Origin of the sequence: Mycobacterium sp. 852002-30065_SCH5024008, assembly GCF_001665645.1 — a bacterium.
Lineage (GTDB): Bacteria > Actinomycetota > Actinomycetes > Mycobacteriales > Mycobacteriaceae > Mycobacterium > Mycobacterium paraffinicum.
Map to the genome: position 1 here is coordinate 1 of NZ_LZSZ01000037.1, position 57048 is coordinate 57048.

Sequence of the window (57048 nt, forward strand, 5' to 3'; positions counted from 1 at the left end):
CCCGTACACCTACCCGGAAAACCTGCCGCGGGTGAACGCGCGCGGCGGCCCGGGGGGCGCCCCCGGTTGCTGGCAGCCCATCACCCGACACCTTTGGCCCGCACCCGAATTGGTGATGGACACCGGGAACAGCATCGCCCCCTACAACCACCTCGACACCGGATCGCCGTACGCGATCGAGTACGTCTGGGGCCGCCAGGTCGGGGATAACACGATCAATCCCTAGAACTGGGCCGCGCAGAATGCAGAATGTCTTGGTGCTGGCGCGCAGGGACCGTTGACGTGCCGGGGTTCGGCTTCCACACCCTGGCGCTGCTGACCGCGATCGGATTGGCCGGTCCGCTGCTGGCGGCGCTGCCGCGCCTTCGGATACCGGTGATCATCGGCGAGCTGGTCGCGGGCCTCGTCGTCGGCCGGACCGGTTTGGGCGTCGTCGACGTCACCAACCCGACGTTTCAGCTGCTCGCCAACATCGGCTTCGCGTTGGTCATGTTCGTCGTGGGCACCCATGTCCCGGTCGGCGCCACCGCACTGCGCGCATCGCTACCGCAGGCGCTGGCGCGGGCGGCGCTGGGTGGCGCCGTCGCGGTGGCGCTCGGGGCCGGGTTGGCGGCTGCCTTCGGCACCGGCCATGCGGCGATGTACGCCGTGCTCATGGCCTCGTCGTCGGCGGCGCTGGCGCTGCCGGTGATCGATTCACTGCGATTGCAGGGGCCGCAGGTGATTGCCGTTACGGCGCAGATCGCTATTGCGGATGCCGCCTGTATTGTCTTGCTGCCGCTAGTGATTGACCTCCGACATGCGCCCACCGCCGCGCTCGGCGCGCTGGCCGTGGCCGCGTGTGCGGGGGTGTTCTACGTGCTGCTGCGCGCCTCCGACGCCAAGGGCTGGCGCCGCCGGATGCACGTTTACTCCGAGAATCGCCGGTTCGCACTGGAATTGCGCACCAACCTCATCGTGCTGTTCGCCCTGGCGGCGCTCGCCATGAGCACGCACGTGTCCGTCATGCTGGCGGGCTTCGCGGTGGGCCTGGTGGTCACCATGGTCGGTGAACCGCGACGGTTGGCGCGCCAGCTGTTCGGAATCACCGAGGGGTTTTTCAGCCCGCTGTTCTTCGTCTGGCTGGGCGCTTCCCTACAGGTGCGCGAGCTCGGTGCGCACCCGAAACTCATCCTGCTCGGCGTGGGACTGGGGCTCGGGGCCGTGCTGGCACACTGCGCCGGCAGGCTGCTCGGCCAACCGCTCACCCTGGCGGTGCTCTCGGCCGGGCAGCTCGGCGTGCCGGTGGCCGCGGCCGCCATCGGCACCCAGGAACACCTGCTCTTCGCGGGCGAAGCGTCGGCGTTGATGTTCGGCGCCTTGTTGACGCTTGCGGCCGCCTCGGTCGCAGGCGCGTTCGCGTCGCGGAGCCAGGTGACCAATGGCCCTCCCGCCGCGGGACCTCCGCATCCCCGAAAGCACGACTGAAGCACCTGCCGCCCGGTTGCGTTCGGCCCTGTGGGCCGGACCGGGGGAGTGGTCGGATGTATTCCAGGCTCGATCAAGGAGGCCGTGATGAGGTTCACAACACGACGGCACCACCTGCGAGCCGTGCCGACCCCGATGATGTACCGCGTCACCGATCGTTTGCACGGCGGACGCACCGTCCGGGTGCCCGGCCATGAGATCGCACCCATCGTCACGGCATGGCTGGCGGAGCTTGGCGCCCACAGCCCCCTGGTCGACGAGCTGGCACGGGCGGCGTGCCTCGGCGACTGGTCGGTGGCCTACGCCATCGGCGATCGGCTATCCGTCGACGTGAGCGTCGCGGCGGCCGCGTAGCTATGCGATTGGCCCAAAGTCCCTCGGGCTAGAGCCGTCAGGCTCTCGTCGGGCCGGCAGCGATCCGCAATCGTAGGTAAGACGAAGAAATACCGAAGGGAAACGACCGCCATGAACACTCGATTTCCGGATGCCGGCACGGTCCGGACGGTCTTGAGTCTGGCATCTCGGGCGCCTTCGGTGCACAACACCCAACCCTGGCGGTGGCGGGTGGACGCGACGAGCCTGCACTTCTACTCCGACGCGAGCCGGCAACTGCCCAACACCGACCCGGATGGCCGGGACCTCATGCTGAGTTGCGGTGCGGCCCTGCATCACTGTGTCGTCGCGCTCGCGGCGGTCGGGTGGCTTTCCAAGGTGACTCGGCTGCCGAATCCCGCCGATCCCAGCCACCTTGCGGCCATCGAGCTTTCGCCACACCGCGCCGACTCCGTCGACATCGCGCTGGCCGCGGCGATACCGCGGCGGCGAACCGACCGGCGCTATTACAGCTCCTGGCCCGTGCCGGTGGGCGATGTCGCCCTGATGGCGGCGCGGGCGGCTCGAAGCGGGGTAACGCTGTGCCAAGTCGAAGACCTCGACAATCTGCGGAAGATCGTCGCTCAATCCATCCGGGACCACATGAACCAGGATTATCTCGCCGAGCTCACCGAGTGGAGTGGCCGCTACGCGTCGGTGGCCGGCGTCCCGGCGCGCAATACGCCGGTGCCGGATCTCACGGCGAAGATTCCGGGCCGGGTCTTCGCCGGCCCGGTGCTCCCCATGCCGCCGGACTCGTCGTCGGCCGACGACAACGCCGTCGTCCTCGCGCTGGGCACCCGCAACGACGACCGCCTGGCCCAGCTGCGTGCCGGTGAGGCGACCAGCGTGGTGCTGCTCACCGCGACGTCACTGGGGCTGGCCAGCTGCCCGGTCACCGAACCGCTGGAGACGCCCGAAACTCGCGCGGCGGTCCAGTCCGACATCTTCGGCGACAGCAGCTACCCCCAGATGCTGCTCCGGGTGGGCTGGGCGCCCATCAACGCGGACCCGTTGCCGGCGACACCGCGGCGCGAGCTCTCCGACGTCGTCGAGTGGATGACCGATCAACACCACCAGGTCGCCCTCTGAACCGGCGAATCCACCGAAACGGTTGCGGCGCAGAGGACACTATGGAGACGTTCACCTGGGACCCCAGCCGTTGGCGGATCGCTCGCGTTTTCGGCCGTAACCCGTTGCTCCGCCGCGCGGACCGCATCGAATCGTTGGTCATGCTGGTCGCGGTTGTCGTATCTCTGATCGCCGTCCCGGTCGGCGGCGTAATCGGCGCGGTGACCTACGGCGCGCGGGATGGGGTGTACACCCGGGAGGCGCACGAGCGGCACCGCGTGATGGCGACGATCGTCGATGCCCTGGTCGAGGATTTGGGTGTCGTTGTCGTGCAGGCGAAGTGGCCCGGGCCGAGCGGGGAGCGCAACGGACCACTGGTGGTCACCGAGCAGGCCAAGGTGGGCGGAACCATCGAGATGTGGGTGGACGGGGACGGCAATCCGGTGGATCCGCCCACCCCGACCTGGCTCGCCATTGGCGAGGCGGTCGGCGTGGCGGTGGTGACAGCGCTGGCGGTGACGATGACGATGGCGGCACTTGTGGCGGTCGTCCGGTCCCGGCTGGATCGCGCTCGCGACGGCCTGTGGGAACGCGACATCAAGTTCCTCGCGGAGGCCTCGTAGCCGATGACCGCATTGCCAAAGCCCTATACAGCACAACCGAACCGGCGGATGATGGGTCGATGAGCGTCTACGGCGAGAACCCCGGTGCCGCATGGTTTGACACCGCCGGACTGCACCGCCTTGTCGAGGTCCTGATCGAGCGCGGATACCGTGTCATCGGTCCGACGTTGCGGGACAACGCGATCGTGCTGGACCAACTGGAGTCCGCCGCCGACCTGCCGCGGGGATGGGGCGTCGACGTGGCGCCCGGGCAGTATCGGGTGCGCAGGCGTGACGATGACGCGGCGTTCGGGCACTCATCGGGGCCCCAGTCCTGGAAGCAGTTCCTGCACCCGCCACGGCGCCGGCTGTGGTCCGGCACCCGGGACGGGTTCAGCACCGCCGATTCTGACGAGGAGGTTCCACGGTACGCGTTCCTGGGCGTGCGTGGGTGTGACTTGGCCGCGATCGCGACGCTCGACCGTGTCCTTGGCCGGGGCCAGTTCCCCGACAACTCCTTCGTCCGCCGGCATCGCCAGATCTTCGTGGTCGCGGTGAATTGCACGGAGCCGGGCGGCCTGTGCTTCTGCACCTCGATGGGCACCGGGCCCGCGGCCGGACCGGGCTACGACTTGGCCCTGACGGAGCGGTCCGACGGCGACGGTGTGACCTACGTGGTCGAGGTGGGCACCGACGAGGGTGCCGAAGTCCTTGCGGCCGTTCCCCATCGGGTTGCCGACGATGCGGAGATCGGTTCGGCGCACGCCGCGGTGCAGGCCGCTTCGCACCGGATGGGCCGGGCGATGCCGGACGCCAACCTGCGCAACCTGCTGATCGAGTCGCGCGAGTCGCCGCAGTGGGAGGAGGTCGCCAGCCGCTGCCTGACGTGCGGCAATTGCACGATGGTGTGCCCTACCTGCTTTTGCACCAGCACCGAGGACGTCAGCGATCTGACCGGTGAGCATGCGGAGCGCTGGGAGAACTGGGCGTCGTGCTTCGAGCCCGATTTCACCTACATCCACGGCGGCGGCAGCGTCCGCCAGTCCGGCTCCTCGCGCTACCGCCACTGGCTGACCCACAAGCTCGGCACGTGGCACGACCAGTTCGACATGTCGGGGTGTGTCGGCTGCGGGCGGTGTATTGCCTGGTGCCCCACCGGGATCGACATCACCGAGGAAATGAACAAGATGGCCCGCGATGACTGACGCTGCGGGCGCCCTCGCATCGGTGATGGCGCCGAACCCGTACCGGGTGCGCAGCCGCGTCGTCGAAAGCCCCGACTCGGCAACGCTGTGCCTGGAACCGCTCGGCGAAGTGCTGCGCGCGCCGCAACCCGGCGAGTTCATGATGCTCTACGCATTCGGCGTAGGCGAAGCCGCGATCTCGATCAGCGGCGATCCCACCGTCACCGACGGCTCGATCACGCATACGGTGCGAGCGGTCGGCGCGGTGAGCCGCGCCCTGCACGACGCGCAGCCGGGGAGCATCATCGGTGTCCGCGGCCCCTTCGGCACGACGTGGGGGCTAGCGGAAGCCGTAGGGCGGGATCTGGTCATGGTTGCCGGGGGCGTGGGCCTGTGCCCGTTGCGCCCGGCGATCCTGGGCGCGCTGGCCGACCGGGCGCGCTACGGCAATGTGACGCTCATCGTGGGCGCCCGGTCGCAGGCCGACTTCGTCTTCGCCGCTCAGCTCAAGCAGTGGTCGCACGACCCGCAGATCGAATTGCATTTGATCGTCGACGCCCAGACATCGGGGTGGCACGGCGAAGTCGGCCTGGTCACCGATCCGCTGGGGCGGCTCGTCCTGGATCCCGATCGCACCAGCGCATTCCTGTGCGGGCCCGAGCCGATGCTGCGATTCGGTGCGGAGGCCTTGCTCGCGAAAGACGTTGCGGCTAAGAATATCCGAGTCTCGCTGGAGCGGAACATGCAGTGCGGGGTCGGGATGTGCGGGCACTGTCAGCTGGGACCGCTGCTGCTGTGCCGTGACGGCCCCGTCGTCGGCTACGACGTCGCCGGCCCGCTGCTACGGGTGAAGGAGCTGTGATGACCCGACCCACCTTGGCTGTGTGGAAGTTTGCCTCGTGCGACGGATGTCAACTGACCCTGCTGGATTGCGAGGACGAACTGCTGCTTCTCGCTGACCAAGTGCAGATCGCCAACTTCGCCGAGGCCTCCAGCGCGATCGTGGCCGGTCCGTACGACGTTTCGCTGGTCGAGGGTTCGATCACCACCCGGCACGACGAGCAGCGCATCCAAGAGATCCGGCGGCAATCCAAGGTTCTGGTCACCATCGGGGCGTGCGCGACGGCGGGGGGAGTGCAGGCGCTGCGCAACTTTGCCGACGTCGCCGAGTTCGCCTCCGTCGTCTATGCCAAGCCGGAATACATTGACACGCTGGCAACCTCGACGCCCGCATCGGCGCACGTCAAGGTGGATTACCAGGTGCCGGGCTGCCCAATCGACCGGGGCCAGCTGCTCGACACCCTGGCGGCCCTGCTGATCGGGCGCAAACCCCGGCTGCCGGCCAAGACGGTGTGCACCGAGTGCAAGCTGCGCGGGACCACGTGTGTTGTTGTCGCCGACGGTATTCCGTGTCTGGGGCCGGTCACGCACGCCGGGTGCGGGGCGCTTTGCCCCAGCCATCATCGCGGTTGCTACGGCTGTTTCGGTCCGTCCGCGGCGCCGCAAACCGCGACGCTCATCCCGTTGCTGCGCCGCGACGGAATGTCCGACGGTGACGTCGACCGGGTGTTCTCGACGTTCAACGTCGCCACGTTCGCCGCCGAACGGAGCAAGTCGTGACTCCATCGGAACGCACGCTCAGCGTCGGGGCCTTGACCCGGGTGGAAGGCGAAGGGGCGCTGCACGTCACGCTCAAGGACGGCGCGCTGCAAACCGTCCAATTGAACATCTATGAGCCGCCCCGATTTTTTGAAGCATTCCTGCGAGGACGCGCCTACACCGAGCCGCCCGACCTGACGGCACGCGTCTGCGGCATCTGCCCGGTCGCCTACCAGGTCAGCGCCTGCAACGCGATCGAAAGCGCCTGTGGCGTCGAGGTGGATCCAGAGCTCGTCGCGCTGCGCCGGCTGCTGTACTGCGGCGAATGGATTCACAGCCACATGCTGCACATCTATCTCCTCCACGCACCCGACTTCCTCGGCTACCCCGATGCGATCGCGCTGGCCCGCGACGAGCGCGAAATAGTCGAACGCGGCCTGCGATTGAAGAAGGCGGGCAATGCGCTGATGGACTTCGTCGGCGGGCGGTCGATACACCCGATCAACGTGCGCCTGGGTGGGTTCTACTCGGTGCCCAGCCGGTCGCAGTTCGCTCCCGTTGCCGAGCAGTTGCGCCGGGCGCTCGACGACGCGGTCGCGACGGTCGAGTGGGTGGCCGGTTTCGACTTCCCCGACCTCGAGCTCGACCATGAGATGCTGGCGCTGAGCCAGAACGGCCAGTATCCGATCGAGAACGGCGTCATCGCGCGCAGCGCCGGGGAGGCGTTCGCAGCGGTCGACTTCACCGAGCACGTGCGCGAGTCGCAGGTGCCCCACTCCACCGCCCTGCACGCGACGCTCGACGGCGGCCGCTACATCACCGGCCCCTTGGCGCGCTATAGCCTGAACTCGTCGGCTCTTTCACCGATCGCGGCCCAGGCGGCCGCGGCGGCCGGGCTGTCGGCCGGGTGCCGAAACCCGTTCCGCAGCATCATCGTTCGCGCCGTGGAGGTCGTCTACGCGATCGAAGAGGCGCTGCGGATCATCGACGGATACGAGCGGCCGCCACGGCCTTTCGTCGACGTCCCGGCCCGGGCGGGAACCGGGCACGGCGTCAGCGAGGCGCCCCGCGGCCTGCTGTATCACAGCTACGACATCGATCATGGCGGGCTGGTCTCCGCGGCGACGATCATCCCGCCCACGTCGCAGAATCAGGCCGCCATTGAATCCGATCTTGCCCGGGTGGTGTCCGACAACCTCACCTTGGACGATGCCGCCCTGACGGCCCTGTGCGAGCGGGTGATTCGCAATTACGACCCGTGCATTTCCTGCTCGGCGCACTTCTTGACGCTGACGGTGCAGCGACGATGACCGAGGGTGCCGGCAGGGTTGCCGTCATCGGGCTCGGCAATTGCTACCGGCGTGACGACGGCGTCGGCGTCGCCGCTGCGATTGCAATAGAACGCCTCGCCTGGCCGAACGTCGTTGTGCATACGGGCATTGCAGAGCCGTTGGGCGTTCTCGACGCATGGACCGGGGCGGAGCTGGCCGTGGTCATCGACGCGGCGGTCGTCACCCCGGCGACCCCGGGCCGCGTCCATCACTACCAGCTGGACGACGTGCCCACCCAAGCCGAGGGGTTGAGCTCGCACAGCATCGATATCGGTCGCACCCATGCGCTGGCTCGAGAGCTCGAGCGGGTACCCGACGCGGTGGTGGTCTTCGCCGTCGAGGCGGCGCACACCGGCCCGGGCGACGGGCTGACCCCGGTGGTCGCACGAGCTGTGCCGGTGGTGGTCGGTATGGTGGCCGCCGAGATCAATCGCTTTCGGTCAGCGAAGCGATCGCGGCACACAGGCTCGCGGTGATTTCGGCGGCGATCGCGATGAGGGCCGGCTCACCGGTCACCTCGACCAGAAGCCCGGGATCCATCGCCTCAACGATCACCGTGCCCGGGTCACCCGGGTCGGCGCGCACCAACACGTTGCACGGCAGCAGCAGCCCGATCTCTCGATCGACACCGATGGCGCGATATGCCACAGCAGGATCGCAGGCGCCGAGGATCAGGTAGTCCTCCATCTCGACACCAAGCTGAATCTGGACCTTCGCTCTGACATCTATTTCGGTCAGCACGCCGAATCCGTGCTGTGCAAGGGCTTCTCGAGTGCGCGCCGCCGCGTCGTCGAACCGGGCCGCCACTCTGGTTGATAATCCCGCGCTCACCGATAGGCCATCCGTCAGGAAATCAGTCCGGTTCCCCGTACCGCCGCTGGAAGGTCTATGTGCTTGCCGCAGTTCGGGCAGAACTGCTCGCTCGGGTGGTGCTCGGCCCCGCAATGTGCGCAGAAGTGCGGTTCACCGGCACCCAACTCATGCTTGGGCATCAGACGAAGCGGTTGTACGTCGGGTACCGCGGGGACGCGACGATGGAGCCTGAGCCCCAGGTAGGTCAGGCCGGCGCCGAGGCCGAGCACCGAAACGACACTGATGACGATGTACCGCAACAAATTTCGGCCGCTCAGCGCGGAGGAATCCCCGTACTGCTGGCGCAGGTTGACCGCGGTCGTCTTGAGGTCCTCCAGACCGGGGTAGCCGGGCGACATCGCCAGAGCCTGGTCGAACTCGTCGATCGCGTCGGTGTAGCGACCCGCATAGAAGTCGGTCAGCCCTTTGCGGTAGAACCGGTCCGCGGGTCCAAGCGCCGGCTTCACACCCTTGCCGGCCAATATCGCGGCGACGCCGTCCACCGGCGTGATGAAGTTGAACGGCTGTGTTTCGTTGACCGGGGCGAAGCTGTTGACGCCGACCACCTTTCCGTCCAGCCCGACCGTCGGGCCACCGCTCATGCCGTCGGTCATCGCGGCGTCGATTTCGTACTCGGGATTGGATCCCGCGAGGGACTTCTTGCTGACCTTGCCGCTCTTGTAGGTGGGATCGAGCGAAGGGCCGGTGATGTTTTGGGTGCTCTCGGGGAAGCCCACCGCGAGAACGGGCGTCCCGATGGTGACGTCGGCATCGGTGGCCAGTTCCGACGACGGCAGGTTGTGCTTGGGGATCTTGAGGAGGGCGGCGTCGCCCTTCCCCATGGGCCGGAAGTCGGCGACGTTGGCGGTCAACTTATCCGCGAGTTTCGTTCCCGTGCCCGATATCAGCGCGATGTTCACGTGGGGGCCTTGGCCTGGTGTGTCGCCTTCGACCTTCGCGTTCTTCTGCAGCCAGTCCAATGTGACCGCCGGATCGCTCGACTCGGGCGCATCCGGATGCTCGCTCTGGTATTCGAGGGCGGCCCGTTTGAGTATCAGGAGGGTGGCGCTCGCCGGGTCGACGCAGTGGCCCGCGGTCGCCACCCAACCGTCGGGGTTGACGACGAAGGCCGTGCAGTGCCAAGTGGCCAGGAAAGGCATGCTGGAACCTCGCCCGAATTGCGACAGGACCTCACCGCTGGGCAGCCGGACCAGCCCGTAACCTTCACCGGCGAGATACATGATGGACGGCCGGATCAGAGCCGCGGCCCGCTCCTCGGGCTTGGCTTGCGGACGCCCGTTGTCGGCAGCCGCCATGCCCGCCGGTCCCGCCAACAGCATGAGCGCGGCCGCCGGCAACGCCAGCGCCCTCGCCGCTATCCGAGTCACGGCCGGGGCCGCCGGAGCTGGGTTTGGGGCCGATGGGAGGGGCGGGCCATCGATGACGGATGACGGCGCATCGCCTCGACGCGTTCGGCTGCCCGTCGCTGCGCCGAAATCCAGGCCGGATGCGACTCAAGGACGATTATCTTCGCACCGGCATCCGTTGCGGGAACTGTCACAGTCACAACCCCTATTCGACCGGTTCGCCGGGCAAGTGGATAGGGACCGAAGTCCCGACCGCGAGGGACCTCCGGTCGTCTGCCGATTTCGGCTCTCACCAGGGACGATTCACACAAGTGACCAAGGCCCTCACGGCGCTGTGCCATTGCGCCCTTACCGGGGCCGCCAATCCCGGCGGAGCATGGAGCCGTCTGAGCCACATTCGCAAAGGAGTTGGCCATGAGGTCGCTTATCGTGTGCGCTTCGAGGTCGCATGGCAACACCCGTCTGGTAGCCGATCGGATGGCCGAGGTGCTGGGTGCCGAGGTCGTCACACCGGAGTCGGTCGACCCGGGCACCGTTCACGACTACGACGTCGTCGGGTTCGGTTCCGGCATCTACTACATGATGGTGGACGCGAGACTGCGCAAACTGATCCGTCAGCTCCCGGCCGCCGACCACCCGACCGCGGCCTTCACGTTTTTCACCAGCGGCGCACGCGAGGTTCCGCTGTTGGGTTACCACAAACCCGTTCGGGAGAAGCTCGAGCAGAAGGGGTTCGACGTCATCGGATCGTTCTCTTGCCGGGGGTTCGACACGGTTGGGCCATTCGGATTCATCGGCGGAATAAACCGGGGGCGGCCGAACGAGCACGACCTCGGTCGCGCGGCGGCGTTCGCCGCCCGGATTCACAAGCGGGCCGCCGGCTCTCCGGCGGCTTCGTGACGGTGCGAAGCGGATCGAGGAGATCGTGATGAGCCAGATTGCCGCAATACTGGTGGCGTTGGGGATTGTCGTCGCAGTGTTGCTGACGGCGTCGATCAGGGTGGTGCAGCAGTACCAACGGGGTGTGCATTTCCGCCTCGGCCGCGTGATCGGCGTTCGCGAACCCGGGTTGCGGATCATCATTCCGATAATCGACCGCCTGTGGCGGATTTCGATGCGGATCGTGACCATGCCCATCCAGTCCCAGGGCATCATCACCCGCGACAACGTGAGCGTCGACATCGCCGCGGTTGCCTACTTCCGGATCGTCGATGCCCGCAAGGCCGTCGTGGTCATCGAAAACGTGCACGCCGCCATCGACCAGATCGCACAGACCACCCTTCGCAATGTCGTGGGGCAACATTCCCTCGACGAAGTGCTTGCCCAAACCGAGAAGATCAACGGCAGCATTCGCCAGATCCTCGACGCCACCACGGTGGACTGGGGCGTGGAGGTCACGTTGGTAGAGCTCAAGGACATTCAGCTCCCCGACAGCATGAAGCGCGCGATGGCGCGTGAGGCCGAGGCGGAGCGGGAGAAGCGGGCCAAAATCATTGCGGCCGAAGGGGAAGCCCGCGCCGCCGCTGCCCTCGGCGACGCCTCCGACACCATGATGCGTCACCCGCTGGCCCTGCAGCTGCGCAACCTGCAGACCTTGCTCGAACTGGGGGTGGAGAAGAACACCACCATCGTCTTCCCGGCCCCGCTGATGACCGCGATCGGAGAACTCACCGCGTTCTTGGCGCGTGAGACCGACGCGTCCAAGAGCCCCGGCCAACCCGAGGAGAAGCTGGTGCGAGCGGCGGCACTGCAATGAAGACTTCGGTGACCTTTGGCCCTGTCCCGCAGCCGGTTTCGTGACATAGCACTTTAACTATGCGCCACAGGACACAACCGCCACAGGACATCGACGTGCAGGTCACCATCCGGGACGAGCTTCCTGCTGCGGCCGAGTACGCCCGCACCAAGGTCGGTGAGCTCACGCGGTACGCGAGCCGGCCGGTGCGGCACGCCCGTGTGAGACTGACCAGACATCGCGACCCGGCGGTGCAGCGGCCCGTCGTCGCGCAAGCCAATCTCGACGTCGATGGCCGACCGGTCCGCGCCCAGGTCCAGGCCGACACGGCGCGGGAAGCGGTCGATCTTCTCGTGGGGCGATTGCGCCGCCGCCTCGAACGCGCCGCCGAGCACTGGGACGCGCGCCGCGGCGAGCTGCCGCCGGCGGGTCCCCACGAATGGCGGCATGAGTCCGAGCCGGCGCACCGGCCGAACTATTTCCCCCGCCCGGCCGATCAGCGCCGCGTCATCCGGCGCAAGTCGTTCACGATGGCGCCCTGCACCGTCGACGATGCCGCCCGCGAAATGGACTTGCTCGACTACGACTTTCATCTGTTCACGGAGAAGGGCACGGGCACCGCAAGTGTGCTGTATCACGCCGGGCCGACGGGCTACCGCCTCGCGCTGGCAGCGCCGGCTCTGGCCGACCGGGTGAGCCAGTACGCGTTACCGGTGACCATCAGCCAACAACCGCTGCCGTGCCTCACCGAAGAGGGAGCCGCCGACCGGCTGGCCGTGCTCGGCCTGCCGTTCCTGTTCTTCATTCACGCCGCCTATGGCTGCGCCAGCGTGCTTTACCACCGCTACGACGGGCATTACGGCCTGATCACCCCGGCCGGCTAGGGCCCTTCAGCGGTGCGCAGGGCATATCGGCGCACCACCAAGGACCAAGGACCCTCGCAGCCATCGGGGCGCTCCGCGCAGACTGGCGCCATGTCCAACATGTCAAGGCGGATTGCCCAGACCACCGTGTTGCTCACCGTGCTCTACTGCGCGCGCAGGTATTACCGCAACTGGGGTGCAACCAAGGCGGAGTCGCAGATGCGCGTTCCGGGTGACGCCTTGGTCAGCGATCCGGCGGTTCAGACGACCGAGGCGGTTGACATCGACGCGACCGCGTCCGTGGTCTGGTCCCGGCTCCTGCAGATCGGCCTGGACAGGAGAGAAAGCTACGGCTTCGAGGTGTCGGAAAGCGTTGTGGGGCAGGATGATAGCGAAGGGCTGCGGGTGGGGGATTCGGTGCGCCTGGCTCCCGAGGGCTGGATGGGGTTACCCGGCGGGTTGACGTTACGCATCGCGGAGATCGTGCCCGAGAAATACCTGGTCCTCAATGCCATGCGATCCGAGCCGCGGTGGAACGTGGTCTTGTCCCTTCATCTCCAGCCGCACTGGGAAGACCGCGTCCGGCTGCTGGCCCGCGCTCGAATCGCCCTGCGCTACCCGGGCGAAGTGTTCGTGATGGAACTCGCCAGGCCGTTGATAGCACTCGGGACCCGTGGGCTGATGCTTGCGATCAAGCGGCGGGCGGAGCGGCCCGCCGACCCAGTGCCGATCCGTTCGTCAGTCGAAACAATCTGACAGCTCCCGCCTTTGCCCGCGTTGCCCATTGGTCCGCGGCGGGAAGGCCGAACGACCCTAGTGCCGACCGTGCGGACTGCCTACGTTCGACAGCAGAAAGGTCGGATCATGAAACCAATCCTGGTAGGAATCGACGGTTCGGCGGCCGCGATCACGGCCGCGTTATGGGGTATCGACGAGGCGATCACCCGCGGCGCGCCACTGCATCTCGTCTCCGTCATCAAGCCGACGCACGATTCCGCGGAAGACTACGAACGCGACTTCGCACACGCCGAGAAGTCGCTCCATGCAGCACGGTTGGCCGTGGAGGCCACCGGTAAGGCGGTCGCGATCGAAACCGACGTGCCGCGGGGTCCGGCCGGCTCGGCGCTGTTGGAGGCATCCTGGGATGCGGCGATGATCTGCGTAGGTTGCGTCGGCATCGGACGCTACGCGCGCTCCATCGTGGGTTCGACGGCGACGGAGCTCGCCGAGAAGGCGCGTTGCCCGGTCGCGGTCTTGCGGACCGAATCCGACCGGCCGGCGCCCGACATCAACTGGATCGTGGTCCGGATGACGGACGCACCCGACAACGACGCCGTCGTGAATTTCGCTGCGGCGGAGGCGAAGTTGCGCAGGGCTCCGATGCTGGTGCTCGGCGGCCGGCCCGAGGAACTCACCGAGCACGCCGACGGCGCATTCGAACGCCGGGTCGCAGAATGGCGGCAGCACTATCCCGAGGTGCGGGTCTACCCGATCACTACCAAGCACGCCATCGCCAGCTACCTGAGCGCCAACGACGAGAGGGTTCAGCTCGCAGTGATCGGCGCCGACGAGGCCGGTCAGCTCGCGCAATTGGTCGGGCCCCAAGGGCATCCCCTCTTCCGCCACCCCGAATGCTCCGTGCTCGTCGTGCGCTAGTGGCCCCGTGAAGATCACCCCCAGAAGCCGCGCGACCAACGTCGTGCGCGGCGGGGAGCGGGTGTTGGTCGGCGCCGACGTCCCGGCGGCGCGCCGCGTCAGCGTGCTGATGCTGCTGTGCGTCCTGGTTTGGCTGGTGGTCCTGCTCGCGCGAGCGTACCTCGGCTACGAACGCGTTGCCCCGGGCCGGTTCGGCTGGTCGGTGGCGCTACTGGGCGCGGCCGCCTTGATAGCTCGCGGCATCTTTCTCGGCCGTCCGGTGACGTTCGCTCACGCGATCTACGCGGCCGCGGCGGTGGGCGCCGGGCTGGGCGCCCATTTCCTGTCCTGGCCCGTGCTGGGCAACGTCCTGATCGCCGCCAGTGGGCTCGCGCTGATGTCACCCACCACTGCCCGACCGCAGCCGGAGCTGCTGGGCCAGGTGTGGGAGCTGGTCAACTCCACGCGGGGGGATCCGCTGGCGCCGTTCGCCATGCACTCCAGCAAGAGCTATCACTTCAACCCCGACGGCACCGCGGCGATCTCCTACCGCGCGCGGCTTGGGTTCGCCGTGGTCAGCGGCGACCCGATTGGTGATGCGACGCAATTCGACGCTCTGGTAGCCGATTTCGTCCGCATGTGCCGCGGCCGGGGATGGCAGATCATCGTCTTGGCCGCCGGCGAACGCCACCTTCGGTTGTGGCGCAGGGACACCGTGGGGCAGCCGATGCTGTCGGTGCCGATCGGCCGCGACGTCGTCGTCGACGTCCGCCACTTCACCCTGCGGGGCCGACACTTTCGCAACCTGCGCCAAGCGGTGCAGCGCACGCACAACTGCGGTGTCACCACCGAGATCGTCGACGAACAAAAACTCAGCGGCGCAACGCTGGCCGAGCTGACCGAGGTTTTATACGCCGCTCACCGCGCGGCGCGCACCGACCGCGGCTTCTGCATGAACCTCGACGGCGCGTTGCAAGGCCGCTTCCCCGGTGTGCTGCTGGCCATCGCGCGGGACGGGCGCGGGCGGGCCGTCGCGTTTCACCGATACCTGACCGCCGGTGGGGGATCGGAAGTCAGCCTCGACGTACCGTTCCGTCGCCCGGGCGCCCCCAACGGCGTCGACGAGCGGCTCAGCGTCGACATGATCGCCCACGCGGGAGCCACTGGCGGACAGCGCCTTTCGCTGGCATTCGCCGCGTTCCCGGAAATCTTCGAGGCCGCTCAACCGGGCCCGCTGCAGCGGATCGCGCTGTGGCTGATCCACTTGCTGGACCCGCTGATCCGCCTCGAGTCCCTGTACCGTTACCTCCGCAAGTTCCACGCGCTGTCCGATCGGCGCTACGTGGTGTTGTGCGCCCACCATATTCCGGCTGCGCTGCTGGTCTTGTTGTCACTGGAATTCGTCCCGCGCCCACGCCGGATGAGGCCGGGCTAGCCGCCGGGGGTCACTCCACCGGCACACCGAAACGGAACCGGCGGCCCGTGACGATCTCGGGAATGATCCGCACGAAGTGCGACTTCTCCGTGGCCGTCCAGGGCAGTACCTGCGCGCGCTCGGCTTCCTCGACTTCCTCGTTGCTGCGACAGGAACGCGCGGTGCCCTTGATGATCACGCTCCAGCCCTCGGCGACGTTGTGATCGTCGACCTCGAACAGCACCCGGTTGTTGATCGCCGTGCTGACCAACTTGGTGCCCTCCGCGGTACGAAACAGCACCGTATTGCGCTGCACGACGTAATTGACCGGGAAGATCTCGGGCTGGTTACCAACGCTGGTGACCAGGCGCCCCAACGTCACACCAGCCAGCAGCTCCCAGCATTCGTTCACCGGCAGGATCGCAACCCCATTATCGATCAGCGACATCAGTTGTCCTCTTCGTCGACGGCACTACACACTCGATGGTATTGCCGAGGCCGGCCGGCAGCGCCGGCCGAAAGTCCCGCAGGTCCGGGACCAAAGTTCTTTACCCACTTGCTCATACCGTCACCCACGCAACGGCTAGCGGACCTGAAGGACATCGCTCAGCGGACGTCGTGGTGTCGCCGCCGGGAGGTGCTCCAGCGGCGGCGCGATCCCCACGCGAATCAACACTTGCGGCTCGCCGCGCATGCCGATGAGTTCGCGCACGATGTCGCGGCTCTCGTCGAGTTCGATCAGATGGGTGAGCGGGCAGGTCGCCATCCCGGCGACCGTGCACTCGAGCAACACCGTCGACAGCACCTCGCCGCACCGCAGCACGTCCGACCTGGTGTCCTCGGGGGTCGACAGCACAAGGATCTTGGCCCAATCGACTTTGACCTCGGCACGCCGGTCCGCATGGCTCCTGATCGGAAAGCTGCGGGCCACGTCGACCCGCCAGCTCTCCTTGTCGGAGGCCAGTGCGGTTGGCGGCATGCCCTCGGCCAATGCGAACGACGAAGTCCACCAGTCGAGTTCGGCGTGATAGTACGAGTCGTCGAGGCGAAGCTCCTCGGTGAGTTGCGAGGCCTCCACCAGGAGCGGTCGCACATCGTCGGGGAGAACGTCGAGGGCGACCTCGGTGTCGTCGAAGGTGTCACGCAGTGCGGGTTCGAACATGTCCCAATACGTGGGTCGCCCCAACGGAAGCCGGTCCGTGCGGCGCTGCAGGATCGCTTCGGCGCGGCGGTGCTCGGCTTCGGTGACGTGCCCTAGCGGGCTGAAGGTGACCGAGGCCAGCTGGTCGGGGTCATCCGGGTCGGGAAACCGATCGACTTTCGGTTCCCAGCCCGCGGCGGTCATGGCGACGCAGAGGTGGTCCAGGACGGCACCACAGGACAGGATCACTTCGCGGCCGGAATGGTCGGTGGCCGCCATCGCCCGGTGCCGGTCGACGAAGATGCGCAGGGTGCCGTCGTCGGCCACCCAGCGCCAGGGCTGACTGTTGTGCACGGAGGGGGCGCGGCAGGCGAGCAGCACCGCCCGTTCGAGCACGCCGATGTCCGGCCTCGTAGCCTCCATGTCAACCCCCTGTTGAGTGCGCTCCGAAAAGCGCTGTGCGGCTCAGACTTTGGACGCGTTGGATTCCACGTAGCCGACGACGTCGGCCAGTGTCCGCAACGACGCGTAGTCCGACTCCGGGATGTCGACGTGGAATCGCTTGTGGATCCCACGCAGAAAGCTCAGCCAGTCCATGGAATCCAGGTCGACCTGATCGCGCAGCAGGGCGTCGTCGCGAATGTCTTCGGGGTCGACTTCGGGAGCGATGGTGGTCAGCACCGAAAGCACGCCGGCGCGGATGTCTTCATTGGTCATTGCGCATCACTTTTCTAGTAGGTCGGGCTGCTGGAGCAGCTCGTTGATCGCGGCCAGGAATAGCGCGCCCCGGTGTCCGTCGCTTGCGCGGTGGTCGGCGGCGAGCGTGGCCTGGACCGTTGTGACGACCCGGATCCCGCCGTCGATGACACAGACGCGCTCGGCTGGCTGGCCGAAGCCTACGATCGCGACCTGCGGCGGGTAGATGACGCCGAAGACCGCATCGACGCCCTGGTCGCCGAGGTTGGTGAGCGTGATGGTCGGGTCCGACATCTCCGAACTCCGCAGCGAGAAGGACCGCGCCCGCGCCACCAGATCGGTCAGATCGCCCATCAATTCGTCGAGCTTCTTCTCCGGAACGTCGTGGATGGCCGGCGCGACGAGGCCGCCGCCGCGCAGCGATATCCCGACACCGACGTGAACCCCGGCCGCGGGCTCGAACCCGTCTTCCCGCCAGAATCCGTTGAACTCACCGAACCGCTGTGCGGCGACGCCGACGGCCTTCAAGAGCAAGACGGCCGGCAGCACCCGTTCGTCGATGGATCGCTGCGCATTTCTGGTCGTCAGCCAGGACAGCGCCTTGTCCAACATGATCTCTTCGGCGAGGTAGTAGTGCGGAATCTCCCGCTTCGACCGGCTCATCGCTGCCGCGATCGACTTGCGCATCTGTGTCGCGCGGTCGGCCGCCGTCGCCTTGGCTGCCGGTTTCCCCACCGGCTTAACCTCGACCGGCCTGGCCGCGGCCGCATGCTCGACGTCGTTGATGGTGACGGCGCCCTGGGGTCCGGTGCCGCTCACCGCGTCGATATCGACGCCCAGCGACTGGGCCAACCGCCGCGCGGCCGGGGACACCCACCGCCGGTGTCCAGGGGCGGTCGGGGGACCGCTGGGGACGGGCGGCGGCGGCGTCGGCGGCGCGGTCGCCGGCGTGACCGCCGGTGTGGGCGCCAGTGGGGGCGCGGCTGTGGTCACCGCCTCCGGCGACGGACGCGCTGGCTTCTCCGGCTGCTCGCCGGGTGCCGCCAGCGTGGCTAATGTCGTTCCCACCTGGACGGTTTCACCGACGGAGACGACGAGCTCGCTGACGATACCCTCCTGCCAGCATTCGACTTCGACGGCGGCCTTGGTGGTCTCGACGATCGCCACGACCTGGCCACGCGTCACCTCGTCCCCGGGCTTGACCAGCCACTCGTTCAGGGTGCCTTCATCCATGTCGGAGCCGAGCGAGGGCATCTTGAACTCGATCACGACGGGTCCCCGAACAGGCCCTGCACGGCGGCGACGATCTTGGCGGTCTGGGGGAGGGCGGCCTCTTCCATGTGCTTGGCGTAGGGCATGGGAACTTCGGTGCTGCACACCCGGCCCACCGGTGCATCGAGGTCGTAGAAGGCGCCCTCCATCACGCGCGCGATCACTTCCGCGGCCAGGCTTCCGGTGCGCCACGCCTCGTCGACCACCACCGCCCGATGCGTCTTGCGGACGGACTCGAGGATGGTGTCGTCGTCGAGTGGGCGCAGGACGCGCAGATCGATTACTTCGCAGTCGATTCCGGCTAGTGAAAGCTCATTGGCGGCGTCGAGAGTCTTCGGCAGGCTGCCGCCGTAGGTGATCAGGGTAACGTCGCTGCCGCTGCGGCGGACCGCCGCCCGCGAGATGTCCGTCGGAGTGAGAACGTCGACATCCGTTGAGGTGTTGTAGAGCTGAACGTGTTCGAAGATCACCACCGGGTCGGGGTCCGCCAGGGCGGGGCCGAGCATGCCGTACGCGTCCTCGACGGTGGCCGGAGCCACCACCTTGATGCCCGGGATGTGGGCGTACCACGGCTCCAGGCTGTGCGAATGCTGCGCGGCGAGCTGGCGCCCGGCGCCCGTCGCCATCCTGACGACGAGCGGCACCGAGAACTGCCCGCCGGACATATGGCGAAGGGCCGCAGCGGTATTGACGATCTGGTCGAGAGCCAGCAGGCTGAAGTTGACCGTCATGACCTCCACGATCGGGCGTAACCCACCCAGCGCCGCGCCAATTCCGATCCCGACGAAGCCCAGTTCCGACAGCGGCGTGTCCCGCACGCGGTCGGGCCCGAATTCGTCCAGCAGGCCCTTGGAGGCGGCGTACGTTCCCCCGTAACGCGCGACGTCCTCGCCCATCAGCAACACCCGCGGGTCATCGCGCAGGGCGTCGCGCAGGGCGTCGTGCACGGCGGTTCGGTAGCTGGTCTTCATCGCGCCAGCTCCGGAGTCAGCACGTCGCGTTCGAGATCCGCCACGTCCTCCCAGGTTCCGGCCTCGGCGTACGCCACCGCGTCTGCGATCTCGGTGGCCGCCGCGTCTTCGAGCTCACGCACGTCCGCCTCGGACAGTGTGCCGTCGCCCAGACACTTCTCGGTGAACGCCTGGATCGGGTCGCGTTCGCGCCACCGTTCGACCTCGCTCTTGTCCCGGTACAGTTCGGGATCGAACATCGAATGCGCCCGGAACCGGTAGGTGCGGAATTCGATGAAGAATGGGCCGCCGGTGTCGCGGACGTGATCGACCCCCTCCTGCGCGGCCGTGTGGCACGCTTCGGCGTCCATGCCGTCGACGGCCAGCGTCGGCACGCGGTAGGCGGCTGCCTTGGCGGTGAGATCGGTCTGCGACTGCGCCCGATCCAGCGCGGTGCCCATCGCGTAAAGGTTGTTCTCGCAACAGAACAGCACCGGAAGGTTCCACAGGGCCGCCATGTTCAACGACTCGTGGAAGGCGCCTTCGGCCACCGCGCCGTCACCGAAGTAGCAGGCGGTCACGCGCTTCTGCTGCAGCATGGCGTCGGCCATAGCGATGCCCACCGCCAGCGGCAGGCCACCGGCCACGATCGCGTTGCCTCCGTAGAACCGCTTGGACCCGTCGAACAAGTGCATCGAACCGCCGCGGCCACGCGAGCAGCCCTCCTGCTTGCCGAACATCTCGGCCATGATCGAGGTCATCGGGATGCCCCGCAACAGGGCGTGCGCGTGCTCACGGTAGGTCGCGACCACCGCGTCGTCGTCGGCCAGCGCGCGCAGCGACCCGGCGGCCACGGCTTCCTCACCGACGTAGAGGTGGAGGAATCCGCGAATCTTGGCCGCGCTGTAGAGCTCGGCACATTTTTCCTCCATGCGCCGCACGCGGATCATGTCCGACAACAGCTCATGGGCCAGCTTCGTATCGGTCACGACGGTACTCCCTCGGATTGGTGGGTCGGGTGCTGCTCGATGGTGGAGGTGTCGCCCTCCGGCAACCCCAGTTCGCGGGCCTTGAGCAGGCGCCGCATGATCTTGCCGCTGCTGGTGTGCGGCAAGGAGTCGACGAACTCGATCTCCTTGGGCGCCACCGTGGCCCCGAGCCGCTTGCGCGCGTGGCCCAGCAGTTCCAGCCGCAGGTCTTCGCCGGCCACGACACCGTCCTTCAGGGTGACGAAGGCTTTGACCATCTCACCGACCGTCGGATCGGGTATGCCGATGACGGCCGCCTCGGCCACCGCCGGATGATCGGTCAGTGCGCTCTCGACTTCGAACGGCCCGATCAGATGCCCCGCGGACTTGATCACGTCGTCCTTGCGCCCGACGAACCAGAAGTAGCCGTCGGAGTCTTTCGTCGCGAGATCCCCGGTCAGGTATAGGCCGTCTGCGAAGCAGCTGCGGTAGCGCTCCTCGGCGTTCAGGTATCCGCGGAACATCGACGGCCAGCCGGGTTTGAGCGCGAGCTCACCCTCGACGCCGGGTTCGTCGATCACCTCGGCGGTGCCGTCGTCGTTGCTGCGGACGATGAAAGCGTCCACCCCGGGCAGCGGGCGGCCCATCGAGCCGGGCTTGATGTCGAACGCGGGCGTGTTGGCGATCATGATGCCGCCCGTCTCGGTCTGCCACCAATTGTCGTGAATCGGCAAGCCCAGCACCCGTTTTCCCCACCAGACGGCTTCGGGATTGAGCGGTTCGCCCACGCTGGCGATGAATCGCAGCCGCGGAAAGTGGTACTGCGCGGGCAGTTCCGGTCCCGCCTTGATGAGCATCCGGATGGCGGTCGGTGCGGTGTACCACACCGACACGCCCTGGTCCTGCAGGATGCGGTACCACCGTTCGGCGTCGAAATCCGCTTCGTCGACGATGGAGGTCACGCCGTGCAGCAGCGGGCTGATGATGCCGTAGGACGTCCCCGTCACCCAGCCGGGATCGGCCGTGCACCAATAGGTGTCGTCGGGGTGCAGATCGAGCGCATACAGGCCAGTGACGTAGTGCATCGCGACGGCGCCGTGCACGTGGATGGCGCCCTTCGGCGTACCCGTGGTCCCGCTGGTGAAGTGCAGCAAGGCCGGGTCGTCGGCGGTGGTGGGCTCGACCGGCGGGTTCTCATCGGCCGCGTTCACCCATTGCCAGAAGTCGAGGGTCCCCGCCGGCGCACCGTCGCCCTGCCCGTCATCGACGACGAAGATGTGCCGCACCGACGGCAGCCGATCACGAATCTTGGCGATCTTGCGCTGGTAGATCGCCCTCGTGGTGACCAGGACGTCGGCGCGCCCGAGGTTGACTCGGGTCGCGATCGGCTCCGGCCCGAAGGCCGAGAACAACGGCGAGACGATGCTGCCGTTGCGCAGCGCGCCGAGCATCGAGATATAGAGCTCGGGGCCACGGGCCATCACGATGAAAACCCGGTCGCCCCGGTTGACGCCCAACGCGCGCAACGCGCTGGAGAATTTCCTGGAGAGTTGGCCGAGCTCGGCGTAGCTGAGGTCGCGGGTGGTGATCACGCCGTCCGATGGGCGATCGACGACAAACCGCAACGCCGTCCGCGTCGCGGCCGGCCCAGCGGTGTGACGGTCAAGGGCGGCGTAGGCGATGTTGCACAGGCCGGGTCCCATGCCTTCGCACAGATCCGGTATGTCGGACCAGTGGAACTGGGCGCGCTCGTGCTCGTAGTCCGTCAGGTTGGGCCGAACACGATGGTCATGGGCTGTTTTGCGGATGACGTCCATCACGGGTCCTCGGTCGGGGTGGTCGACTACATCGTTTGCCGCGCGGCGTCGCCGCAATAGAGACAAAGGTCATCAGTCGACCCCGGGTCCAATGACCTGACGCTGGGGACCAAGGACCCTGGCGTGCGATGCCCGCATGCCCGAGGGTCCAAGTAACACAGGAGAGGCGAAGAACAATGACCCAGACGATGGTCGACAGCAAAGTGCTGACCCGGGCGGTGGATCTCGCCTGCCGCGCCCCCTCGCTGCACAACAGCCAGCCATGGCGATGGGTTGCCGGCGGCCCGACCGTCGACCTCTTCGCCGACCCGCACCGCATGGTGTCCTCGGCCGACAGCTCGGGACGCGAGTCGATCATCAGCTGCGGCGCGGTGCTCGATCACTTCCGGGTCGCGATGGCCGCCGAGGGATGGGTCGCCGACGCCGACGAGTTTCCCAATCCCAACAACCCCGACCACCTGGCCTCCATCGACTTCGTTTCGGCCGACTACGTCGCCGTGGCGCGACGAGACCGCGCGGCGGCGATCCTGCGTCGCAGGACCGACCGGCGTCCGTTCGGGGCCCCGAAGGGGTGGGCGTCCTTCGAGCCGGTGCTGCGGAGTGCCTTCAATCCCGACCTGGCCGCCCTCGACGTACTGGCCGACGACGCACTGCCGCGGCTGGTCGAGGCGGCGCACCTCAATGAGGCGCTGCGGCGCTACGACGACCTCTACCATCACGAATTGCGTTGGTGGACAGCGCCCGGCAGGCACGACGACGGCATACCTCAGGCCGCCCTGGTCAACGAGGCGCAGCCCCGTACCGACGGCGTGAACCGCCGATTCCCCGCCGACGGGCACGCCCGGGGGAGCTCGGCGAGCCTCCACGATCAAGCAAAGATCGTCGTCCTGTCCACGCCGGGGGACACCCGCGCGGACGCGTTCCGGTGCGGACAGGCCCTTTCGGCGGTTCTGCTCGAGTGCACCATGGCCGGACTGGCGTCCTGCACCGTGACACACGTGACGGAGCTGCAGGCCAGTCGCGACATGATCAAGGAGCTCATACCCGAGACCGAAGCGGTACCCCAAGTTCTGATCCGGGTCGGCACCGCATTTTCGGGCAAGGGCGCTCCCGAGCCGACGCCGCGCCGGCCGGTACGCGAGGTCTTGGAGATGCGTTGATAACGCGAGCTAGTTTGCGTTGCAATATTGTTTGAAGGGAGCTGATAGTGATTGCCGATGCGGGTGACTGGCTCGTCATCAAGAGCGGCACGATCGGGCGACCGGATCTGCGCGGGTTGATCACCTCGGTGCGTTCGCCGAATGGGGAACCGCCGTACCGGGTCCGGTGGCTGGCCACCGGGGAGGAGGCGACCGTGTTCCCCGGTCCGGACGCGATAGTCGTGACGGCCACCGAACAGAAGGCCGCCGACGAACGGGCACGCTCACGCTTTGCCGCGGTGCAGGCCGCCATCAGGGATCACGCTCGGAGCGGGTAGGAAGCCAAATGACCCCTACCACAGAGGGATCCCCGTCGATGACCGATGCCGACGTCGATGAGATCGCGTCCGAGTTCCTGCACTCGCCCTATGCCAGCGACACCTATCTCGACTGGAGCCTGGACAAGCGCCTGGACGGCTTTCTCCGCCACTGCGGATTGCCCCGGCTGGTGGACGACGGCGACGCCTACGGCCTCATCCTCAACCGGGTCATGTCCTATATCGGCGAGCTGCGCCGCAGAAGCTGAGCCGACGAACGACCCGCAAGCCTGGGACTTCATGCCCTACCGCCGATTACGGCGGGCTGGTCGGATTAATTCGTCGATGGTCAAGATCGAGGAGACTGCCATGACTACAGGCGCGGTGTGTGATGACCAGAGCAGCTGACGCGACCCGACGCTCGCCGCGGCGGGTGTTCCGTGACCGCGCCGAGGCCGGCCGCGTGCTGGCGAACCTCCTCGGTGCCTACCGCGATCGGAACGATGTGCTCGTGCTGGGCCTGGCGCGCGGTGGCATACCCGTCGCATGGGAGGTGGCGGCGGCGCTGCATGCCCCGCTGGATGCCTTCATCGTGCGCAAGCTCGGTGCCCCCGGCCATGAGGAGTTCGCCGTGGGGGCGTTGGCGAGCGGGGGCCGCGTCGTGGTCAACGACGACGTCGTGCGTGGCCTGCGTATCACCCCGCAGGAATTGCGTGCCGTCGCCGAGCGTGAAGGCCGGGAACTGATTCGGCGCGAGGCCGCCTATCGCGACGGGCGTCCGCCCGTGGACGTGGCAGGCAAGACGGTGATCCTGGTCGATGACGGATTAGCCACCGGTGCAAGCATGTTCGCGGCGGTCCAGGCGCTCCGCGAGGCCGAGCCCGCACACATCGTCATCGCCGTGCCGGCGGCCCCGGAGTCCACGTGCCGGGAATTCGCCGGCCAGGTCGACGACGTCGTATGCGCGAGCATGCCCACTCCGTTTTTCGCAGTCGGGGAGTCGTTCTGGGATTTCCGGCAAGTGACCGACGAAGAGGTCCGCCGGTTCCTCGCGACGCCGACGACCGGCACCCCGGCGAGGGCCGCGGCGCGGACCCCGGCCGAGGTGATCGCCCGGGTGGCCATCGATGCGCCGGCGGGCGTCCCGCCGCGTGACACGCTGGAAGAGTTGATCGGCGATGCGCGCATCGTGTTGATCGGCGAGAGTTCGCATGGCACACACGAGTTCTACGAGGCCCGCGCGGAAATCACGAAGTGGTTGATCGAGGAGAAGGGTTTCTGTGCCGTCGCGGCGGAGGCGGACTGGCCCGACGCCTACCGGGTGAATCGCTACGTTCGCGGCATCGGTGACGACGCCAGTGCCGACGAGGCGTTGAGCGGATTCGAGCGATTCCCCGCGTGGATGTGGCGCAACACCGTCGTGCGTGACTTCGTCGAGTGGCTGCGCACCCGAAACCGGCTGCACGAGAACAACGGGCAGCGGCAGGCCGGCTTCTACGGGCTGGATCTCTACAGCCTGCACCGGTCGATGCAGGAAGTGATCGGCTACCTCGACAAGGTCGACCCCAAGGCGGCGGCGCGGGCGCGCGAGCGTTATGCCTGCTTCGACCACGCCTCGGCGGACGACGGCCAGGCGTACGGCTTCTCGGCCGCCTTCGGCGCCGGCCCATCGTGCGAACAGGAAGCCGTCGATCAACTGGTCGACATGCAGCGCAACGAACTGGCCTACGCGCGCAGGGACGGTCTGCTCGCCGAGGACGAATTGTTCTACGCCCACCAGAACGCCCAGACGGTGCACAACGCGGAGGTGTACTACCGGGCGATGTTCAGCGGGCGAGTCACCTCGTGGAACCTGCGCGACAAACACATGGCGCAGACGCTCGAGGCGCTGCTGAAGCATCTGGACCGCCACCAAGATATCCCCTCGGCACGAATCGTCGTGTGGGCCCACAACTCTCACGTCGGGGACGCCCGCGCCACCGAAGTCTGGGCCGATGGACAACTCACACTGGGCCAACTGGTCCGGCAGCGGCACGGCGACGAGGCACGTCTGATCGGCTTCAGCACCTACACGGGCACGGTCACCGCCGCCAGCGACTGGGGTGGCATCGCCGAACGCAAGGTCGTGCGCCCGGCGCTCAATGGAAGCATCGAAGAACTCCTGCACGAGACACGCAGGAGCGAATTCCTGGTGTCCGCACACATCAGCCCGGGGGCCGCGGAACCGCTGAGCGCGGTCCGGTTGGGGCGCGCCATCGGCGTGATCTACCGCCCAGAGACCGAACGGCAGAGCCATTACTTCCACGTCCGCCCCGCCGACCAGTTCGACGCGATGATCCACATCGATAGGACCCGGGCGCTGGAACCCCTTGAGGTCACCAGCCTCTGGATCGCCGGCGAAACGCCCGAAACGTATCCCAGCGGCCTCTAACCCCTGCGGAGCCAATCAAGATGGAGATGCCTTCCGACCCGGTTCGCCGAACTCGAATCGTGACGTTGACCATGAATCCCGCGCTCGACATCACGACGAGTGTCGGCGTCGTGCGGCCGACCGATAAGTTGCGCTGCTCTGCGACGCGTTACGACCCGGGCGGAGGCGGCATCAACGTCGCCCGGATCGCGAAGGTCCTTGGTAGCTCGGTGCTGGCGGTGTTTCCCGCGGGCGGCTCGCACGGGGGTCTCGTCATGAGCCTGCTCAGCGAGGCGGAAGTCCCGTTCCGGCAGGTTCCGGTCGCTGCCCAAACGCGCGAGAGTTTCACCGTCAACGAGACCAGCACCGGCCAGCAATACCGGTTCGTCCTGCCGGGGCCGGAGCTCACCGTCCTCGAGCAGGAGCAATGCCTCGATCAATTGCGGGTGGCAGCCCAATCGGCCGAAGTCGTTGTGGCAAGCGGAAGTCTGCCACCGGGTGTACCTGCCGACTACTATCAGCGGGTTGCCGACATCTGCCGGCAGTTGGGCGTCAAGCTGGTCCTGGACACCTCCGGCGGCGGCTTGCAGCACATCTCTTCAGGGGTGTTCCTGCTCAAGGCGAGCGTGCGAGAACTAAGGGAATGCGTCGGTCGCCGACTCGCCACCGAGTCCGAGCAGCTAGAGGCCGCCCACCAACTCATCGACAGTGGCCGCGCACAAGTCGTCGTGGTTTCCCTGGGTTCCTATGGCGCGCTGCTGGCGACACGCCATGCCAGCCAGCGGTTTCCGGCGGTCCCGATGCCAGGCGGGAGTGGTGTCGGGGCGGGCGATGCGATGGTTGCCGCGATCACGGTGGGCCTCACGCACGGATGGCCCCTCGCCAAAGCGGTTCGTTACGGGATCGCGGCGGGAGCGGCGATGCTGATGACACCCGGTACGGCGGTCTTCGAACGTGCCGACATAGAGCGATTGTTCGAGCTGGTCGCCGAACCACCAGAGGTGGGGACGAACGACTTCGCGGCTGAGGCCTAACGGCCCCTGCCGAGCGGGCGCCGCCGCAATAGCCTGAAAACTGAGCCATCGGAACAATCAGGAGCCGACATGAGCCAGCTGGACGCCAAGGCTGTGGTCGTCGGCGTCAACGGCTCCCAAGCCGCGGTCAACGCCGCGAAGTGGGCAATCGACGAGGCGATCGGCCGGCAGTTGCCACTTCGCCTTGTGTATGTCATGCCGCGCGGGCCGCGGCGCGTCGGATCGGGGCCTCGTTCCGAATGGGAGGTCGAACGCGGCGAAATGGCGTTGGCCGAAGCGGAGTGCGCCATACAGACCGAGCGGAAGCCGGTCGAGATCGAGACGGCCATCGTTTCCGGGAATCCCGCGGAGGCGTTGATCAACCAATCCCAGGACGCGGCCCTGGTGTGTGTAGGCACCGCCAGGCGCGGATGGGCGTCCGACGGGCTCTTGGGCCCGACGGCCACGGGCCTGGTGGCGCGCGCGCGCTGCCCCGTCGCGATCATTCGTACCAATCCCGACGGATCGCCGACCGAGCTTGGTGTGATCGCCGTCGTGCTCAACGACGAGCCGGACAACGACGAGGTGGTGCACCAAGCGATGGAGGAAGGGCGACGCCGCCGCGCCATCGTGCGTCAAATCGACCGGCGACTGAACAGCTGGGTTCGCCGTTATCCGGACGTCCGCGTCCAGACGGTGGCCGCGGGAACCGGCGCGAAATACGGCGGAAAGCCCGGTAGCGCAATCGAACTGGCGGTGGTGGGCAGTGCCGATGCCGAGGAGATGGCCGCGCTGGCCACCCCGAACTGCCATCCGATCGTCGGCTACCCCGACTGCTCGGTGCTTGTGATCCGCCACTGAGGCCCGATGACGCAGCCAGCCAGAACCAAGTCGATCGTCGCCGGTATCGACGGTTCCAAAGCGGCGATACGCGCGGCACTGTGGGCGGTCGACGAGGCGGCGAGTCGCGACGTTCCGCTACGCCTGCTCTACGCGACCTACCCCGGCGACGGCGAACAAACCGCGCAGCTGGCGGTCCGCCAGGCGGTGACGGCGATTCGAGCCGTGGGCAAGCCGGTGCAGGTCGAGACGGAGATCGTCCACGGACCCGCGGTCGGATCGCTGATTCGCTCGTCGGCGTCGGCCGCCATGGTCTGCGTGGGCGCCGTCGGACTGCGCCACTTTCAACCGGGCCGGGTCGGCTCCACCGCGGCGGCATTGGCCGTATCGGCGCGTTGCCCGGTGGCGATCGTCCGGGGCCGCGACGGTTATCGCGGGCAGCCCGCAGAAAGTGCGGTCGTCGAGATAGCCGGGTCCCCGGACTCGGTTCTGCTCGGCGCCGCCATCGAAGAGGCGGTGCTGCGCGGTGCGGCGCTCGAGGCGGTCGTCTCGCGGCGAACGGGGCGGGCCGAACACGGTGATACCGAGGCCGATCGCCGGGCACTCGCCGACCTGGATCGCCGCCTGTCCGGGTGGAAGCGACGCCATCCGCAGCTTCGGGTCGAATCGATGGCGATACACGTCGGCCTGCTGGACTACCTGGCCGGACACCGTGGGCCGGTCGGCTTGGTGATCGTCGGCGCCGACAATCGTCAGCACGTTGCCGAGCTTGTCGGACCCGTCGGCAGTTCGGTGATGGCGGACGCGGACTGTTCGCTGTTGATCGTCAATCGGCAACATTTGTGAAATTTGTACGATAGTTAATGTGTGATGGGGAGGTCCCACGACCGGCGGAAGGGTTCTTAATGGTCAAGGTTTTCCTGGTCGATGACCATGAAGTCGTCCGGCGCGGCCTCGCCGATCTCCTGGCGGCGGACCCCGAGCTCGAGATCGTTGGCGAGGCGGGCTCCGTCTCCGAGGCAAAGGCGCGGATACCGGCGCTGCGACCCGACGTCGCCGTGCTTGACGTGCGGCTTCCCGACGGCAACGGCATCGAACTGTGCCGCGACCTGGTGTCCGATCATCCCGACCTGCGCTGCCTGATGCTGACGTCGTTCACCTCCGACGAAGCGATGCTGGAGGCGATTCTGGCCGGCGCCAGCGGTTACGTGGTCAAGGACATCAAGGGCATGGAGCTGGCCCACGCCATCAAGGAGGTGGGCGCCGGCAAATCCCTGTTGGATAACCGGGCGGCGGCGGCTCTGATGGCCAAGCTCCGCGGCGCGGCGGAGCGCGAAGACCCACTGTCCGGGCTCACCGAACAGGAGCGAACGCTGTTGGGGCTGCTCAGCGAGGGCCTGACCAACCGGCAGATCGCCGCCCGGATGTTCCTGGCCGAGAAGACGGTGAAGAATTACGTGTCGCGGTTGCTGGCCAAACTCGGCATGGAGCGCCGGACCCAGGCGGCGGTGTTCGCGTCCAAGTTGGACCAACGGCCCGGCCACCCCGCCGCGCCGACGGACACGTCGACCGACTAGCGCCAATCGGAACCTGTCACACCTTCGACGACAACCATTCGCTTGGGTGCTTGACAATTTGCGATTAGGCTGATCTTGCCATTAGGCATTGTCGCAATTGAGTGTCGGGGAGGTTTGTCGGTTTGACGAGCGACGACAGCGGCTCGGCATTCGCCGGACTAGGCCAGCGGGGCCTGGTCAGCAGGATGCACGAGCAACTCGACGAGTTGCTGGCGGCTCGCGACCAAATGGAGCAGCTGCTGCGGGTCATCGTCGAGATCGGCGCGGGCCTCGACCTCGACGCGACGCTGCACCGGATCATTGGCGCGGCCAGAAAAATGACCTCCGCCCCCTTCGGCGCGCTGGCCATCCGTGATCCCGAGGGCAACCTGCTCTCGTTTGTCCACGAGGGGATGGATGCCGACACGGTGGCCCGGATCGGGCACCTGCCGGTGGGCAAGGGCCTGCTGAGCTTGTCGATGCTGGACACGCCGGCGTTGCGGATGGACGATCTGACCGCCCATCCGGCCGCCGTCGGGTTTCCCGAGCACCACCCCCCGATGCGCGGCTTCCTCGCCGTGCCGATCACCATCCGCGACAGTGTGTTCGGCAACCTCTACCTCACCCACGTCGAACCGCAGCGGGTGTTCTCCGAGTCCGACGAGGTGGCGGCTCGCGCCCTGGCGTTCGCCGCCGCGATCGCGATCGACAACGCCCAGGTGTTCGAACGCGAGCGGACGGCCGCGAAGTGGATGGAGGCCAGCCGCGAGATCACCACCGCGCTGCTGTCCAGCACCGAGCCGCACCGGCGCCCGCTGCAGTTGATCGCCGAACGTGCCCGGGCCCTGACCGATGCCGAGCAGGCGATCGTCCTGGTGCCGGCCGATCCCGACCTGCCCGACGACGAGGTCGAGACGCTGGTGGTCTCGGCGGCGGTGGGTGTGCATGCCGCCGAGGTGGTCGGCCAACGCGTTCCGGTGGACGGCTCCACCAGCGGGGCCGTTTTCCGGTCCGGTGAACCGCTGATCACCGAGACGTTGCGGTACCCGATTCAGGCATTCACCGATGTCGGGCAGCGCCCGGCCATCCTGATGCCGCTACGCGCCCAAGACGAGGTCGTCGGAGTGATCGCCATCGCCCGCGGCAGCCACCAGTCGCCCTTCGACGACAGCTACCTCGATCTGGTCAGCGACTTCGCCACCCATGCGGCGATAGCGCTCGTGCTCGCGTCGGCCCGTGACGACGCGCGCCAGCTGACCATCCTGGCCGAGCGCGAACGCATCGCCCACGACCTGCACGACCACGTCATCCAGCGGCTTTTCGCCGCCGGCATGGATCTGCAGGGAACGCTGGCCCGGGCGAGGTCCCCGGAGGTGTCCGACCGGCTCAACCGCACGCTCGACGATCTCCAAACCATCATCGAGGAGATCCGCACGACGATCTTCCAGCTGAAATCCCCGCCGGGTAAGAACGACTTCCGGCATCGCATCCAACAGGTGGTCGCCGACCTGACCGAGAACCGTGACATCGTGACCACCCTGCGCATGCACGGGCCGATGACCGCCGTCGGCGGCGAGCTTGCCGACCATGCCGAGGCCGTGAGCACGGAGGCCGTCAGCAATGCCCTGCGTCATTCGGGGGCATCGCGGCTGACCGTCGAGATCAGCGTCGCCGACATGTTCGTCCTCGACATCGTCGACAACGGCTCCGGCATACCCGGCGGCAACACGCGGCGCAGCGGCCTGGCCAACATGAAGCGGCGCGCCGAACAACTGGGCGGGGCCTGCGAGATCACCGGCCCCCCGGAGGGTGGTACCCGGGTGCACTGGGTGGCCCCGCTGATCGACGAATAGCGGTCGCCCCGAACGGGACCAATGGGAGGGGCCATGGGGTCTAACGGCCCTGCCCGGCCGCGCCGCCGCCGAATATCGTCGGGGGTTGTGAGTAATCGATCGGTGGACGCCGTGGCTACTGCTCGGTTGCTCGATGGACGCCTGGTTTCGTTGCGTCCCTTGACCGTCGCCGACGCCGAGGCCGTTTCGGCGCTGCATCAACACCTGTCCGATCACGACCGGTACTTTCGTTTCTTCACGCTGCAGCTGTCGCCGCTGCACGAAATCGTAGCCAAGCTGACCGAGCCGGCGGACGGGTTGTACGCCCTCGGTGCCTTCGACGCCGATCGGCTGATCGGCGTGGCCCACTACGTCGTCGTCGACGACCCGAACGCGGCCGAGGTCGCGGTCGTGGTCGCCCACCAAGACCATTCGGTGGGCGTGGGCACGGCCCTGCTCAAGCACCTGGCCCCGATCGCCCGCGCCCACGGAATCGGGCGGTTCGTCGCGGACGTCCTCGGCGAGAACCACCTCATGCTCACGGTCTTCTTCGATCTCGGCTGGCCTTGCAGGCCAATCGATTACGGGTCTATTCGGCACCTCGAGATCGAGTTGCCCCAATTCGACGAAACGCCGGCGTAGAGGAGCGGAAAATGACGGCAGACGCGAAAGAATACGGAGTACTGGTGTGTGTTGACGGGTCGGCCGCGTCCGACGCCGCCGTCGCATGGGGGACACGCGAGGCGATCATGCGTGACCTGCCCATCACGCTGATGTACGTCGTTCCGCCCATCGTGGTCGGCTGGCCGGTGGGGCAACTGTATGCCGAGATGCCCGACTGGCAACAGGACAGCGCTCAGCACGTGATCGACCAGGCCCGCAAGACACTCAGCGCCAGCCTGGGCGCGTCCGAATCGCCCGAAATACACACCGAGACCGTCTATTCCGCCATCGTCCCGGCGCTGATCGAGGCCTCCAAGAAGGCCTGGGTGCTCGTCGCCGGAAACCAGGGACTGGGAGCGGTGGGCCGCTTGCTGCTGGGCTCGGTAACCACCGGACTCGTGCACTACGCCCATTGCCCGGTCGCGGTCATCCACACCGGCGACAGGGCGGCCCCGGACCCCGGCGCGCCCGTGGTGCTGGGCATCGACGGATCCCCGGCCTCCGAAGAGGCGACCGCCCTGGCCTTCGACGAGGCCTCGCGCCGCGGGGTGGGGCTGGTGGCCCTGCACGTGTGGAGCGACGTGGGCGTATTCCCCATCCTCGGCATGGACTGGCATGACCGGGAGCAAGAGGCGCACGAGATCCTCGCCGAACGCCTGGCCGGCTGGCAAGAACGCTATCCCGAGGTGCACGTCGAGCGGAAACTGTTCTGCGACAAGCCGTCCGAATGGCTGCTGAAGGAATCCGAACACGCCCAACTGGTGGTGGTCGGCAGCCGCGGCCGTGGCGGATTTCCCGGGATGCTGCTCGGCTCGGTGAGTTCGGCGGTGGCCCAGTCGGCGCGGGTGCCCGTGCTGGTTGTCCGCTGACGATGAGGATCGATGCCCGCGAAGGAGGCTTCCTATGATCGAGCTGCTCCCGGACGTGCCGGAGAATGTGATCGGCATCCGCGTGTCGGGCCGCCTGCGCGGTGACGAGCTGCGCGACTTCAAGCCCGAAATGGACAAGGTGCTCCAGACGGGCGAGGTCAGGATCGTCGAGGTCATCGCGTCCGACTACGAGGGATTCGGGCCGGGTGGGTTCCTCGAGGATCTCAAGCTGGGCTTCGGCACCGTCCTGCCGCACCATTCGGCGTTCAAGCGGATCGCGGTGGTCTCCGACAAGGACTGGGTCGCTCCCGTGCTGCACGCAGTGGCGTGGATGGTTCCCGGCGAGATCGCCGTGTTCGGGCTTGACGAGCTTGACCGCGCCAAGGATTGGGCGGCCGGATAGCCGCCGTCAGTCGCGGATGACGAGCACCGAACATCCGGTGTTGCCGCCCGGATGCGGGGTGATCGGCCCGACCATGCGGGCGACCTTGTCGGCATCCTCGCTGCCCACGACCGCGAGCTGGACAGGTTCTTTTGTGCGCGTGAGGAATTCGGCAGCCCCGCGCCTCGCCGCGGCGGGTTGGACGTGCACCTGGCGATGCTCCGATACCCAGGGTCCGAGCCGCTGATCCAGCTGCTGGTAGGGAATCTCGCCGAGGCCCCACCGCCAGACGCCCATCGCCAAGATCGGTGCGTCACGAAGGCGCGCCTCGCGGAACCCGTGCTCGAGCACCGCGTCGTTGGCGTCCGACTCCTCGACGGCAACTGCGACGTATCCGCCATCCTGATCGGCGCCGTCGCGGCTGCTCCGGATGACGGCCACCGGGCAGTGTGCCTTCTTCACCAGGGTATGCGCGGTCGAGCCGAGGACCTTGCGGGCCACCCAGCCCGTCCCCACCGAACCCACGCACACCATTGCGGCGTCGCGTGATTCGTCGATCAACGCGTCCTCCGAGGAACCGCGGACGATGTCGCATTCGACCTTGACCGGCGTGCCCATCTCCTGCAGCGCTGCATCGGCGGCGCGCAACGACGATTCGGCGTATTCGATGTCCAAGCCGTCATCGCCCGCACCCCGTCTCGGTATGGCATGGATCAGCCGGAGCGGGATGTTGCGGCTGGCGGCCTCCGCGGCTGCCCATTTGGCCGCGTTGATCGCGGCGTCCGAGCCGTCGATACCTACCACGATCCGCTGCGACGACTGCGGATTGTTCATCGAGTCCTCCTCTATGACTGACCACCGGGACATCGATGGCCCGTCACTGGCCACGTTATGGGCAGACGGCCTGGTTCAGCAGGGTCGTTCGACCCACGTTCGGAGGAATTGGTCACCCGGCTTCAGGCGACCTCGACCGTATGCCCTGGGGCCAGGTGCTGCAATCGGCCACGGCATTCCACCGCGACCGGTGCACTGTTGCCCGCCTCGGAGGTCAGCTCGGCCGCCCGTCCGCTGACCCGAAGGTGTAGTCGTTGGCCGCGATAGATGAAGGGAAACTCGATGGAGCCCAGGGCATCTGGCCATTGCGGGCTGAGGATCAGCCGGTCGTCGCGGGTTTCGAGTCCGGTGAAACACCGTTGCAGCAGGTCGATGCTGCCGGTCATCGCGGCCAGGTGTATCCCCTCCGACGTGGTGCCGCCTTGGATGTCGACGACGTCGGAAGCCAAAACTTGTACGAAGTACTTCATGGCGTGATGCCGGTTGCCACGGGTGAGGACCCAGGCATGTACGACGGCGCTCAGGCTGGAACCGTGGGAAGTGCGTTTGATGTAGTAGTCCACGGTCTCCGGGATCTGCTCGGGCGCGAAGCGGTAACCGAGCCGGCCCAACAGACCCAGCAGCTCGTCCGACGACAGCAAGTAGAACAACATCAGCGCATCGGCCTGCTTGGACGCCTTGTAGTTGTTCACGCTGTCGTTCTCGGCCTCGAGAATACGGTCGAGCCGCTGGATGTTGCCGTACCGCTGCCGGTACTCCTCCCAATCCAGTTCCGCCAGTTCCGCATAACCTTCGAACTGACTGATCACACCGTCGTGGAAGGGCACGAACATCCGGCGCGTCACGCGGTCCCACCTATCGAGCTCGTCGGCCGTGAGATCCACTTTCGCCACCAGATCGAGCCGGTCCCGCAGCGGTAGCAGATCGAGCGCGTCCATCGCCCGCATGATCACCCAGACGGCCATCACATTCGTGTATGCGTTGTTGTCGATGCCGTCGTATTCCTTGCCCGGATAACCCGAATGGAATTCGTCGGGGCCGATGACGCCGCGGATCGTGTAACGTCCGCGAGTCTTGTCCAGTTTCGCCAGACCCGCCCAGAACCGTGCGATCTCCACCAGCATCTCGGCCCCGTAGTCAACAAGCAACTGGCGGTCGCCCGACACCTGATAGTGCTGCCAGAGGTTGTAGGCGATGGAGAGACCGACATGATGCGCACGGCCGCTCGGATCCGGATTCCACCGGCCGGACTGCGGATTGAGGTGCATTTCCTGGCTGACCTCTCGGCCGTCGCTACCCGACTGCCAGGGATACATCGCGCCGAGGTAACCCGCCACCCGCGCTGCGCGGCGGGCCTCGGGCAGCCGCCGATAGCGGTAAAGCAGCAGCGACCGGGTGACGTTCGGCATCCGTATGCCGAGGACCGGGGCCACGAATAACGCGTCCCAGAAGACGTGACCGCGGTAGGCCTCACCGTGTAGGCCCCTCGCGGGGACGCCGGCGTCGAGGTCGGCGGTGTGCGGCGAGATCGTCTGCAGCAGGTGCACCAAGTGCAGCCGGAGGATGCGTAGCGCATCGGCGCTATCGATGCCGTCGGCCAGGCCGATGGCGCATTGTTCCCACAGCAGCGCCCACGCCCGGGCATGCTGACGATGCAGCTCGGCGTATCGTCCGGCGGCGTCGAGGTGCAGCTGGGCGGTGCTCGCGGGCTCCGAGATGGCGCTGTCCCGGCTCGTGAAGATGGTCGCGACCTTTTCCAGCGTGACCGATTGCCCCACGGCCAGCGCGACCTGGATGTCGTGCCCGCCGCGGCCGGCTTCCCGCACGATTTTGTACTGCGCAACGGCCCGAGCATCGTCGCACCACACGGTGCTGCGCGCGGCCACCGCGATGCTGATGCGCGATTGCGATGTTTCGGTGCGCAATATCGCCGAGTCGGCTGCGGATTCGTCGATCACGGTTGTCGCGAGGTGCGTGCTCGACAACGAACGGTAGCGCTCGACCATGGTATTGCAGACGTTGCCGTCCAGCAGCGACCGGAATTCGATGGTGCCCGACCAGTTCTCAGCAACGATCGTGGTTTGCATGGCGAGCAAGTGCGGCTGGTCCATGGACGCGAACCGTTCTTGGATCACGGTCGTGATTTGGTCAGCGCCGTCCCGGAACCGCAGGGTGCGCGTCAACGTCGCGTGTCGCAGGTTGAATGTCTGCCGGTAGTACAACAATTCGGTGTCGTCAATGTGAAACCACTGCCCGCCGTTGATCCGAAACGTCAGCGAGAGCCAGTTGGGGAGGTTGACCAGGCTTTCGTTCTCGATGGTCCGGCCGGCGACGCGATCGACCAGCGTGTTGTAGACGCCGGCCACATACGTCCCAGGGTAATGCGCCTCGGCTGCTGTCGCCTCCGGGGCGCAGCCACGGGTGACGACGTAGCCGTTACCGACGGCGCACAGCGTTTCGCGCAGTCGCTCGTAATCGGGGTCATATCCCTCGTAAACGAGCTCCCACGGATCGCTGGGCTCGGCCGCCGCGCGTAGATCGTTGGCCAGGCGCCGGACGAAATCACACACCGCGGACGGATCCGCGAGGCTGAACAGCGCGGCGCATGGGCGATCCCAGTCCTCGTTGTGCCGCAACGCAATTCCGACGCCGTCGAATTGGACCGCGTCGAAGGCGTCCTCGTCGGCAAGGTCTTCGCCGACATAGATCGGTAGCACGGTGCCGCTCCCCGTTCCCTCGATGTGTTCGAGGATCCAGGTGAGCGTCCTGCCCTTGTCCCAATCGAGGCTGGGCCGAAGTTCGATGACTTTGCGCCCCGCCGTGACCCGCAGGCCCTGGGATCGGCCGAGCTTGCGTGTCGTCGCGATCACGCGGTCGACCTGTTCGGGGTCGACGTTGCGGTAGTGAATCGCGACCCCAAAGCGCTTGTGTTCCACACGGATTCCGGGTAATTCGCCGAGCAGCTCCGCTAGTCGGTGGGCCGCACGCGTCAGGGCTGCGGTGGCACCGACGGCTGCGGCGTTCTCGTGGTGGGTGCCGTCCGGTGCCACGAGCTCGAAGCCGTGACTGCCCGCGTACCAGATTCCGTCGACGTTCACGCGTTCACGAAGATCGCCCAGATCGCGTCCGCTTATCACCGCGACCGGGCACTGGGTCGCCAGCGCGCGCAGTGCTTCGGCTGCGCCCTCGACCAGGGTGGCGGCCTCCGGCTCGGCGACGGTCTCGGACAGCGTGCCGTCGAAGTCGAGGAACACCGCCGGGCGCCGGCTGGCCACCAGTTCCTTCAACTGGCTGTAGACCTGCATCGCGTCGGCGATGGTCGACAAGGGTTTGCCGCCGGGCTGCACCGAGACCTCGGCAAGATCGCCGACGACGATGTCCGCCCCGCGGGACAGCAATTCGCCGGCTCCTCCGTTGCGCTCCAGACCGATGACGAGGCCGAAGCCGGCATCCCGGCCGGCCGCGATTCCCGCGTCGCTGCAGTCGATGAGGACGCAACGGCCCGGCCGCACGCCCAGGCGCGTCACGGTCATGGTCAGCGCCGCATCGGCGCGCTCGCCGGCGCCGTCGGCGCAGACGACTTCCTCGACCCCCGCGGCGCGCAGCACGGCTTCGCAGTCCCGGGTGGACGAATAGGCGGCGGTGGCGACGCCGACGTCGCGCACTCGCTGCAAAAATCTGGCGGTCGAACCGCGGGCTTCTTCCACCCCCGGTGCCGGCTCCACGACAACACAGTCGAGCCCGAGAATCACCGCGTCGTGGTAGCGCCTATCGACCGTGACAGGCGATTCGGTCACCTCTGTGACGATGCCACAGCACCGGCGCTGGTCAAGGCCCACGGGTGCAAGGGGGCCTCATGGCCATGCGGTTGGTGACTAAAGCCTCATGATCGACGGCCGTTCCCGCCATAGCGTTTTGGGCGAGGAGAGGGAGAACATCATGTCCGTACTCGCAAACCGCCATGGCATCGTCGTTGGAATCGACGGATCGCCGGCCTCGAACGCCGCCGTCTGTTGGGCGGCCCGTGACGCGGCGATGCGACACGTCCCGCTGACCGTGGTCCACATGGTGAACGCGATGGTGCCGATGTATCCGGCCCTGCCACTGTCGACCGGCGTGGCGGTGTGGCAGGAGGAGCAAGGCCGGGAGGTCCTCGAGCAGGCGGTCAAGATCGCCGAAGAGGCCGTCACCACGGACCGCAAGGTTGACTTCCGAAGCGAGCTGAGGTGCGCGCCCCCGGTGCCCACGTTGGTCGAGATGTCCAAAGAGGCCGAGATGGTCGTCGTCGGCAGCAACGGACGCGGGGCGATGAGCAGGCTGCTGTTGGGTTCGGTGAGCAGCAGCGTGGTCCGCAGCGCGCGCTGCCCGGTCGCAGTCATCCGCGACGAAGACCCGCTCATGCCACACCCCCAGCAAGCCCCGGTGCTCGTGGGCATCGACGGCTCACCCGCATCGGACGTTGCGGTGGCCGTCGCTTTCGACGAGGCGTCGCGACGTGGTGTCGAGCTGACGGCGCTGCACGCCTGGAGTGACGTCGACGTCTTCGAACTGCCAGGAGTGGATTGGTCGGCGGTGAAGGCGGAAGCCGAGCGGAGCCTGGCCGAACAACTGGCCGGCTGGCAGGAACGCTATCCCGACGTGACCGTGAACCGGGTCGTCGTTTCCGACCGGCCGGCCCGCCAGCTCATCGAACAGTCGGAATCCGCCCAACTCGTCGTCGTGGGCAGCCACGGCCGCGGCGGCCTGTCCGGCATGTTGCTGGGCTCGGTCAGCAACGCCGTGGTCCATTCGGTCCGGATGCCGGTGATCGTCGCGCGGCCGTCCTAAGGCCGCGCCGCCGCCGTGCCCTATCTCGATCTGCACGAAACCCACACGGGTGTCGTCATTCTCGCCGGCGCCCGCGCATACAAGGCCAAGAAGCCGGTGCTGACCGACTTTCTCGACTTCCGCACGCCGCAGCAGCGCGAGCACGCCTGCCGCCGGGAGGTCGAGCTCAACAGCCGGCTCTCGCCCGAGAGCTATCTCGGCGTCGCCCACCTCACCGACCCGCTCGGCGGCCCGGCCGAACCGGTCGTGGTCATGCGGCGCTACCGCGACGAGGACCGCCTCGCGCACCTGGTGGCCCACGACACCGCAGAGTCCGTCCACCGCGTGCTGGACGCGGTTGCGGCCGTGTTGGTCCGCTTCCACGAACGCGCCGAGCGCGGCGAGCGGATCGACGCCCAGGGCGAGTCCGCCGCGATCGAGTGGCGCTGGCGCGAGAACCTGTCCGAATTGGAACGGTATGCGAACCAATCGATTCCGGACATAGCCGAAAGGGAAGTAGCTCATGTACAGCGCCTGGCGGCCCAGTTCGTCGCCGGGCGCGCGGGGCTGTTCGCGCGGCGTATTCGCGACGGGCGCATCGTCGACGGGCACGGCGACCTGCTCGCCGACGACATCTTCTGGGTCGGCGGCACCCCAGCGCTGCTGGACTGCCTGGAGTTTGACGACCGGCTGCGCCACGTCGACTGCATCGACGACGCCGCCTTCCTCGCGATGGACCTGGAGTTCCTGGGCCGCAAGGACTTCGGCGACTACTTCCTGCAGCGTTACGCCGAGCACGCGGGTTGGGCGGCGCCGCCGGCGCTGTCCGACTTCTACATCGCCTACCGGGCCGCGGTGCGGGCGAAGGTGGACTGCGTCCGGGTTTCACAGGGCAGCCCGGGCGCGTCCGTCGACGCCGCCCGCCACCTGGCCATCGCCACCCGGCACCTGCAGAGCGGCACCGTTCGGCTTGCGCTCGTCGGCGGCAACCCGGGCACCGGGAAGTCCACCGTGGCCCGCGGGTTGGCTGAATCGTTTGGGGCGCAGCTCATTTCCACCGACGACGTGCGCCGAGAGCTTCGGGACTCGGGCGACATCGCCGGGGAGCCCGGGGTGCTGAACGCCGGGCTCTACAGCCCCGACCAGGTCGCGGTGGTCTACGAGACCACCCTCCGCCGCGCGCGGCAGTTGCTGGGCGAGGGGCACTCGGTGATCCTCGACGGCACCTGGCGCGATCCGCGGACGCGCGACCAGGCTCACCGACTGGCCACCGAGACGCACTCGGCGCTCGTCGAATTCGTGTGCTCGGCGACGGCCGACGTGGCGGCCGACCGGATCAAGACCAGGCCCGCGGGCAATTCGGAGGTGACCCCGGAGATCGCCGCCGCCCTGGCCGCCGGGCACGCCGACTGGGACGGCGCGCACCGGATCGACACCTCCCGCAGCCCGGACCTCGTCGCTCGCGAGGCGCACGACCTCTGGGGGCGCGCGACGTAACAGCCCTCAGGAGGTTCCAACGTCCCGGCCGTCGGGGACCAACGGCCCTGCCCGCACCCGCCGCACGGGGCATACAGTTTGCCTCACGAAATCGACGAAATGGTGGAGATGGACGCGAAAGTGCCGACCGCGAAGGTCATCCGGGACGCGGTGACGCTCGCGTGCCGCGCGCCTTCGCTGCACAACAGCCAGCCCTGGCGGTGGGTGGCCGACGGCACGAAGCTGCACCTGTGGGCCGACCCGCGCCACTCGATGCACGCCACCGACCACACCGGCCGGGAGCTGATCCTGAGCTGCGGCGCCGTCCTCGACCACCTGCGGGTCGCCATGGCCGCCGCGGGCTGGGAAAGCGTCACCGAACGTTTTCCCACCGAGGGCAGACCGGATCACCTCGCGAGTGTGGGCTTTTTGCCGGTGGAGAACGTGACGGCGCAGTGCCGGCTGCGAGCCGACGCGATCCTTCGCCGCCGCACCGACCGGCTGCCCCTGGGCGCACCGACCGCGTGGCCCACGCTGCATTCGGCCCTGAGCCGCGCAGTGACCCCCTACGACGTGTCGCTGGACGTGGTCGACGACGACGAGCGGCCGCGGCTGGCCGAGGCGTCGCGGCTCACCGAGCAGTTGCGCCGAAGCGATACGTCCTACCTGACCGAACTGCGTTGGTGGACATCGCCCTTCGAAGCGAACGCCGACCACGTGCCCGAAAGCGCCCTGGTGTCCAGTTCCGAGGCCGCGCGCGTCGACATCGCCCGCGCGTTCCCCCCGGCGGGCGGTGGCCGCCGCCGCGCCGCGATCGACCAGGACCACTCCAAGATCGTGGTCCTGTCCACCCATCACGACGATGCGCCGGCCGAAGTGCTGCGCTGCGGTGAGGCGCTGTCGGCGGTGCTGCTCGAATGCACTTTGGCCGGCATGGCCACCTGCACGCTGACCCACATGACGGAGATGTCGCTGAGCCGCGACATCATCAGGCAGGTCACCGGCGGCTCCGGCCAGCCGCAGCTGCTGATCCGGGTCGGCCGGTCACCGGCCAAGGACCCACACACGAAACCCACCACCCGGCGTCCGGTGACCGAAGTCCTCGAGATGCGTGGGTGACCGACATGCCAAGGAGGTGCCATCGATGACTCGGCACTGGCTGGTGATGGAAACAACCGGCAAGGGCGGTGAGGCCCCCTTCGTCGCGCGGGTCGCGGCCGCGGGCCGGCATCTGCCCGGAACCCACCTGACGACCGACGAGCTCATGGCGTCCACCCGCCACCGCACCCACATCGACCTGGAACGGCTCACCGGGATCCGCGAACGCCGGGTGTCGGTGGGCGATGAGGATTCCTACACCCTGGCCAGCTCGGCGGCGCTGAACTGCCTGGCCACCGCGCAGCAGGATCCGGCGGCGCTGGACGTGGTGATCAGCTGCAGCATCACCAAGTTCCGCGACGGGCTGACCCAGTGGCTCGAGCCGACCATGAGCAGCGCCGTGGCGCGCGGGATCGGGGCGGTGAACGCGATGACGTTCGACGTGTCCAACGCGTGCGCCGGAATGCTCACGGGCGTGACGATTTTGAACAACTGGATCCGCGAGGGCGTCGTCGAGCGCGGGCTCGTCGTCAGCGGCGAGTACATCTCGCAGCTCAGCAACAACGCCGCCCGGCACATCCGCAACATCATGAGCAAGGAGCTGGCCTGCCTGACCCTGGGCGATGCCGGCGCGGCGCTGCTGCTCGAGCGGGCACCGGCCGGTTCGGCCGGCATCGCCCTGGCGGGCTTCACCACCGTCGCCGACTACAGCCGGCTCTGCCTGGCGTATCCGCAGGGGGACGACCCGGGCGCGCGGATGTTCACCAACTCCCGCGCCATCCAGAAGGCCGCGATCGCCGACACCCCGCTGTTGTTGAGCGAAGTGCTTGACACCGTTGGTCTTTCGATCCACGACATCGACCACGTCATCACCCACCAGACGTCCGCGCGCGCCATCCGCAAGGGCATGGCGCGGATGTCGGAGGTGTTCGGCGACAGCCCGCGCCACGACGCGGTGATCACCGTCGACCGCTACGGCAACACCGCCTCCACGACCCACACGGTGGCGCTCGTCGAGGAACTCGAGGCCGGGCGGATCAGGCCCGGGGAGCGAATCGCGTTGCTGGCGCTGGCCTCCGGGCTGGAGATCGGTGTGGTCTTGTTGACCCTGGACGAGGATGTGGTGAGCCGCTATGGGCACGGTGATTGATCGGATCGACGTCTCGCATCCGCGGCTGCGGGGGCGCCACAGCGCGCTGCACTTGGCCGTCGTCGCCGCCAAGGACTGCCTGAAGCGGGCCGGATGCGATGCCTCGGAACTCGACCTCGTCGTCAACGCCGGCATTTATCGCGACCGCAACCTCGGTGAGCCGGCGCTCGCCGCGCTGATCCAGGACGACATCGGCGCCAACCCGGGGGACCCGCACGCCGGCGCCCACGGCACCTTCTCCTTCGACATCGCCAACGGCACGTGCGGGCTGCTGACGGCGCTGCAGATCGTCGACGGGTTCATGCGCAGCCGCGCCATCCGGCGCGCGCTGGTGGTCGCCAGCGACGCCGACCCAGGGCATGGGATGAGCGAGCACTTCCCGTTCTCGGCCGCCGGCGCGGCGATGCTGTGCGGCTGGTCCGACGACGACTACGGCCTCAGCCGGGTCTCCTGGGTGAACGACCCGAGTGAAGCCGGTGACGAAAACTTCAGCGCCACGGTGGGTTTCGCCGACTCCCGCAACGTCCTGCGCTTCTCCGAGTCGGCGGCGATGGACGAGCGGTTCGCCGCGGCGGCCGCGCGGGCGGTGTCGACGTGCCTGGCGGAGCAGTCGGTGCGGCTGTCCGACGTCGACGCGATCGTCGCCGCCCCCGCCCGGCCCGGATACCGCACCGCGCTGGGCGCCCGGCTGGGCGTGCCGGTCGAGGCGATCAGCGTCGCCGACGACGAACGCATGCACACCGCCGCCCTGGCCGCCGCGTTCGGGCAGCGGGCCGAGCGGTTGCCGGCGGGCGCGCGGGTCCTGTTCGTCGCGGCCGGGGCCGACGTCGTCGCTGGCGCCGCCCTCTATCGCCAGCCACCCCACGCCACGGGGCCATAACGACGAAACCCGTTACTGGACGCTCACTTCAGTAGGATTGCCCGGCGCACAACCACGTCAAGCGAGATTGCGCTCAGGGTTGTGTATGCGCTCATTGAACGGCGCTGTCGGCAATGTCGGCGGGAGACGCCCGGACCGATCAAGGCCAGCCGGTCGCCCCGACCCCGCGCTCGGTCCCCTCGATCACTGCAGTTGCACCGCACGCTCGAGGTCCAGGATCTGCCGGGTGGTCTTGACGACCACGTCGGGGTTCAGGCTGATCGAGTCGATGCCGCAGCGGACCAGGAACTCGGCCATGTCGGGGTAGTCCGACGGCGCCTGACCGCACAGCCCGGAGTGAATCCCGTTGCGCCGGCAGCCCTCCACGGCCAGGCGGATCATCTCCTTGACGCCCTCGTCTCGTTCGTCGTAGTCGAAGGCCACGATCTCACTGTCCCGGTCGACGCCGAGGGTCAGCTGGGTGAGGTCGTTGGACCCGATGGAGAACCCGTCGAAGCGCTTGGCGAACTCGTCGATGAGGATGACGTTGTTGGGGATCTCGCACATCGCGTACACCTTGAGCCCGTTCTCCCCGCGGCGCAGACCGTGTTTGGCCATCTCCGCCAGGACCAGGTCCGCCTCGGCCACCCGGCGCACGAACGGCAACATCAGCACGACGTTGGTCAGCCCCATCTGTTCGCGCACCCGCTTCATCGCCCGGCACTCCAGCGCGAATCCCTCGGCGTAGGCCGGGTGCGCGTAGCGCGAGGCGCCGCGGAAGCCGATCATCGGGTTGCTCTCGGCCGCCTCGAAGCCGCTGCCGCCGACCAGGCTGGCGTACTCGTTGGTCTTGAAGTCCGACATCCGCACGACGACGGGCTTGGGCCAGAAGGCGGCGGCGATGGTGCCGATCCCTTCCGACAGGCGCTCCACGAAGAATTCGGCGCCGTCGGAATAGGCGTAGGTCAGGGTTTCGATGGTCCGCCGTGCCTCGGGATCGTCCACCCGGTCGGGGTGGAGCAGGGCCAGCGGGTGCACCCGGATGTACTCGTTGATGATGAACTCCATCCGGGCCAGCCCCACGCCGTCGTTCGGCAAGAACGACGTCTTGAACGCCAGATCCGGGTTGCCGAGGTTGAGCATGATCTCGGTGTGCGGCCGCTCCTGGTCGGAGACCTCGGTGCGATCGACGCGAAAGCCCAACTCGCCGCGGTACACCCGGCCCGTGTCGCCCTCCACGCACGACACCGTGACGACCTCGCCGTCGGGCACGCTCGTGGTGGCGTCACCCGCGCCGACGACGGCGGGGATGCCGAGCTCGCGGGCGATGATCGCCGCGTGGCAGGTTCGCCCGCCGCGGTTGGTGACGATGGCCGCCGCGATCTTCATGATGGGTTCCCAGTCGGGCGTGGTGATGTCGGCGACCAGAACATCGCCGGGCCGGAACTCCGACAGCTTCCCGAGGTTGTCCATCCGGCGCGCGGTGCCGGTGGCCACCTTCTCGCCGACCGAGCGGCCCTCGGCGAGTACCTCCTTGCGTTCGGCGCCCTTGCCCTCGAGCACGTAGCTTTCGATCACCGTCAGGCTGCGCTGGGAGGCCGCGGTTTCGGGGCGCGCCTGCACGATGTAGAGCTTTCCGTCCAGACCGTCCTTGGCCCATTCGATGTCCATCGGCCGCCCGTAGTGGCCCTCGATCGCGCAGGCGTAGCCGGCCAGCTCGAGGACGTCCTCGTCGGTGATGCAGAACCGGGCGCGGTCGGCCTTCGGGGTGGGGATGTTGCGGACGGTGTTCTTCGTCTCGCCCTCGACGTAGATCATCTTGACCGCCTTGTCCCCGATCAGCCGGCGCAGCACCGCGCGGTGGCCGGCCTGATACGTCGGCTTGTGGACGTAGAACTCGTCGGGGTCGACGGCGCCCTGGACCACGTTCTCGCCGAGCCCGTAGGCGCCGGTGATGAATACGACGTCGTGGAAGCCGGATTCGGTGTCCAGGGTGAACATCACCCCCGACGAGGCGAGGTCGGAGCGCACCATCTTCATGACGCCGATCGACAGCGCCACCTTGAAGTGGTCGAAGTCCTGGTCGATCCGGTAGTGGATGGCCCGGTCGGTGAACAGGCTGGCGAAACACCGGCGGCAGGCGTCCAGCAGGCTCTCGGTGCCCTTGATGTTGAGGAAGGTTTCCTGCTGGCCGGCGAAGCTGGCGGTCGGCAGGTCTTCGGCGGTCGCCGAGCTGCGCACGGCCAGGCTGACGTCTTCGCCGTATTCCTCCTGAAGCTGCCGATAGGCGGCCGTGATCTCGGCGGCGAGCTCCGGGGGAAGCCCTGCGCCGTAGACGATTTCGCGGGCCCGCTTGCCCTTGCGTGCCAGCGCGGTGACGTCGTCGGGGTCGAGATCGTCGAGCGCGGCGTGCAGCGCGTCCCAGGCGCCGGCGGTGTCCAGCACGTGCCGGTAGGCCTCGGCGGTGATCGCGAACCCGTGCGGGACGCGCACGCCCTGCCCGGTCAGCTTCTGGAACATCTCGCCCAGCGAGGCGTTCTTCCCGCCGACCAGCGGGACATCCTCGATGCCGATTTCTTCGAAGAAGCGGATGTAGGTGAAATCGTTCATGGTGTTCTTCCTTCGGCAGGTTGCATCAATAAGATTCGTAGATACCGCTGTTCGCTTTTCGCATGATCCAGACGTAGTCCGCGCGTTCCCGGGCGGTTAACGACCCCGGCTCCTCTCCGCCGGGTGCCGCCAGCAGCCCCCGCACCTCGTCGAGGCGCCGAAAACCCTTGCGGTCCAGCCAGTCGGCGAGGTCCCGCAGCAGCACGGCGGCGTACTCGGGACCGTGGCGCAGCAGCGCCGACGCCGACTGGACGACGTCGGCCCCGGCGAGCAGGTACTTGGCCACGTCGCGTGCCGTCTCGACTCCCGTGCTGGCGGCCAGGGATGCCTGTATGCGCTTGTGCAGCAACGTGATCCACGTCAGCGGCAACCCGGTGTCCGCCGGGGTGGACAGCGCGACGGTGCGTACGGTGCCGAGCGTCTCGGGGTCGATGTCGGGCTGCAGGAACCGGTTGAACAGGACCAGGCCGTCGGCGCCCGCCGCCTCCAGCCGGTGCGCCATGTCGGCGGTCGCGCTGAAGTACGGGCTGAGTTTGACTGCGACCGGGATGCCGGTCGCGCTTTTGACCTCGGCCAGCACGTCGAGGTGGCGCTGCTCCACCGCGCGGCCGTCCACGCCGGCGTCGCCTGGCAGGTAGTAGATGTTCAGCTCGATCGCCGCCGAGCCGGCGTCCTGCATGCGGCGGGCGTAGTGCGCCCAGTTGCCGGGTGTGGACGCGTTGAGGCTGCCGATCACGGGGACGTCGACCGCGGCGACCGCGCGCTCGAGCTGGCGCAGGTAGCGGTGGGCGCCGCTGCCGTTGCCTGACGGTTCGACGGTGGCGGGGAAGTAGCTGAGCGACTCGGCGTAGCTTTCGCTGCCCTGCAACGCCATTCGCTCGTTGTGCGCCGCCTCGCGGCGCAGTTGCTCCTCGAACAGCGAGTACAGCACCACCGCCCCGATGCCCGCGTCGGCGAGCCGGCGCACCCCATCGACCGTGCTGCTCAACGGGGATGCCGATGCCAGCAGGGGGTTGCGCAGCCTCAGGCCCAGGTAGTGAGTGGTCAGGTCCATCAGCCCTCCCTCCGCGCGTCGGACGGGAAGTGGCGCGGGTCGCGGGAGGCCATGTCCTCGTAGTCGTTCCAGCGCTGGTCGATCGACTCCTGCGCCAGCGCCGCGAGGCGTTCGGCCTCGTCGGGGTCGGTGTTGGTCAGGCTCCGGTAGCGCAGCTCGCGGCTGCGGTAGTCGGCCAGGGGCAGGCGGGGCCGGTGCGAGTCCAGCAAGAACGGCGGGTTTCCGGTGGCGCGTAGCACCGGGTCGTAGCGGATCAGCGGCCAGTGCCCGCAGGCGACGGCGCGGTGCTGCTGATCCAGGCCGTTGCGCATCTCGAAGCCGTGCGCGATGCAGTGGCTGTAGGCGATGATCAGCGACGGCCCGTCGTAGGCCTCGGCCTCGCGGAAGGCCAGCAACGTCTGTTGCGGGTCGGCGCCGAAGGCGACCCGCGCGACATAGACGTTGCCGTATGAGATCGCCTGCAAAGCAAGGTCTTTGCGCGGTACCGTCTTGCCGCCGGCGGCAAACTTGGCCACCGCGCCCAGCGGTGTGCTCTTCGACATCTGCCCGCCCGTGTTGGAGTACACCTCGGTGTCGAGCACCAGCACGTTGACGTTGTGCCCGCTGGCCAGCACATGGTCCAGGCCGCCTGCGTCGATGTCGTAGGCCCAGCCGTCCCCGCCGACGATCCACACGCTGCGGCGCACCAGATGCTCCATTACGCTCTGCAATTCGTCACCGACCGCCGGGTTCAGCCGGTCGAGCCGGCCGCGCAGCTCGGCGACGCGGCGGCGCTGCTCGTCCAGTTCGGATTCGCGGCGCTGCGGGGCGGCCAGGGCCGCGTCGACGAGGTCGGGGCCCAGCGCGTCGCGCAGTTCGGTCAGCCGCTGGCGGGCCTGGCGGAGATGGGTGTCGGCGGCCAGCCGCAGCCCGAGCCCGAATTCGGCGTTGTCTTCGAACAACGAGTTCGACCAGGCGGGCCCGCGTCCCTCGGCGTTGGCCGTCCAGGGCGTGGTGGGCAGGTTGCCGCCGTAGATCGACGAGCAGCCGGTGGCGTTGGCGATCACCAACCGGTCACCGAAAAGCTGCGAGAGCAATTTGAGGTAGGGCGTTTCCCCGCAACCGGCGCACGCGCCGGGGAATTCGAACAAGGGCTGCAGGAACTGCGTGCCGCGGACGGTGCCGAAGTCGACCCTCGAGCGCTCGGCCACCGGCAGAGTCTCGAAGAACGCGATGTTCTCGCGTTCGGGGGCGACCAGCGGTTCGCGCGGCGCCAGGTTGATCGCCTTGGTCACCGGCGTGCCGGGCACCACAGCCGGGCAGGCCTGGACGCACAGGTCGCATCCGGTGCAGTCCTCGACGTAGACCTGCAGGGTGTAGCGGGTGTCGGGCAGGCCGACCGCGTCCAGCGGCGCTGAGGGGAACGTCGCGGGGGCGTCACCGAGGTGCTCCTGGTCGTAGAACTTGGTGCGAATGACGCTGTGCGGGCAGACGAACGAGCAGTTGCCGCACTGGATGCACGTGTCGGGGTCCCAGACCGCGACGAGGTCGGAGATGTTGCGCTTCTCGTAGGCCGCGGTGCCGCTGGGGTAGGTGCCGTCGATCGGGAGGGCGCTGACCGGCAGCGCGTCCCCGCGCCCGGCGATCATCTCGCCGGTTACCGCCCGCACGAAGTCGGGGGCGTCGGGTCCGACCGGCGGCTCGAGCGCGATGGCGGAGTTTGCGGTGTCCGGGACATCGACCTGGTGCAGCCGTTGCAGGGCGCGGTCGACGGCCTCGGCCTCGCGGGCCACCACGTCGGCGCCCTGCCCGGCGTACGTCTTGGCCGCGCTGTCCTTGATCCGGGCGAGCGCCTGTTCCAGCGGCAGCACACCGGAGATGGCGAAGAAGCAGGTTTGCAGCACGACGTTGATCCGCCCGGCGAGCCCGACCTCACGCGCGATGCCGCTGGCGTCGACGACGTACAGCCGGATGCGCTTGTCGAGGATCTGGCGCTGCACGCTGCCCGGCAGGGTGTCCCACACCTTCTCGGGCGGGTGCCTGGTGTTGAGCAACAGCGCGGCGCCCGGGGCGGCCCGGCCCAGCACGTCGAGCTTGTGCAGGAATCGCTCGTGGTGGCAGCCGACGAACGAGGCCTGCTGCACCAGGTAGGGCGCGTGAATCGGTTCGGGCCCGAATCGCAGGTGCGAAACGGTTTGCGAGCCAGATTTTTTCGAGTCGTAGACGAAGTAGCCCTGGGCGTAGAGGTCCTCCTCGCCGCCGAGGATCTTGATGGTGTTCTTGTTGGCGCCGACGGTGCCGTCCGAGCCGATGCCGAAGAACACCGCGCGCACCGTGTCTGTGTCTCCAGGGGTCTCGATGTCGAAGCTCGGGTCGTAGTCGATGCTCGTCTGACTGACGTCGTCGTCGATGCCCACGGTGAAGCGGGCCCGCGGCCGGTCGCGAGCAAGTTCGGCGAATACGCCGGCGACCATGGCCGGGGTGAATTCCTTCGACGACAGCCCGTAGCGCCCGCCGCACACCATCGGCAGCGCCGACCGCTCACCGCTCGCGTACGCCTCGGCGAGGGCCGCGACGACGTCCAGGTACAGCGGCTCGCCGTGCGACCCCGGTTCCTTGGTGCGGTCGAGCACGCCGACCGCGCGCACGGTCGGGGGCAGGGCGGCCAGCAGCGCCCGCACCGGGAACGGCCGGTACAGCCGCAGCCGCAGTACCCCGACCCGCTCGCCGCGGGCGACCGCCGCCGCCACCGTGGCGGCGGCGGTCTCGGCGCCGGATCCCATCAGCACCACCACCCGCTCGGCCTGCGGGTGTCCGGTGTACTCGACGATGTGCATTGCCCGCCCGGTGCGGCGGCCGAGCTCGCTCATCAGGTCCTCGACCATCTCGGGCACCCGGGCGTAGAACGGGTTGACGGTCTCGCGGGCCTGGAAATAGGTGTCGGGATTCTGCGCGGTGCCGCGGACGAACGGCCGCTCCGGCGACAGGGCGCGCTCGCGGTGGGCCAGGACCAGCTCCTCGGGAACCAGGGCCCGCAGGTCGTCGTCGTCGAGCAACCCGATGGTGTTCAGCTCGTGCGAGGTGCGGAAGCCATCGAAGAAGTGCACGAACGGGATTCGGGTGCGCAGCGTGGCCGCGTGCGCGACCAGGGCCAGGTCGTGGGCCTCCTGCACCGAGGCCGACGACAGCAGCGCGAAGCCGGTCTGGCGCACCGCCATCACATCCTGGTGGTCGCCGAAAATCGAAAGACCCTGCGCGGCAATCGATCTGGCCGCGACGTGGATCACCGCCGAGGTCAGCTCGCCGGCGATCTTGTACATGTTCGGGATCATCAGCAACAGGCCCTGCGACGAGGTGAACGTCGTGGCCAGCGCGCCGCCCTGCAGGGCGCCGTGCAGGGCGCCGGCGGCCCCGCCCTCGCTCTGCATCTCCACCACCGTGGGCACCGTGCCGAAGACGTTGGGCCGGTGCCGGCTCGACCAGTCGTCGGCCAGCTCCGCCATCGGCGAGGACGGGGTGATCGGGTAGATGCAGCACACCTCGTTGAGGCGGTAGGCCACCGATGCCGCCGCCTCGTTGCCGTCGATCGTGGCGCGCGTCATCGCGGCTCCGGGATCATCTCGGGGACCATTTCGATGGCGTGCACCGGGCACTGCTCGTAGCAGGTGGCGCACCCGGTGCAGCGGTCGTAGTCGAAGCGATAGCGGTGACCCGGCCCCAGCTTGATCACCGCGTCCTCCGGGCAGGCGCCCAGGCAGCCGTCGCACTCGAAGCAGTTGCCGCACGATAGGCACCGGCCGGCCTCGAACGTCGCGGCCTGCGCCGACAGGCCGCCGACCACTTCGTCGAATCCGGTGATGCGTCGCGCGGCGGGAAGTTCGGGCTCGGCCCGCCGGGAGGCATCGCCGAAGTACCACGGGTGCAGCCGGTCGAACTCCGCGGTCGGGTGCTTGGGCAGGCGTTGCAGGTCGCCGCCGCGCAGCCACGCGTCGATGTGGTGGGCCGCCTTCTTGCCATGCCCGACGGCGACCGTCACGGTGCGTTCGCAGGGCACCATGTCACCGCCGGCGAACACCCCCGGGCAGCCGGTCATCAGCGACGACGACACCCGCACCGAACCGTCGTCGTCGAACTCCACGCCGGGCAAGCTGCGCATGAACGCCGACTCGGTCTCCTGCCCCAGCGCCATGATCACGGTGTCGGCCGCCAGCGTCTCGTATTGCCCGCTCGGCACCGGGCGTCCGGAGTCGTCGAGCCGCATGAGCTCCACCTGGAGCTCGGGGCCGTCGAAGGCGGTGATCGTGCGCAGCCAGTGGATCCGCACGCCCTCGCGCTCGGCCTCTTGCACCTCGTGCTCGTGCGCGGGCATCTGGGCCGCGGTGCGGCGGTAGATGATGACGGCGTCCTCGGCGCCCAGCCGGCGCGCGACGCGCGCGGCGTCCACCGCGGTGTCGCCGCCGCCGTAGACGGCGACGCGGCGGCCGAGCTCGGGTGTTTCCCCGGCGGCGACGGCGCGCAGGAAGGAGACCGCGTCCAGCATCGACCCGGCGTCGGCGGCCGGGATGTCCACGCGCTTGGCGAGGTGGGCGCCGACGGCGACGAACACCGCGTCGAAGCCCCCCGCGTCGCGTTCGGCGGCCAGGTCCTGGACCCGGTGCCCGCACGTGAACTCCACGCCGAGGGCGGCGATGCGGTCGATCTCGGCGTCCAGCACATCGCGGGGCAGCCGGTATTTCGGGATGCCGTAGCGCATCATTCCGCCCGGCTGCGCGCCGGTGTCACAGACATCCACCAGGTGGCCGAGCCGCGCGAGGTGATAGGCGGCCGACAGCCCGCTGGGACCGGCGCCGACCACCAGCACCCGCTTGCCCGTCGGCTGCGGCGGGGGGTCGAACAGCCATCCCTGCGCGCGGGCGGTGTCGCCGAGGAATCGCTCCACCGCGTGGATCGACACCGAGGAGTCCAGATGCGCCCGGTTGCAGACGGATTCGCAGGGGTGGTAGCAGACGCGGCCGTGGATCGCGGCGAAGGGATTGTCGGCGGTCAGCTGCCGCCAGGCTTGCTCGAAGCGTCCTGCTCGGGCGTGGGCCAGCCACGCCTGGATGTTCTCGCCGGCGGGGCAACCGGCGTTGCACGGCGGCAGCAGATCGACGTAGATCGGGCGGCGTTCGCGGACCGGGCCCGTGCGCGGCCGCCCGTGCAGGAGGTCGGGCAGTGCGGTCAGGTCGGTGCGGGACGAGGCGGCGAAAGCATCTGCCTCGCTGCTCAATTGCTCTCCCGTCACCCCCCTCACGATATGGGCCCGGGGCGCGCCGCCACAGCCGCCGTTTGGCCTCAGTAGTTGAGGACTTACGGCCCTGCCAGCAGGGCATTGCGGTGCGGAAAGTAGCACCATGGAGCAATTGACCGCGCTCGATGCCGGCTTCCTGGAGGTGGAGGACTCGGATCCGCATGTCAGCCTGGCGGTGGGCGGTGTGTCGATCGTGGAGGGACCGATCCCGACCTACGAAGAGTTCGTCGGCGAATTCGCCGGGCGGGTGGCGGCGGTACCGCGCTGCAGGCAGATCCTGCGCACCCATCCGCTCGACCTGCGGCCGCCGGAATGGACGGACGACCCCCACTTCGACCTCTCGCGTCACCTGCACCGCGTCGCGCTGCCGCAACCGGGCCGCGACCCGGAGCTGTTCGAGATGATCGCGTCGCTGATGGAACGCCGACTCGATCGTGAGCGCCCCCTATGGGAGTCCTGGATCATCGAGGGGCTCAGCGGAAACCGGTGGGCGGTGCTCACCAAGATTCACCACTGCATCGCCGACGGCATCGCGATGACGCAACTGTTCGCCAAGTTCGGCGACGACGGTGACGGCGGCACCTTTGCCGTCGACGTCGGCGCCGCCAGGAAGCCGGTCCGGCGCGGGGTGGACCTGTCCAAGATCAGCCTCAACCCCCTGAGCTGGGCCAGCGGAATCGGGCGAAGCGCGCTCGGTGCGGTGACCGCGGCCGAACACGCGGCGATCGGGGCGGCCGAGCTGGCCACCGCGCTGATGCGCCCCGCCCCCGAGTCATCGCTGAACGGGCCGGTGACCGCGATGCGGCGGTACAGCGTGGCCCGCGCCCGGCTGACGGACATGAACAAGGTCGCCCGGGCATTCGGGGTCACACTGAACGACGTTGCGCTGGCAGCGATTACCAACAGTTACCGGGCCGTATTGCTGGCGCGGGGCGAGCAACCGGGCCGAGACTCGCTGCGCACCCTGGTCCCCGTCTCGGTCCGCGCGGTGGACCACTTCAATGTCGCGGGTAACCGGGTCTCGGCGATGCTGCCGTTGCTGCCCGTAGACGAGGCGGACCCGGTGCAACAGCTGAAACTGGTGCACGACCGGCTCACCCACGCCAAAGCGAGCGGTCAGAGCGAGGGTGGCAGCGCGGTGGTGGTGGCGGCCAGGAGCACCCCGTTTGCGCTGTCCGCGTGGGCGATTCGCTTGCTGTCGCGGTTCCCCCAACGCGCGGTCGTCGCCTTGGCGAGCAACGTTCCCGGTCCACGGAGCCGCCAGCGGCTGATGGGCCGCCGGGTGCTGGAACTCCTGCCGGTTCCCCCGATCGCTCTGCAGGTGCGCACCGGCGTCGGGATGCTCAGCTACGCCGACAGTTTCGTCTTCGGCATCACCGCCGACTACGACACGGCGCCCGACATCGACGCGCTCGCCGCCGGCATCGAGAAGGGGATGGCGCAATTGATTGCGGCCGCCCGTACCCGGCGCCGCAAGTCCTCATGACGCGTCGGACTGGGTGATGCGTTCATGCGCCGTCAGCATTAGGTGGTCGAACTCCGATTGGGCACCGAGGCGTAACCCGGCGCCGCGGAAGTCTTCGGCGATCTGCTCGGCAAGCGGGCGCAACTTGATGTTCGCTTCCTGTGAAAGCCATTTGAGCAACTCGAAGGCCGCGCTGTCACTGATGCCGTAGATCAGCATCAGCATGCCCTTGGCCTGTTCGATCCCGGCCCGGTTCCCGTTGATCTCGGCCAGCCTGGCGCTGACGATCTCCTCCGCCACCTGTCCCGTGGCCGGGGTGACGTCGATGTAAAACCCTTGCGTTCCAACGACGTCGCCGTCGTCGTCGAAGAACTGGTCGCCCACAACGACGACGTGGCGCACATTCCCGCCGGTGTCGATGATTCGATGGCGAGTGCTGAACGCCTGCCGGGTGTTGACGATCTGATCGATGGTGGCCGCGACCTGACCACGGTCGTCCGGATGCTTGTGCGAGAGAACCAGATCGGTGGTGGGCGTCACGCTACCGGGCTCATACCCGTGCATCCGCTGCACCTGTTCCGACCACTCCCAGCGCTGGTCGGTGAAGTAGAAGCGAAACCAGCCGGCCGGTTGCGCGGCGCCGCCGGCCAACGCCTGTTCGACGTTGGCGGTTTGGCCGTCCAATTCCCACTTCATCTCGCACCCGGTCTCTTCTGGCTCCGTGAAATCGGCGGAGGCGGCGGCCCGTGCGTTTCTGCAGGGACCCGGGCCGCCACCTGCCTGCCGGACATCAGGCGTTGATGACCTCGCGTTGCGAGGCGTTCTCATTGATGGCCGTTTGCCCGTCGCCGCGCCCGACGGAGATCTTGCGCGGCTTGGCCCGTTCGGCCACCGGAATGCGCAGCCGCAGAACACCTTCGCGGTAGGACGCCTCGATCTTGTCGGTGTCGAGGTTGTCGCCGAGCACCAGCTGCCGGCTGAACACCCCGCGCGGGCGCTCGGTGGCCAGCATCTCGCGGTTCGGGTCGAGGGCGGGCCGCTCGGCGCGCACGGTCACGACGTTGCGCTCGATGTCGATGTCGAGCGACTCGGCGTCGATGCCGGGCAGGTCGAACTCGACGACGAACTCCTCGCCCTGGCGCCAGGCGTCCATCGGCATCACTGCCGGCCGGGCGGCCGTACCGAACACCTGGTGGGCAAAGCGGTCGAGGTCACGGAAGGGGTCGGTACGCATCAGCATGGTGGTCACCTCTCACTCCAATCTAGGCTGTGGTCTGGCTATTACCTATGTCCAATGACATAGATTTGGTATAGCACTGTCGACATAGTGGCGCAAGTGTGATAAATAGATTTTCTAGGCCAGCTAGCTTCGAGGAGAGACGCGTGATGACCGACCAACGCGGCGATTCCGGCGTCCCGGCGCCCGATCACGGCGTGTATGGCATCTCGGTGGCCGCCGAGCTCTCCGGCATCCCGGTGCAGTCGCTGCGCCTGTACGAGCGGTATGGGCTGCTCGCGCCGGCGCGAAGCAACGGCGGAACCCGCCGCTACAGCGCCGACGACCTGGCCCGGCTCAAGCGCATCAGCGAGCTGGTCGACGCCGGCATCAACCTGGCCGGCGTCGCCCGGATCCTCGACCTCGAGGATCACAACGCGACGCTCTCAGCGGCCAACACCGACCTACGGTCCACGAACCGGACTCTGCGGAAGGGCGCGAGAACCGCGAAGGTCACGCAGGGCGCCGGCGAACCCGGCGAAGGGGCCGGCTGAGGTACCGCGGGTCCCCCGATTGCGCTCACCGACTTCGGGTACACAGCCTGCTGTGCCCTTGAGTTGAAGGAGATGCAATGGGAGAGGTGGCTGAGGCCAAGGCCCAGGTGGTCGACGGCGCACGGCGCGAAGCGGACGAATACCGCGGCGACGAGCCTCGGCCGCTGGGCGGCTACGTGGCGGTGTTGCTCATCTACACCGCCCTGGTAGCCGTCGCGACCACGGCCGCGCTGCTCACCGGGCGGACGTTGCCTACCCGGTGGCGGATCCAGGACCTGATCACGGTCACCCTGGGCACCCACAAGCTCTCGCGGACGCTGACCAAAGACGCGGTGACCAGCCCGTTGCGCGCGCCGTTCACCCGCTTCGCGGGCAGCGGCGGACCGGCCGAGGTCATGGAGGAGGTTCGGCACGATAGCCCGTTGCGGCACAGCCTGGGAGAACTGCTGACGTGCCCGTTCTGCCTGGATATGTGGGTGGCGACCGGCTTCGCCATCGGCTTGGTCTTCGCGCCCAGGTTCACCCGCCTGGTCGCCGGCGTCTTCACCGTGTTGACCGGCGCCGACTTCCTTCAGCTCGCCTACGCGATGGCGCAGCAGTCGGCCGAGGGTTGAGCCGCGCTCAGCCGGTCTTCGGCCTCGCTCGCCGCGAACTGCGCGCCCTCCCCGGAGGACAGCGCCGCCCTGGCTTCACGGGACATGATCGGGCAGGCCAAGCGAATCGTCGTGGAGCGCTTCAATCTCGACGCCGTCGAAGCGTTCGAACTCCTCGTCCGGCTTTCGCAGCAATCCAACACCAGGCTCATCGACATCGCGAAGTCGTTGATCGACAGCGAGCGTCCACTCAAACGCCGGCGTCGCTAAGGCGGCGTTTCGAGGGCCGCGAGGCGGGTATGTGCTGTCCACATGAAGGCTGTCACGTGGCACGGTAAGCGCGATGTGCGAGTGGAATCGGTGCCCGACCCGAAGATCGAGCAACCCACCGACGCCATCATCGAAGTCACGTCGACCAATATCTGCGGGTCCGATCTGCACCTCTATGAGATCCTCGGGGCCTTCATGAACCCCGGGGACATCCTTGGACACGAACCCATGGGAATCGTGCGCGAGGTCGGCGGCCAAACGGGCGACCTGCGGGTCGGGGACCGGGTCGTCATCCCCTTCCAAATCTCTTGCGGCAGTTGCTACATGTGCGACAAGCGGCTTTACACCCAATGCGAGACCACGCAGGTGCGTGACCAGGGCATGGGGGCCGCGCTGTTCGGCTACTCGGAGCTCTACGGCGAGGTCCCCGGCGGCCA

Annotated in this window: 53 protein-coding genes and 2 pseudogenes (1 of these 55 only partly in view); 38 read left to right on the forward strand and 17 right to left on the reverse strand. The window is 67.9% G+C overall.

Annotation, left to right across the window (positions count from 1 at the left end; genetic code table 11):
- The 10 genes and pseudogenes from A5781_RS04260 to A5781_RS04305 form a co-directional block, all read left to right on the forward strand.
- Window positions 1-226 (forward strand): annotated as a pseudogene (locus A5781_RS04260) (MCE family protein); the annotation flags it as partial.
- 56 nt (window positions 227-282) lie between these two features.
- On the forward strand, window positions 283-1467 hold the full coding sequence (locus tag A5781_RS04265) for a cation:proton antiporter (protein WP_231990635.1): 1185 nt from the start codon (window positions 283-285) through the stop codon (window positions 1465-1467).
- 87 nt (window positions 1468-1554) lie between these two features.
- Window positions 1555-1821 carry a hypothetical protein gene (locus A5781_RS04270; protein WP_067201860.1) on the forward strand — a complete coding sequence of 89 codons (267 nt, stop codon included), beginning with the start codon at window positions 1555-1557 and terminating at the stop codon, window positions 1819-1821.
- A 111-nt stretch (window positions 1822-1932) separates the two neighbouring features.
- Window positions 1933-2931 carry an NAD(P)H nitroreductase gene (locus A5781_RS04275; RefSeq protein ID WP_067201701.1) on the forward strand — a complete coding sequence of 333 codons (999 nt, stop codon included), beginning with the start codon at window positions 1933-1935 and terminating at the stop codon, window positions 2929-2931.
- Window positions 2932-2972: 41 nt separating this feature from the next.
- Window positions 2973-3533 (forward strand): hypothetical protein, encoded by a 561-nt coding sequence (locus tag A5781_RS04280; protein WP_067201705.1) that lies wholly within the window; start codon window positions 2973-2975, stop codon window positions 3531-3533.
- A gap of 59 nt (window positions 3534-3592) precedes the next feature.
- Window positions 3593-4717, forward strand: a complete 1125-nt coding sequence (locus A5781_RS04285; protein ID WP_067201709.1) for a 4Fe-4S dicluster domain-containing protein — start codon at window positions 3593-3595, stop codon at window positions 4715-4717.
- Entirely contained in the window at window positions 4710-5558 is an 849-nt protein-coding gene (locus A5781_RS04290; protein ID WP_067201713.1) for an FAD/NAD(P)-binding protein, read from the forward strand. Before A5781_RS04285 ends, A5781_RS04290 begins: the two co-directional genes overlap by 8 nt.
- Window positions 5558-6316, forward strand: a complete 759-nt coding sequence (locus A5781_RS04295; protein ID WP_067201716.1) for an oxidoreductase — start codon at window positions 5558-5560, stop codon at window positions 6314-6316. The genes A5781_RS04290 and A5781_RS04295 overlap by 1 nt, the downstream gene beginning before the upstream one ends.
- A complete protein-coding gene (locus A5781_RS04300; RefSeq protein ID WP_067201719.1) occupies window positions 6313-7605 on the forward strand; it encodes a Ni/Fe hydrogenase subunit alpha in 1293 nt (430 codons plus the stop codon). Before A5781_RS04295 ends, A5781_RS04300 begins: the two co-directional genes overlap by 4 nt.
- Window positions 7602-8102 (forward strand): hydrogenase maturation protease, encoded by a 501-nt coding sequence (locus tag A5781_RS04305; RefSeq protein WP_067201723.1) that lies wholly within the window; start codon window positions 7602-7604, stop codon window positions 8100-8102. Before A5781_RS04300 ends, A5781_RS04305 begins: the two co-directional genes overlap by 4 nt.
- Here A5781_RS04305 and A5781_RS04310 read toward each other — a convergent pair.
- Together A5781_RS04310 and A5781_RS04315 are read right to left on the reverse strand one after the other, a co-directional pair.
- A complete protein-coding gene (locus A5781_RS04310) occupies window positions 8053-8457 on the reverse strand; it encodes a DUF302 domain-containing protein (protein WP_067201727.1) in 405 nt (134 codons plus the stop codon). The two genes, A5781_RS04305 and A5781_RS04310, sit on opposite strands and share 50 nt — an antisense overlap.
- Before the next feature lie 14 nt (window positions 8458-8471).
- Window positions 8472-9866, reverse strand: a complete 1395-nt coding sequence (locus A5781_RS04315) for a trypsin-like peptidase domain-containing protein (protein WP_067201730.1) — start codon at window positions 9864-9866, stop codon at window positions 8472-8474.
- A gap of 393 nt (window positions 9867-10259) precedes the next feature.
- Between A5781_RS04315 and A5781_RS04320 the strand changes: the two genes are divergently transcribed.
- From A5781_RS04320 to A5781_RS04345, 6 genes are all read left to right on the forward strand, one after another.
- Window positions 10260-10745, forward strand: a complete 486-nt coding sequence (locus A5781_RS04320; RefSeq protein WP_067201733.1) for a flavodoxin family protein — start codon at window positions 10260-10262, stop codon at window positions 10743-10745.
- 28 nt (window positions 10746-10773) lie between these two features.
- Window positions 10774-11601 carry a slipin family protein gene (locus tag A5781_RS04325; RefSeq protein WP_067201737.1) on the forward strand — a complete coding sequence of 276 codons (828 nt, stop codon included), beginning with the start codon at window positions 10774-10776 and terminating at the stop codon, window positions 11599-11601.
- A 59-nt stretch (window positions 11602-11660) separates the two neighbouring features.
- The gene (locus A5781_RS04330; RefSeq protein WP_067201741.1) at window positions 11661-12464 is read left to right on the forward strand and encodes an HPF/RaiA family ribosome-associated protein; all 804 of its coding nucleotides are present in this window, start codon (window positions 11661-11663) and stop codon (window positions 12462-12464) included.
- Between the two features lie 90 nt (window positions 12465-12554).
- Window positions 12555-13199, forward strand: a complete 645-nt coding sequence (locus tag A5781_RS04335; RefSeq protein WP_067201744.1) for a hypothetical protein — start codon at window positions 12555-12557, stop codon at window positions 13197-13199.
- A gap of 108 nt (window positions 13200-13307) precedes the next feature.
- The gene (locus A5781_RS04340) at window positions 13308-14099 is read left to right on the forward strand and encodes a universal stress protein (RefSeq protein ID WP_067201748.1); all 792 of its coding nucleotides are present in this window, start codon (window positions 13308-13310) and stop codon (window positions 14097-14099) included.
- 7 nt (window positions 14100-14106) lie between these two features.
- Window positions 14107-15513: a bifunctional lysylphosphatidylglycerol flippase/synthetase MprF gene (locus A5781_RS04345; RefSeq protein WP_067201752.1), complete on the forward strand. Its 1407-nt coding sequence runs from the start codon at window positions 14107-14109 to the stop codon at window positions 15511-15513.
- A gap of 10 nt (window positions 15514-15523) precedes the next feature.
- On the opposite strand, the gene A5781_RS04350 is transcribed toward A5781_RS04345, so the two are convergent.
- From A5781_RS04350 to acsA, 7 genes are all read right to left on the reverse strand, one after another.
- Entirely contained in the window at window positions 15524-15940 is a 417-nt protein-coding gene (locus A5781_RS04350) for a pyridoxamine 5'-phosphate oxidase family protein (protein ID WP_067201755.1), read from the reverse strand.
- A 135-nt stretch (window positions 15941-16075) separates the two neighbouring features.
- Complete coding sequence (locus A5781_RS04355; protein ID WP_156622664.1) at window positions 16076-17056, reverse strand: NAD(P)H nitroreductase; 981 nt, start codon at window positions 17054-17056, stop codon at window positions 16076-16078.
- Between the two features lie 42 nt (window positions 17057-17098).
- On the reverse strand, window positions 17099-17350 hold the full coding sequence (locus A5781_RS04360; RefSeq protein ID WP_067201758.1) for an acyl carrier protein: 252 nt from the start codon (window positions 17348-17350) through the stop codon (window positions 17099-17101).
- Window positions 17351-17356: 6 nt separating this feature from the next.
- The gene (locus tag A5781_RS04365; RefSeq protein ID WP_067201762.1) at window positions 17357-18598 is read right to left on the reverse strand and encodes a dihydrolipoamide acetyltransferase family protein; all 1242 of its coding nucleotides are present in this window, start codon (window positions 18596-18598) and stop codon (window positions 17357-17359) included.
- The gene (locus tag A5781_RS04370; protein WP_067201765.1) at window positions 18595-19572 is read right to left on the reverse strand and encodes an alpha-ketoacid dehydrogenase subunit beta; all 978 of its coding nucleotides are present in this window, start codon (window positions 19570-19572) and stop codon (window positions 18595-18597) included. The genes A5781_RS04365 and A5781_RS04370 overlap by 4 nt, the downstream gene beginning before the upstream one ends.
- Window positions 19569-20540 carry a pyruvate dehydrogenase (acetyl-transferring) E1 component subunit alpha gene (gene pdhA / locus A5781_RS04375; protein WP_067201770.1) on the reverse strand — a complete coding sequence of 324 codons (972 nt, stop codon included), beginning with the start codon at window positions 20538-20540 and terminating at the stop codon, window positions 19569-19571. Before pdhA ends, A5781_RS04370 begins: the two co-directional genes overlap by 4 nt.
- A complete protein-coding gene (gene acsA, locus A5781_RS04380; RefSeq protein ID WP_067201774.1) occupies window positions 20537-22336 on the reverse strand; it encodes an acetate--CoA ligase in 1800 nt (599 codons plus the stop codon). Before acsA ends, pdhA begins: the two co-directional genes overlap by 4 nt.
- A 176-nt stretch (window positions 22337-22512) precedes the next feature.
- Between acsA and A5781_RS04385 the strand changes: the two genes are divergently transcribed.
- The 12 genes from A5781_RS04385 (at window position 22513) to A5781_RS04440 (ending at window position 33378) form a co-directional block, all read left to right on the forward strand.
- On the forward strand, window positions 22513-23496 hold the full coding sequence (locus A5781_RS04385; protein ID WP_067201776.1) for an NAD(P)H nitroreductase: 984 nt from the start codon (window positions 22513-22515) through the stop codon (window positions 23494-23496).
- 47 nt (window positions 23497-23543) lie between these two features.
- Entirely contained in the window at window positions 23544-23813 is a 270-nt protein-coding gene (locus A5781_RS04390) for a DUF1918 domain-containing protein (protein WP_067201779.1), read from the forward strand.
- Window positions 23814-23821: 8 nt separating this feature from the next.
- On the forward strand, window positions 23822-24061 hold the full coding sequence (locus A5781_RS04395; protein WP_082939207.1) for a hypothetical protein: 240 nt from the start codon (window positions 23822-23824) through the stop codon (window positions 24059-24061).
- 122 nt (window positions 24062-24183) lie between these two features.
- Window positions 24184-26223 carry an erythromycin esterase family protein gene (locus A5781_RS04400; protein WP_067201783.1) on the forward strand — a complete coding sequence of 680 codons (2040 nt, stop codon included), beginning with the start codon at window positions 24184-24186 and terminating at the stop codon, window positions 26221-26223.
- A 20-nt stretch (window positions 26224-26243) separates the two neighbouring features.
- Window positions 26244-27236, forward strand: coding sequence for a 1-phosphofructokinase family hexose kinase (locus tag A5781_RS04405; RefSeq protein WP_067201785.1), 993 nt, complete (start codon window positions 26244-26246; stop codon window positions 27234-27236).
- 69 nt (window positions 27237-27305) lie between these two features.
- Window positions 27306-28076 (forward strand): universal stress protein, encoded by a 771-nt coding sequence (locus A5781_RS04410; protein ID WP_067201787.1) that lies wholly within the window; start codon window positions 27306-27308, stop codon window positions 28074-28076.
- 6 nt (window positions 28077-28082) lie between these two features.
- Window positions 28083-28901, forward strand: coding sequence for a universal stress protein (locus A5781_RS04415; RefSeq protein WP_067201790.1), 819 nt, complete (start codon window positions 28083-28085; stop codon window positions 28899-28901).
- 59 nt (window positions 28902-28960) lie between these two features.
- Complete coding sequence (locus A5781_RS04420; RefSeq protein WP_067201793.1) at window positions 28961-29632, forward strand: response regulator transcription factor; 672 nt, start codon at window positions 28961-28963, stop codon at window positions 29630-29632.
- A 185-nt stretch (window positions 29633-29817) separates the two neighbouring features.
- Window positions 29818-31464 (forward strand): GAF domain-containing protein, encoded by a 1647-nt coding sequence (locus A5781_RS04425; RefSeq protein ID WP_197503706.1) that lies wholly within the window; start codon window positions 29818-29820, stop codon window positions 31462-31464.
- A gap of 87 nt (window positions 31465-31551) precedes the next feature.
- Window positions 31552-32085 carry a GNAT family N-acetyltransferase gene (locus A5781_RS04430; RefSeq protein WP_197503704.1) on the forward strand — a complete coding sequence of 178 codons (534 nt, stop codon included), beginning with the start codon at window positions 31552-31554 and terminating at the stop codon, window positions 32083-32085.
- Between the two features lie 11 nt (window positions 32086-32096).
- On the forward strand, window positions 32097-32975 hold the full coding sequence (locus A5781_RS04435) for a universal stress protein (RefSeq protein WP_067201801.1): 879 nt from the start codon (window positions 32097-32099) through the stop codon (window positions 32973-32975).
- A 34-nt stretch (window positions 32976-33009) separates the two neighbouring features.
- Window positions 33010-33378 (forward strand): STAS/SEC14 domain-containing protein, encoded by a 369-nt coding sequence (locus A5781_RS04440; RefSeq protein ID WP_067201804.1) that lies wholly within the window; start codon window positions 33010-33012, stop codon window positions 33376-33378.
- A 6-nt stretch (window positions 33379-33384) separates the two neighbouring features.
- Here A5781_RS04440 and A5781_RS04445 read toward each other — a convergent pair whose 3' ends face one another.
- Both A5781_RS04445 and otsB read right to left on the reverse strand, forming a co-directional pair.
- Window positions 33385-34191, reverse strand: a complete 807-nt coding sequence (locus A5781_RS04445; protein WP_067201808.1) for a universal stress protein — start codon at window positions 34189-34191, stop codon at window positions 33385-33387.
- 122 nt (window positions 34192-34313) lie between these two features.
- On the reverse strand, window positions 34314-37988 hold the full coding sequence (otsB, locus tag A5781_RS04450) for a trehalose-phosphatase (protein ID WP_231990637.1): 3675 nt from the start codon (window positions 37986-37988) through the stop codon (window positions 34314-34316).
- A 142-nt stretch (window positions 37989-38130) separates the two neighbouring features.
- Here otsB and A5781_RS04455 point away from each other — a divergent pair, with 142 nt between their 5' ends.
- From A5781_RS04455 to A5781_RS04475, 5 genes are all read left to right on the forward strand, one after another.
- A complete protein-coding gene (locus tag A5781_RS04455; protein WP_067201872.1) occupies window positions 38131-39018 on the forward strand; it encodes a universal stress protein in 888 nt (295 codons plus the stop codon).
- A gap of 15 nt (window positions 39019-39033) precedes the next feature.
- The gene (locus tag A5781_RS04460; protein WP_156624381.1) at window positions 39034-40494 is read left to right on the forward strand and encodes a bifunctional aminoglycoside phosphotransferase/ATP-binding protein; all 1461 of its coding nucleotides are present in this window, start codon (window positions 39034-39036) and stop codon (window positions 40492-40494) included.
- A gap of 99 nt (window positions 40495-40593) precedes the next feature.
- Window positions 40594-41592, forward strand: a complete 999-nt coding sequence (locus tag A5781_RS04465; RefSeq protein WP_082939209.1) for an NAD(P)H nitroreductase — start codon at window positions 40594-40596, stop codon at window positions 41590-41592.
- A gap of 25 nt (window positions 41593-41617) precedes the next feature.
- The gene (locus A5781_RS04470) at window positions 41618-42721 is read left to right on the forward strand and encodes a 3-oxoacyl-ACP synthase III family protein (RefSeq protein WP_067201879.1); all 1104 of its coding nucleotides are present in this window, start codon (window positions 41618-41620) and stop codon (window positions 42719-42721) included.
- Window positions 42705-43601, forward strand: coding sequence for a 3-oxoacyl-ACP synthase (locus A5781_RS04475; protein ID WP_067201811.1), 897 nt, complete (start codon window positions 42705-42707; stop codon window positions 43599-43601). Before A5781_RS04470 ends, A5781_RS04475 begins: the two co-directional genes overlap by 17 nt.
- A gap of 183 nt (window positions 43602-43784) precedes the next feature.
- Here A5781_RS04475 and ppsA read toward each other — a convergent pair whose 3' ends face one another.
- From ppsA to A5781_RS04495, 4 genes are read right to left on the reverse strand one after another with little or no spacing between them, the layout of a single operon-like run.
- Window positions 43785-46190: a phosphoenolpyruvate synthase gene (gene ppsA / locus A5781_RS04480; RefSeq protein ID WP_067201815.1), complete on the reverse strand. Its 2406-nt coding sequence runs from the start codon at window positions 46188-46190 to the stop codon at window positions 43785-43787.
- Window positions 46191-46215: 25 nt separating this feature from the next.
- Window positions 46216-47244: a dihydroorotate dehydrogenase-like protein gene (locus A5781_RS04485; protein ID WP_067201818.1), complete on the reverse strand. Its 1029-nt coding sequence runs from the start codon at window positions 47242-47244 to the stop codon at window positions 46216-46218.
- A complete protein-coding gene (gene nifJ / locus A5781_RS04490) occupies window positions 47244-50825 on the reverse strand; it encodes a pyruvate:ferredoxin (flavodoxin) oxidoreductase (RefSeq protein ID WP_067201822.1) in 3582 nt (1193 codons plus the stop codon). Before nifJ ends, A5781_RS04485 begins: the two co-directional genes overlap by 1 nt.
- The gene (locus tag A5781_RS04495; protein WP_067201825.1) at window positions 50822-52507 is read right to left on the reverse strand and encodes an NAD(P)-binding protein; all 1686 of its coding nucleotides are present in this window, start codon (window positions 52505-52507) and stop codon (window positions 50822-50824) included. Before A5781_RS04495 ends, nifJ begins: the two co-directional genes overlap by 4 nt.
- 109 nt (window positions 52508-52616) lie before the next feature.
- Between A5781_RS04495 and A5781_RS04500 the strand changes: the two genes are divergently transcribed.
- A complete protein-coding gene (locus A5781_RS04500; protein WP_067201829.1) occupies window positions 52617-53999 on the forward strand; it encodes a wax ester/triacylglycerol synthase family O-acyltransferase in 1383 nt (460 codons plus the stop codon).
- On the opposite strand, the gene A5781_RS04505 is transcribed toward A5781_RS04500, so the two are convergent.
- Both A5781_RS04505 and A5781_RS04510 read right to left on the reverse strand, forming a co-directional pair.
- Window positions 53994-54674 carry a PAS and ANTAR domain-containing protein gene (locus A5781_RS04505; RefSeq protein WP_067201833.1) on the reverse strand — a complete coding sequence of 227 codons (681 nt, stop codon included), beginning with the start codon at window positions 54672-54674 and terminating at the stop codon, window positions 53994-53996. The two genes, A5781_RS04500 and A5781_RS04505, sit on opposite strands and share 6 nt — an antisense overlap.
- Before the next feature lie 94 nt (window positions 54675-54768).
- Window positions 54769-55218, reverse strand: a complete 450-nt coding sequence (locus tag A5781_RS04510; protein ID WP_067201886.1) for an Hsp20/alpha crystallin family protein — start codon at window positions 55216-55218, stop codon at window positions 54769-54771.
- Window positions 55219-55364: 146 nt separating this feature from the next.
- Here A5781_RS04510 and A5781_RS04515 point away from each other — a divergent pair, with 146 nt between their 5' ends.
- The 4 genes and pseudogenes from A5781_RS04515 to A5781_RS04525 all read left to right on the forward strand — a co-directional run.
- Window positions 55365-55748: a helix-turn-helix transcriptional regulator gene (locus tag A5781_RS04515; protein ID WP_067201837.1), complete on the forward strand. Its 384-nt coding sequence runs from the start codon at window positions 55365-55367 to the stop codon at window positions 55746-55748.
- A 77-nt stretch (window positions 55749-55825) separates the two neighbouring features.
- Window positions 55826-56362: a DUF1360 domain-containing protein gene (locus A5781_RS04520; RefSeq protein ID WP_067201840.1), complete on the forward strand. Its 537-nt coding sequence runs from the start codon at window positions 55826-55828 to the stop codon at window positions 56360-56362.
- 63 nt (window positions 56363-56425) lie between these two features.
- Window positions 56426-56611: pseudogene (locus A5781_RS24785) on the forward strand (ANTAR domain-containing protein); the annotation flags it as partial.
- Window positions 56612-56653: 42 nt separating this feature from the next.
- Window positions 56654-57048: the beginning of a zinc-dependent alcohol dehydrogenase gene (locus A5781_RS04525; RefSeq protein ID WP_067201843.1), read on the forward strand. Its footprint extends 787 nt past the window's final position; only the first 395 of its 1182 coding nucleotides appear in the window; the start codon lies at window positions 56654-56656; its stop codon lies beyond the right edge, outside the window.

Coding starts and splice junctions, on each gene's coding strand:
- A5781_RS04270 (WP_067201860.1), top strand. CDS start 1,555: ATGAGGTTCACAACACGACGGCACCACCTGCGAGCCGTGCCGACCCCG.
- A5781_RS04275 (WP_067201701.1), top strand. CDS start 1,933: ATGAACACTCGATTTCCGGATGCCGGCACGGTCCGGACGGTCTTGAGT.
- A5781_RS04280 (WP_067201705.1), top strand. CDS start 2,973: ATGGAGACGTTCACCTGGGACCCCAGCCGTTGGCGGATCGCTCGCGTT.
- A5781_RS04285 (WP_067201709.1), top strand. CDS start 3,593: ATGAGCGTCTACGGCGAGAACCCCGGTGCCGCATGGTTTGACACCGCC.
- A5781_RS04290 (WP_067201713.1), top strand. CDS start 4,710: ATGACTGACGCTGCGGGCGCCCTCGCATCGGTGATGGCGCCGAACCCG.
- A5781_RS04295 (WP_067201716.1), top strand. CDS start 5,558: ATGACCCGACCCACCTTGGCTGTGTGGAAGTTTGCCTCGTGCGACGGA.
- A5781_RS04305 (WP_067201723.1), top strand. CDS start 7,602: ATGACCGAGGGTGCCGGCAGGGTTGCCGTCATCGGGCTCGGCAATTGC.
- A5781_RS04320 (WP_067201733.1), top strand. CDS start 10,260: ATGAGGTCGCTTATCGTGTGCGCTTCGAGGTCGCATGGCAACACCCGT.
- A5781_RS04325 (WP_067201737.1), top strand. CDS start 10,774: ATGAGCCAGATTGCCGCAATACTGGTGGCGTTGGGGATTGTCGTCGCA.
- A5781_RS04330 (WP_067201741.1), top strand. CDS start 11,661: ATGCGCCACAGGACACAACCGCCACAGGACATCGACGTGCAGGTCACC.
- A5781_RS04335 (WP_067201744.1), top strand. CDS start 12,555: ATGTCCAACATGTCAAGGCGGATTGCCCAGACCACCGTGTTGCTCACC.
- A5781_RS04340 (WP_067201748.1), top strand. CDS start 13,308: ATGAAACCAATCCTGGTAGGAATCGACGGTTCGGCGGCCGCGATCACG.
- A5781_RS04350 (WP_067201755.1), bottom strand. CDS start 15,940: ATGTCGCTGATCGATAATGGGGTTGCGATCCTGCCGGTGAACGAATGC.
- A5781_RS04355 (WP_156622664.1), bottom strand. CDS start 17,056: ATGGAGGCTACGAGGCCGGACATCGGCGTGCTCGAACGGGCGGTGCTG.
- A5781_RS04360 (WP_067201758.1), bottom strand. CDS start 17,350: ATGACCAATGAAGACATCCGCGCCGGCGTGCTTTCGGTGCTGACCACC.
- A5781_RS04370 (WP_067201765.1), bottom strand. CDS start 19,572: ATGAAGACCAGCTACCGAACCGCCGTGCACGACGCCCTGCGCGACGCC.
- acsA (WP_067201774.1), bottom strand. CDS start 22,336: ATGGACGTCATCCGCAAAACAGCCCATGACCATCGTGTTCGGCCCAAC.
- A5781_RS04385 (WP_067201776.1), top strand. CDS start 22,513: ATGACCCAGACGATGGTCGACAGCAAAGTGCTGACCCGGGCGGTGGAT.
- A5781_RS04395 (WP_082939207.1), top strand. CDS start 23,822: ATGACCCCTACCACAGAGGGATCCCCGTCGATGACCGATGCCGACGTC.
- A5781_RS04400 (WP_067201783.1), top strand. CDS start 24,184: ATGACCAGAGCAGCTGACGCGACCCGACGCTCGCCGCGGCGGGTGTTC.
- A5781_RS04405 (WP_067201785.1), top strand. CDS start 26,244: ATGGAGATGCCTTCCGACCCGGTTCGCCGAACTCGAATCGTGACGTTG.
- A5781_RS04410 (WP_067201787.1), top strand. CDS start 27,306: ATGAGCCAGCTGGACGCCAAGGCTGTGGTCGTCGGCGTCAACGGCTCC.
- A5781_RS04415 (WP_067201790.1), top strand. CDS start 28,083: ATGACGCAGCCAGCCAGAACCAAGTCGATCGTCGCCGGTATCGACGGT.
- A5781_RS04420 (WP_067201793.1), top strand. CDS start 28,961: ATGGTCAAGGTTTTCCTGGTCGATGACCATGAAGTCGTCCGGCGCGGC.
- A5781_RS04425 (WP_197503706.1), top strand. CDS start 29,818: ATGCACGAGCAACTCGACGAGTTGCTGGCGGCTCGCGACCAAATGGAG.
- A5781_RS04435 (WP_067201801.1), top strand. CDS start 32,097: ATGACGGCAGACGCGAAAGAATACGGAGTACTGGTGTGTGTTGACGGG.
- A5781_RS04440 (WP_067201804.1), top strand. CDS start 33,010: ATGATCGAGCTGCTCCCGGACGTGCCGGAGAATGTGATCGGCATCCGC.
- A5781_RS04445 (WP_067201808.1), bottom strand. CDS start 34,191: ATGAACAATCCGCAGTCGTCGCAGCGGATCGTGGTAGGTATCGACGGC.
- A5781_RS04455 (WP_067201872.1), top strand. CDS start 38,131: ATGTCCGTACTCGCAAACCGCCATGGCATCGTCGTTGGAATCGACGGA.
- A5781_RS04465 (WP_082939209.1), top strand. CDS start 40,594: ATGGTGGAGATGGACGCGAAAGTGCCGACCGCGAAGGTCATCCGGGAC.
- A5781_RS04470 (WP_067201879.1), top strand. CDS start 41,618: ATGACTCGGCACTGGCTGGTGATGGAAACAACCGGCAAGGGCGGTGAG.
- A5781_RS04475 (WP_067201811.1), top strand. CDS start 42,705: ATGGGCACGGTGATTGATCGGATCGACGTCTCGCATCCGCGGCTGCGG.
- ppsA (WP_067201815.1), bottom strand. CDS start 46,190: ATGAACGATTTCACCTACATCCGCTTCTTCGAAGAAATCGGCATCGAG.
- A5781_RS04485 (WP_067201818.1), bottom strand. CDS start 47,244: ATGGACCTGACCACTCACTACCTGGGCCTGAGGCTGCGCAACCCCCTG.
- nifJ (WP_067201822.1), bottom strand. CDS start 50,825: ATGACGCGCGCCACGATCGACGGCAACGAGGCGGCGGCATCGGTGGCC.
- A5781_RS04500 (WP_067201829.1), top strand. CDS start 52,617: ATGGAGCAATTGACCGCGCTCGATGCCGGCTTCCTGGAGGTGGAGGAC.
- A5781_RS04505 (WP_067201833.1), bottom strand. CDS start 54,674: ATGAAGTGGGAATTGGACGGCCAAACCGCCAACGTCGAACAGGCGTTG.
- A5781_RS04510 (WP_067201886.1), bottom strand. CDS start 55,218: ATGCTGATGCGTACCGACCCCTTCCGTGACCTCGACCGCTTTGCCCAC.
- A5781_RS04515 (WP_067201837.1), top strand. CDS start 55,365: ATGACCGACCAACGCGGCGATTCCGGCGTCCCGGCGCCCGATCACGGC.
- A5781_RS04520 (WP_067201840.1), top strand. CDS start 55,826: ATGGGAGAGGTGGCTGAGGCCAAGGCCCAGGTGGTCGACGGCGCACGG.